General features: G+C 58.4%; 61 protein-coding genes (1 of these 61 cut by a window edge). 33 read left to right on the top strand and 28 right to left on the bottom strand.

What is annotated here, in order from left to right; genetic code table 11:
• Positions 1–75: 75 nt before the first annotated feature.
• The 3 genes from DXY31_RS02230 to DXY31_RS02240 all read right to left on the bottom strand — a co-directional run bounded on the left by DXY31_RS02230 (position 76) and on the right by DXY31_RS02240 (position 2,789).
• On the bottom strand, positions 76–1,203 hold the full coding sequence (locus tag DXY31_RS02230) for a hypothetical protein (RefSeq protein ID WP_114991590.1): 1,128 nt from the start codon (positions 1,201–1,203) through the stop codon (positions 76–78).
• A gap of 151 nt (positions 1,204–1,354) precedes the next feature.
• Positions 1,355–2,212, bottom strand: coding sequence for an acetylglutamate kinase (gene argB / locus DXY31_RS02235; RefSeq protein WP_114991593.1), 858 nt, complete (start codon positions 2,210–2,212; stop codon positions 1,355–1,357).
• Positions 2,205–2,789, bottom strand: coding sequence for a DUF2854 domain-containing protein (locus tag DXY31_RS02240; RefSeq protein ID WP_114991596.1), 585 nt, complete (start codon positions 2,787–2,789; stop codon positions 2,205–2,207). The genes argB and DXY31_RS02240 overlap by 8 nt, the downstream gene beginning before the upstream one ends.
• A gap of 68 nt (positions 2,790–2,857) precedes the next feature.
• Here DXY31_RS02240 and DXY31_RS02245 point away from each other — a divergent pair, with 68 nt between their 5' ends.
• On the top strand, positions 2,858–3,076 hold the full coding sequence (locus tag DXY31_RS02245; RefSeq protein WP_114991896.1) for a hypothetical protein: 219 nt from the start codon (positions 2,858–2,860) through the stop codon (positions 3,074–3,076).
• 16 nt (positions 3,077–3,092) lie between these two features.
• Here the strand turns inward: DXY31_RS02245 and DXY31_RS02250 are convergent, their stop codons facing one another.
• Positions 3,093–3,545 (bottom strand): single-stranded DNA-binding protein, encoded by a 453-nt coding sequence (locus tag DXY31_RS02250; RefSeq protein ID WP_114991599.1) that lies wholly within the window; start codon positions 3,543–3,545, stop codon positions 3,093–3,095.
• A gap of 29 nt (positions 3,546–3,574) precedes the next feature.
• On the opposite strand from DXY31_RS02250, the gene DXY31_RS02255 reads away from it, so the two are divergent.
• Positions 3,575–4,399: a precorrin-6A/cobalt-precorrin-6A reductase gene (locus DXY31_RS02255; RefSeq protein WP_244279462.1), complete on the top strand. Its 825-nt coding sequence runs from the start codon at positions 3,575–3,577 to the stop codon at positions 4,397–4,399.
• Positions 4,359–4,730, top strand: coding sequence for a divalent-cation tolerance protein CutA (cutA, locus tag DXY31_RS02260; RefSeq protein WP_371638991.1), 372 nt, complete (start codon positions 4,359–4,361; stop codon positions 4,728–4,730). Before DXY31_RS02255 ends, cutA begins: the two co-directional genes overlap by 41 nt.
• On the opposite strand, the gene DXY31_RS02265 is transcribed toward cutA, so the two are convergent.
• From DXY31_RS02265 to DXY31_RS02280, 4 genes are all read right to left on the bottom strand, one after another.
• Positions 4,666–5,679 carry an adenosine kinase gene (locus DXY31_RS02265; RefSeq protein WP_114991608.1) on the bottom strand — a complete coding sequence of 338 codons (1,014 nt, stop codon included), beginning with the start codon at positions 5,677–5,679 and terminating at the stop codon, positions 4,666–4,668. The two genes, cutA and DXY31_RS02265, sit on opposite strands and share 65 nt — an antisense overlap.
• 54 nt (positions 5,680–5,733) lie before the next feature.
• Positions 5,734–7,053: an adenylosuccinate synthase gene (locus DXY31_RS02270; RefSeq protein ID WP_170953504.1), complete on the bottom strand. Its 1,320-nt coding sequence runs from the start codon at positions 7,051–7,053 to the stop codon at positions 5,734–5,736.
• A 117-nt stretch (positions 7,054–7,170) separates the two neighbouring features.
• On the bottom strand, positions 7,171–7,593 hold the full coding sequence (gene psb27 / locus DXY31_RS02275; RefSeq protein ID WP_114991615.1) for a photosystem II protein Psb27: 423 nt from the start codon (positions 7,591–7,593) through the stop codon (positions 7,171–7,173).
• A 38-nt stretch (positions 7,594–7,631) separates the two neighbouring features.
• The gene (locus DXY31_RS02280) at positions 7,632–9,422 is read right to left on the bottom strand and encodes a proline--tRNA ligase (protein WP_114991619.1); all 1,791 of its coding nucleotides are present in this window, start codon (positions 9,420–9,422) and stop codon (positions 7,632–7,634) included.
• Positions 9,423–9,569: 147 nt separating this feature from the next.
• Here DXY31_RS02280 and DXY31_RS02285 point away from each other — a divergent pair, with 147 nt between their 5' ends.
• From DXY31_RS02285 to DXY31_RS02305, 5 genes are all read left to right on the top strand, one after another.
• Entirely contained in the window at positions 9,570–10,034 is a 465-nt protein-coding gene (locus DXY31_RS02285; RefSeq protein ID WP_114991622.1) for a resolvase, read from the top strand.
• Positions 10,035–10,175: 141 nt separating this feature from the next.
• A complete protein-coding gene (locus DXY31_RS02290) occupies positions 10,176–10,403 on the top strand; it encodes a hypothetical protein (RefSeq protein WP_114991625.1) in 228 nt (75 codons plus the stop codon).
• The gene (locus DXY31_RS02295; protein ID WP_114991628.1) at positions 10,345–10,857 is read left to right on the top strand and encodes an inorganic diphosphatase; all 513 of its coding nucleotides are present in this window, start codon (positions 10,345–10,347) and stop codon (positions 10,855–10,857) included. Before DXY31_RS02290 ends, DXY31_RS02295 begins: the two co-directional genes overlap by 59 nt.
• A 109-nt stretch (positions 10,858–10,966) precedes the next feature.
• Positions 10,967–11,326: a 2Fe-2S iron-sulfur cluster-binding protein gene (locus DXY31_RS02300; protein ID WP_066905830.1), complete on the top strand. Its 360-nt coding sequence runs from the start codon at positions 10,967–10,969 to the stop codon at positions 11,324–11,326.
• 2 nt (positions 11,327–11,328) lie between these two features.
• The gene (locus DXY31_RS02305) at positions 11,329–11,688 is read left to right on the top strand and encodes an arsenate reductase family protein (RefSeq protein WP_114991630.1); all 360 of its coding nucleotides are present in this window, start codon (positions 11,329–11,331) and stop codon (positions 11,686–11,688) included.
• Here DXY31_RS02305 and DXY31_RS02310 read toward each other — a convergent pair.
• On the bottom strand, positions 11,651–13,156 hold the full coding sequence (locus DXY31_RS02310) for a hypothetical protein (protein WP_114991634.1): 1,506 nt from the start codon (positions 13,154–13,156) through the stop codon (positions 11,651–11,653). The two genes, DXY31_RS02305 and DXY31_RS02310, sit on opposite strands and share 38 nt — an antisense overlap.
• A gap of 82 nt (positions 13,157–13,238) precedes the next feature.
• Between DXY31_RS02310 and lepB the strand changes: the two genes are divergently transcribed.
• Positions 13,239–13,970, top strand: coding sequence for a signal peptidase I (gene lepB / locus DXY31_RS02315; protein WP_114991898.1), 732 nt, complete (start codon positions 13,239–13,241; stop codon positions 13,968–13,970).
• On the opposite strand, the gene DXY31_RS02320 is transcribed toward lepB, so the two are convergent.
• Positions 13,942–15,222: a dihydroorotase gene (locus DXY31_RS02320; protein ID WP_114991637.1), complete on the bottom strand. Its 1,281-nt coding sequence runs from the start codon at positions 15,220–15,222 to the stop codon at positions 13,942–13,944. The two genes, lepB and DXY31_RS02320, sit on opposite strands and share 29 nt — an antisense overlap.
• A gap of 11 nt (positions 15,223–15,233) precedes the next feature.
• Positions 15,234–16,562 carry a histidine phosphatase family protein gene (locus tag DXY31_RS02325; protein WP_170953505.1) on the bottom strand — a complete coding sequence of 443 codons (1,329 nt, stop codon included), beginning with the start codon at positions 16,560–16,562 and terminating at the stop codon, positions 15,234–15,236.
• Positions 16,563–16,671: 109 nt separating this feature from the next.
• On the opposite strand from DXY31_RS02325, the gene DXY31_RS02330 reads away from it, so the two are divergent.
• From DXY31_RS02330 to DXY31_RS02355, 6 genes are all read left to right on the top strand, one after another.
• The gene (locus DXY31_RS02330) at positions 16,672–18,048 is read left to right on the top strand and encodes a CPBP family intramembrane glutamic endopeptidase (protein ID WP_170953506.1); all 1,377 of its coding nucleotides are present in this window, start codon (positions 16,672–16,674) and stop codon (positions 18,046–18,048) included.
• Between the two features lie 83 nt (positions 18,049–18,131).
• Complete coding sequence (locus DXY31_RS02335) at positions 18,132–18,587, top strand: hypothetical protein (protein WP_114991643.1); 456 nt, start codon at positions 18,132–18,134, stop codon at positions 18,585–18,587.
• 3 nt (positions 18,588–18,590) lie between these two features.
• Positions 18,591–20,396: a penicillin-binding protein 2 gene (locus tag DXY31_RS02340; RefSeq protein ID WP_114991646.1), complete on the top strand. Its 1,806-nt coding sequence runs from the start codon at positions 18,591–18,593 to the stop codon at positions 20,394–20,396.
• Positions 20,397–20,488: 92 nt separating this feature from the next.
• Positions 20,489–21,661 carry a transaldolase gene (locus tag DXY31_RS02345; protein ID WP_114991902.1) on the top strand — a complete coding sequence of 391 codons (1,173 nt, stop codon included), beginning with the start codon at positions 20,489–20,491 and terminating at the stop codon, positions 21,659–21,661.
• Positions 21,662–21,689: 28 nt separating this feature from the next.
• Positions 21,690–22,076 (top strand): Crp/Fnr family transcriptional regulator, encoded by a 387-nt coding sequence (locus DXY31_RS02350; RefSeq protein WP_114991649.1) that lies wholly within the window; start codon positions 21,690–21,692, stop codon positions 22,074–22,076.
• Positions 22,077–22,125: 49 nt separating this feature from the next.
• Positions 22,126–23,592 (top strand): deoxyribodipyrimidine photo-lyase, encoded by a 1,467-nt coding sequence (locus tag DXY31_RS02355; protein WP_114991651.1) that lies wholly within the window; start codon positions 22,126–22,128, stop codon positions 23,590–23,592.
• Here the strand turns inward: DXY31_RS02355 and DXY31_RS02360 are convergent.
• The 3 genes from DXY31_RS02360 to pyrH are packed head-to-tail and all read right to left on the bottom strand — an operon-like array spanning position 23,589 to position 25,980.
• Complete coding sequence (locus tag DXY31_RS02360) at positions 23,589–24,719, bottom strand: NAD(P)/FAD-dependent oxidoreductase (protein WP_114991654.1); 1,131 nt, start codon at positions 24,717–24,719, stop codon at positions 23,589–23,591. The genes DXY31_RS02355 and DXY31_RS02360 overlap by 4 nt on opposite strands.
• Positions 24,716–25,264 (bottom strand): ribosome recycling factor, encoded by a 549-nt coding sequence (frr, locus tag DXY31_RS02365; RefSeq protein ID WP_114991657.1) that lies wholly within the window; start codon positions 25,262–25,264, stop codon positions 24,716–24,718. Before frr ends, DXY31_RS02360 begins: the two co-directional genes overlap by 4 nt.
• A gap of 8 nt (positions 25,265–25,272) precedes the next feature.
• A complete protein-coding gene (gene pyrH / locus DXY31_RS02370) occupies positions 25,273–25,980 on the bottom strand; it encodes a UMP kinase (RefSeq protein WP_114991660.1) in 708 nt (235 codons plus the stop codon).
• A 102-nt stretch (positions 25,981–26,082) separates the two neighbouring features.
• Here pyrH and DXY31_RS02375 point away from each other — a divergent pair, with 102 nt between their 5' ends.
• Positions 26,083–26,268, top strand: a complete 186-nt coding sequence (locus tag DXY31_RS02375) for a hypothetical protein (RefSeq protein ID WP_114991904.1) — start codon at positions 26,083–26,085, stop codon at positions 26,266–26,268.
• A gap of 3 nt (positions 26,269–26,271) precedes the next feature.
• On the opposite strand, the gene cobO is transcribed toward DXY31_RS02375, so the two are convergent.
• From cobO to DXY31_RS02390, 3 genes are all read right to left on the bottom strand, one after another.
• Positions 26,272–26,937: a cob(I)yrinic acid a,c-diamide adenosyltransferase gene (gene cobO, locus DXY31_RS02380; protein WP_114991663.1), complete on the bottom strand. Its 666-nt coding sequence runs from the start codon at positions 26,935–26,937 to the stop codon at positions 26,272–26,274.
• Complete coding sequence (locus tag DXY31_RS02385; protein ID WP_114991665.1) at positions 26,934–27,584, bottom strand: class I SAM-dependent methyltransferase; 651 nt, start codon at positions 27,582–27,584, stop codon at positions 26,934–26,936. Before DXY31_RS02385 ends, cobO begins: the two co-directional genes overlap by 4 nt.
• Before the next feature lie 169 nt (positions 27,585–27,753).
• On the bottom strand, positions 27,754–28,944 hold the full coding sequence (locus DXY31_RS02390) for a site-specific integrase (protein WP_114991668.1): 1,191 nt from the start codon (positions 28,942–28,944) through the stop codon (positions 27,754–27,756).
• Between the two features lie 71 nt (positions 28,945–29,015).
• Between DXY31_RS02390 and hemH the strand changes: the two genes are divergently transcribed.
• The 5 genes from hemH to DXY31_RS02415 all read left to right on the top strand — a co-directional run bounded on the left by hemH (position 29,016) and on the right by DXY31_RS02415 (position 34,381).
• On the top strand, positions 29,016–30,191 hold the full coding sequence (gene hemH / locus DXY31_RS02395) for a ferrochelatase (protein WP_114991671.1): 1,176 nt from the start codon (positions 29,016–29,018) through the stop codon (positions 30,189–30,191).
• A 60-nt stretch (positions 30,192–30,251) separates the two neighbouring features.
• A complete protein-coding gene (gene ilvB, locus DXY31_RS02400; RefSeq protein ID WP_114991674.1) occupies positions 30,252–32,063 on the top strand; it encodes a biosynthetic-type acetolactate synthase large subunit in 1,812 nt (603 codons plus the stop codon).
• Positions 32,064–32,098: 35 nt separating this feature from the next.
• Positions 32,099–32,419: a nuclease gene (locus DXY31_RS02405; RefSeq protein ID WP_114991907.1), complete on the top strand. Its 321-nt coding sequence runs from the start codon at positions 32,099–32,101 to the stop codon at positions 32,417–32,419.
• Between the two features lies 1 nt (position 32,420).
• A complete protein-coding gene (locus tag DXY31_RS02410) occupies positions 32,421–32,645 on the top strand; it encodes a GIVxVP protein (RefSeq protein WP_114991677.1) in 225 nt (74 codons plus the stop codon).
• A 68-nt stretch (positions 32,646–32,713) separates the two neighbouring features.
• Entirely contained in the window at positions 32,714–34,381 is a 1,668-nt protein-coding gene (locus DXY31_RS02415) for an NAD(P)/FAD-dependent oxidoreductase (protein WP_114991680.1), read from the top strand.
• A gap of 12 nt (positions 34,382–34,393) precedes the next feature.
• On the opposite strand, the gene pgeF is transcribed toward DXY31_RS02415, so the two are convergent.
• Genes pgeF through DXY31_RS02430 form a run of 3 tightly spaced genes read right to left on the bottom strand, consistent with a single transcriptional unit; the run spans position 34,394 to position 37,436 of the window.
• Positions 34,394–35,233 carry a peptidoglycan editing factor PgeF gene (pgeF, locus tag DXY31_RS02420; RefSeq protein ID WP_114991683.1) on the bottom strand — a complete coding sequence of 280 codons (840 nt, stop codon included), beginning with the start codon at positions 35,231–35,233 and terminating at the stop codon, positions 34,394–34,396.
• Entirely contained in the window at positions 35,230–36,144 is a 915-nt protein-coding gene (locus DXY31_RS02425) for a Tab2/Atab2 family RNA-binding protein (RefSeq protein WP_114991686.1), read from the bottom strand. Before DXY31_RS02425 ends, pgeF begins: the two co-directional genes overlap by 4 nt.
• Complete coding sequence (locus DXY31_RS02430) at positions 36,141–37,436, bottom strand: S1 RNA-binding domain-containing protein (protein ID WP_114991909.1); 1,296 nt, start codon at positions 37,434–37,436, stop codon at positions 36,141–36,143. Before DXY31_RS02430 ends, DXY31_RS02425 begins: the two co-directional genes overlap by 4 nt.
• Positions 37,437–37,487: 51 nt before the next feature.
• Here DXY31_RS02430 and DXY31_RS02435 point away from each other — a divergent pair, with 51 nt between their 5' ends.
• The 6 genes from DXY31_RS02435 to folE all read left to right on the top strand — a co-directional run bounded on the left by DXY31_RS02435 (position 37,488) and on the right by folE (position 42,872).
• Complete coding sequence (locus DXY31_RS02435; protein WP_114991689.1) at positions 37,488–38,321, top strand: creatininase family protein; 834 nt, start codon at positions 37,488–37,490, stop codon at positions 38,319–38,321.
• A 73-nt stretch (positions 38,322–38,394) separates the two neighbouring features.
• A complete protein-coding gene (locus DXY31_RS02440; protein ID WP_114991692.1) occupies positions 38,395–39,120 on the top strand; it encodes an aldehyde oxygenase (deformylating) in 726 nt (241 codons plus the stop codon).
• Between the two features lie 162 nt (positions 39,121–39,282).
• On the top strand, positions 39,283–40,323 hold the full coding sequence (locus tag DXY31_RS02445) for a long-chain acyl-[acyl-carrier-protein] reductase (protein WP_114991695.1): 1,041 nt from the start codon (positions 39,283–39,285) through the stop codon (positions 40,321–40,323).
• A gap of 20 nt (positions 40,324–40,343) precedes the next feature.
• Positions 40,344–41,333, top strand: coding sequence for an acetyl-CoA carboxylase carboxyltransferase subunit alpha (locus tag DXY31_RS02450; protein ID WP_114991698.1), 990 nt, complete (start codon positions 40,344–40,346; stop codon positions 41,331–41,333).
• Between the two features lie 24 nt (positions 41,334–41,357).
• Positions 41,358–42,065 carry an SDR family oxidoreductase gene (locus tag DXY31_RS02455; RefSeq protein ID WP_114991701.1) on the top strand — a complete coding sequence of 236 codons (708 nt, stop codon included), beginning with the start codon at positions 41,358–41,360 and terminating at the stop codon, positions 42,063–42,065.
• Between the two features lie 12 nt (positions 42,066–42,077).
• Positions 42,078–42,872 carry a GTP cyclohydrolase I gene (folE, locus tag DXY31_RS02460; RefSeq protein WP_114991704.1) on the top strand — a complete coding sequence of 265 codons (795 nt, stop codon included), beginning with the start codon at positions 42,078–42,080 and terminating at the stop codon, positions 42,870–42,872.
• Between the two features lie 57 nt (positions 42,873–42,929).
• Here the strand turns inward: folE and DXY31_RS02465 are convergent, their stop codons facing one another.
• Positions 42,930–43,421 (bottom strand): hypothetical protein, encoded by a 492-nt coding sequence (locus DXY31_RS02465; RefSeq protein ID WP_114991707.1) that lies wholly within the window; start codon positions 43,419–43,421, stop codon positions 42,930–42,932.
• A gap of 25 nt (positions 43,422–43,446) precedes the next feature.
• Positions 43,447–44,130 (bottom strand): phosphoribosylanthranilate isomerase, encoded by a 684-nt coding sequence (locus DXY31_RS02470; RefSeq protein ID WP_114991711.1) that lies wholly within the window; start codon positions 44,128–44,130, stop codon positions 43,447–43,449.
• A gap of 69 nt (positions 44,131–44,199) precedes the next feature.
• Between DXY31_RS02470 and DXY31_RS02475 the strand changes: the two genes are divergently transcribed.
• On the top strand, positions 44,200–45,468 hold the full coding sequence (locus DXY31_RS02475; protein WP_114991716.1) for a site-2 protease family protein: 1,269 nt from the start codon (positions 44,200–44,202) through the stop codon (positions 45,466–45,468).
• Here DXY31_RS02475 and DXY31_RS02480 read toward each other — a convergent pair.
• The gene (locus tag DXY31_RS02480) at positions 45,441–46,214 is read right to left on the bottom strand and encodes a lipoate--protein ligase family protein (RefSeq protein WP_114991719.1); all 774 of its coding nucleotides are present in this window, start codon (positions 46,212–46,214) and stop codon (positions 45,441–45,443) included. The genes DXY31_RS02475 and DXY31_RS02480 overlap by 28 nt on opposite strands.
• Before the next feature lie 7 nt (positions 46,215–46,221).
• Here DXY31_RS02480 and DXY31_RS02485 point away from each other — a divergent pair, with 7 nt between their 5' ends.
• Positions 46,222–46,992: a sulfite exporter TauE/SafE family protein gene (locus DXY31_RS02485; RefSeq protein ID WP_114991912.1), complete on the top strand. Its 771-nt coding sequence runs from the start codon at positions 46,222–46,224 to the stop codon at positions 46,990–46,992.
• 11 nt (positions 46,993–47,003) lie between these two features.
• Here DXY31_RS02485 and DXY31_RS02490 read toward each other — a convergent pair whose 3' ends face one another.
• Positions 47,004–47,579 carry a hypothetical protein gene (locus DXY31_RS02490; protein ID WP_244279464.1) on the bottom strand — a complete coding sequence of 192 codons (576 nt, stop codon included), beginning with the start codon at positions 47,577–47,579 and terminating at the stop codon, positions 47,004–47,006.
• Positions 47,580–47,587: 8 nt separating this feature from the next.
• On the bottom strand, positions 47,588–48,088 hold the full coding sequence (locus DXY31_RS02495) for a CRR6 family NdhI maturation factor (protein WP_114991722.1): 501 nt from the start codon (positions 48,086–48,088) through the stop codon (positions 47,588–47,590).
• A 79-nt stretch (positions 48,089–48,167) separates the two neighbouring features.
• Between DXY31_RS02495 and psaM the strand changes: the two genes are divergently transcribed.
• The 3 genes from psaM (at position 48,168) to DXY31_RS02510 (ending at position 49,729) form a co-directional block, all read left to right on the top strand.
• Positions 48,168–48,272 carry a photosystem I reaction center subunit XII gene (gene psaM, locus DXY31_RS02500; RefSeq protein ID WP_067092922.1) on the top strand — a complete coding sequence of 35 codons (105 nt, stop codon included), beginning with the start codon at positions 48,168–48,170 and terminating at the stop codon, positions 48,270–48,272.
• A 49-nt stretch (positions 48,273–48,321) separates the two neighbouring features.
• Complete coding sequence (locus DXY31_RS02505) at positions 48,322–48,663, top strand: hypothetical protein (protein ID WP_114991725.1); 342 nt, start codon at positions 48,322–48,324, stop codon at positions 48,661–48,663.
• Between the two features lie 103 nt (positions 48,664–48,766).
• Positions 48,767–49,729: a protochlorophyllide reductase gene (locus tag DXY31_RS02510; RefSeq protein WP_114991728.1), complete on the top strand. Its 963-nt coding sequence runs from the start codon at positions 48,767–48,769 to the stop codon at positions 49,727–49,729.
• A 3-nt stretch (positions 49,730–49,732) separates the two neighbouring features.
• Here the strand turns inward: DXY31_RS02510 and bchL are convergent, their stop codons facing one another.
• The 3 genes from bchL to DXY31_RS02525 all read right to left on the bottom strand — a co-directional run bounded on the left by bchL (position 49,733) and on the right by DXY31_RS02525 (position 53,634).
• On the bottom strand, positions 49,733–50,623 hold the full coding sequence (gene bchL / locus DXY31_RS02515; protein WP_067092925.1) for a ferredoxin:protochlorophyllide reductase (ATP-dependent) iron-sulfur ATP-binding protein: 891 nt from the start codon (positions 50,621–50,623) through the stop codon (positions 49,733–49,735).
• A gap of 150 nt (positions 50,624–50,773) precedes the next feature.
• The gene (locus DXY31_RS02520; RefSeq protein WP_114991731.1) at positions 50,774–52,354 is read right to left on the bottom strand and encodes a ferredoxin:protochlorophyllide reductase (ATP-dependent) subunit B; all 1,581 of its coding nucleotides are present in this window, start codon (positions 52,352–52,354) and stop codon (positions 50,774–50,776) included.
• A 5-nt stretch (positions 52,355–52,359) separates the two neighbouring features.
• Entirely contained in the window at positions 52,360–53,634 is a 1,275-nt protein-coding gene (locus tag DXY31_RS02525; protein WP_114991735.1) for a ferredoxin:protochlorophyllide reductase (ATP-dependent) subunit N, read from the bottom strand.
• A 137-nt stretch (positions 53,635–53,771) separates the two neighbouring features.
• Here DXY31_RS02525 and DXY31_RS02530 point away from each other — a divergent pair, with 137 nt between their 5' ends.
• A protein-coding gene (locus DXY31_RS02530; protein WP_114991738.1) for a hypothetical protein crosses the window boundary here: on the top strand, positions 53,772–53,944 show its beginning. The gene runs 319 nt beyond the window's last position; the window shows 173 of its 492 coding nt (coding positions 1–173); its start codon is at positions 53,772–53,774; the stop codon falls past the right edge of the window.

The following is a 53,944-nucleotide window of genomic DNA, read 5'->3' on the forward strand; positions in this document are numbered from 1 at the left end:
GTAGACGCCGTGATCAACCGGCATGCCCATGAAACTAGGACACCAGTACTAGCCATGAACGCGAAAGGGCGCTGGTCAGAGAAGCTCGGCTGCACGCTCAATTGATCCAGCGCGGTAGAAGCGGCTGTAGCGGGCCCTGATCTGTTCCACTCCTGTTGAGGCCAACGTGGATACCGTCAGCTCATCCATGCCTGCTCGAAGGCATCTGGCGATCATTGCGGACCTAAGCACCCTGCACTTCAGGACTTCTGCGGACTCCGGTGACACGGTGCGCTTGACCTGGGTGAAGACGTTGTTCACGAACTTGTTTGCCTGAGCGACCTGATCGTTCGTCGGTGCCTTATCGCAGGGCATCCAGAGGCCGTCCAGATCGTCCAGCAGGCCATCAAAGCCATCCTTCAGGAGGTGCTTTTGCCAGAAGCCCCTGATCGTGGGCGTTGTTCTGATTTGTCGGTTGCGCTTGCTGTCCCAGGCCAGGACCTGATCGCCAACATCCTTCACGCCTTTGGCATTCATTGCCAGTGCAGTGGTCCCTCTGCAGCCAGTCGCAATGATCACGCCCACCAGCCATATCCATTCGGGTTGAGCCTTGCTGTCCAGCAGTTCCTGATAGGCGGCCAGGATCGCTTCATCGCTCACCACTTCCACTAATGGCGGCTTGGCGGGCCTGAAATTCTCTTTGTCCTGGATTTCCAGCGGCACGTTGGCGGCTTTAGCCAGGAGCCTGCAGGCCTCGATCACCTCCCTGCGTTCACGCTTGCGGACATCGGTTTCAAGGATGCATTGCTTGAGCGTGGCGGGTTGCAGCGGTAGCCCCCGTTCCTCCAAGTAGCTGGTGACGTGCTTCACCCAGCGAGCCTTCGCTTCCTCTGTTTGCTGCCGTAGGCCCCGTTCACTGATCTGTATCAGGACTTCACGCTCAATCGCCCGGAGACGGCCCATAGGGAGCACCCGCGTCTTCCTGTCGCCGCCAGTCATCAGGACGGGGACCAGTTCGATTGCCGCTTCCAGTGCCTCGAATTCGGATTTGGCTTTCGTAAGGGTGCGGGCGACGTTCGTCAGATCGGGCAATTGACCTACCAGCAAGAACTGCTCACCCTGCCCAGCGCCTCTATCCACACGCCTCAGGCGGAGCTTTGCGGCTTCCTCTGGCCACTTCGCACGGAGCTGATCTGTGAATGGCTTGAGGGGGAGCTGTGACATGCACCCTTGGAATGTGATGTACCGCTACTGTACCGCCACTGGCTTTCAATCCTTAGAGGCGCCACAAAGATTCCCTGTTTCCATGGGGTGTTCCACACGGTTTTACAGGGATTTATCGATTATTGAGCCGTTCGTGATTGGCGCCTAGCCCTCAGCTGCGTCCCACCACCATGGTGCCGATGCCAGCATCGGTGAACACTTCCAGCAGCAGGGCATGGGCGACGCGTCCATCCACGATGTGGGCAGCCGAAACTCCCTGGGCGAGAGCTCTGATACAACATTCGGTCTTGGGTGTCATGCCCCCGGCCACCACACCCTCGTGAATCAGCTGCCTGGCTTCTGAAAGCTTCAGCTGACGGATCAGCGATCCCGGATCCTCGCGGTTGCGCAGGATGCCTGGTGTGTCCGTTAACAAAATCAGCTTCTCGGCTTGCAGGGCGGCGGCAACTTCGCCGGCCACGGTGTCGGCGTTGATGTTGTGGGCAACTCCATCGGGGTTTGCGGCCACGCTGGAGAGCACGGGCACATAACCACCCTCCAGCAGTGCTTCAAGCACGTCGGGATTGACCTTGGCCACATCGCCGACCATTCCGTGGCTGCCATCTCCCCAGGAGCGGGCTTCCACCAGGCTGCCGTCACTGCCGCTCAGGCCGACCGCTTTGGCGCCAAGTCGGTTGAGTCCGTTCACGATCTGTTTGTTGACTCGGCCAACTAGGACCATTTCCACCACGTCCATCGTTTCGTGGTCAGTCACTCGCAGACCATCCTTGAATTCAGGTGCGATGGCCAGTCGCTTCAACCAGTGATTGATTTCTGGCCCCCCGCCGTGCACAACAACTGGCTGGACTCCAACACTGCAGAGCAATGCCAGATCTCTGAACACGGCTGTTTGTAGCTCGGCATGGGCCATGGCCGCACCGCCGTACTTGACCACGATCCTGCGGCCTGCAAAGCGCTGGATATAAGGAAGAGCCTCACTCAAAACAGAGACTCTGAGGGCATCATCCATTCGCCAGTTCTCCGGAGTCAGCTGGCTGATCGGATGTCGAAACGCCCACTGGCAGAAGAATCAGATCCAGTCGTTCTCCACTTAAAGGGGTGATTGTTGCCTCGAAGCCTTTGGCAAAAAAGCGGCTTAATCGGTCTCTTCGCTCCTGCCAAGTCTGTAAAGGAACGGCCTCACAGGCGAAACGCAGCCGCAGTCCGTAGTGACCGCTCTGAACGATCTCCTCGATTTCCAGCAGCTGAGGAGGGTTGTCTTCATCCCACAGTTTGAGCGATTCCAGAGAACTTTCCAGATGCGCTTTCTGGCCATAGCGCCAACGGGTGACATCGCCGAGAAGTTTCCCCAGTTCAGGAGTGGCCGCCTCACGTTCTCGCTTGAGTTGGGCTTTGGGCGTGATGCGCTTGGCTGGTGGTAATTCCGATGACTTCAAGGCCAGTCCACCCAGCAGGATTGGAATGCCGTAAAAAATGGTCGGAAGGCTCAAGTTGGCGGCGCCGGTGCCGTAGGCCACAGCACCCACCACGGTGAGCACACCTCCGGCGATGGTGACCAGGCTTCCTGGCGAGAGCAGATCGTTCATGCGGCATTGGAAGTGGCGCCATTCTGACCGTGCGGGGTTCAGGATGGATGGGCCTGCGGCCGCAGTTGATGGACAGCACCCGATCGCATGACCAGGATCAGAACTCGACGGAGGATGCAGCTGTGCTGATTCAGCAGCTTGAGCAGGACAGGGCCTGGTTGCTGGAACAGATTGACCGGGGACGATGGCAGGAGTTCCGCCTGGACCTGGCTGCACTCGAGCGTGAGCTTGGCCAGCTGTTGCAGCGAGCCTCAGAGCAGTTCAGTTCCGGCACCGATCAGCGCTGAATCGATTGCTCTGTTTTCAGAACGGAATGTCGTCAGTGTCGGGAACCAGCGGAGCGGTGTTCCACTGCGCTGCAGGCTCTTTCGCAGGCGCAGGAGCCGCCGCCGCTTCAGTCCGTTTGGCAGGAACAGCAGCTACAGGTTGGGCCTGAGCCGTGGCACCGGCTCCTGCTGTCAGCGGGTGCAGTCGGGCGAGTGTGAATTCAGCACGTTTTTCCTTAGTGCCGTCCTGACGGGGCACCGTGTTCATCCGCAGCCTGCCCTCGATCAGCAGACGCTGGCCCACCTGCACGCGATTCTGCAGGTCTTGGGCGAGGTTGCCCCATCCCACCACCTTCAGTTGGCCCCTGGGGTCATCGGGACGCAAGGCATCAAAACCAACCTCCATTTCAGCAATAGGTGTCTGATTGTCTTGGGTGTATCGCAGGGTGGGAGCCTGTAGAACATCCACCTCAAGTACGCAGTGATTCATCCTCGGCCTGGTCGGTGAGCGCCATCCTGATGCACCGCTGGCGGAATCGCCAGAACCATGTGCTGGTCTTTGCTGGAACCGGTGAAGGACCAGCGATCGCCAGGACTCTGCTGGAGTCCGGTCACCGCGTCAGTATCAGCGTTGTCAGTGCAGCTGGGGCAAGGGCTTACTCCGCCATGCATCTGGATGACCTGCATGTGGGACCGTTCCCCTCTCAGCAATCTCTCGAGGAACACCTGGCGGCGCTGGGCGTGACGTTTGTTCTGGATGCGACCCATCCCTTCGCCCTGCAGATCAGTGCCCAACTCCGTTTGGTCTGCTCCATTCTCAATCTGCCGCTGCTTCGATTCGAGCGGCCTGACCATGACATGTCGGATCAATTAGTGCTTTCAACAGTTGCTGATCTCTCGGATTGTGCACTTTCGGGCCACCGTCTGCTTCTTGCCGTCGGAGCCCGGCAGCTGGCCGCCGCCGCGACGGCAGCGAGGCTGGCAGGAGCCTCTGTTCACGCCAGGGTTCTTCCCACGCCTGAAGCTATCCGCCAGGCAGGTCTTGCGGGCTTGTACGGCGAGCGATTGGCCGTGTTGAGACCTGGAACCGGGGATCGCATCGGGGGATTGGAAGCTGCGTTATGTCGCCGCTGGCAGATCACCGATGTGCTCTGTCGTCAGTCGGGGGGGGCTGCCGATCAACTTTGGAGTGATCTGGCCCGTCGCCACTCCATTCGGCTCTGGAAGTTGAAACGACCTAACCCGGTGCCCAACGTTGACGTGGTTTATAGCGTGAGCCAGTTGTGTCGACAGCTGGATGACCATGTCAACGGACCTGAGTTTGGTCCTCACCACGGAGGCTGACCAGATCAAGGCTGGAGCCCTCGCTGAGCAGTTGATCACGCTCCGTTTAGCGGCCTGTGTCAGCTTGATGCCAGTGCAGTCTTGCTATCGCTGGAAGGGGGAGATTGAGCGTTCGCAGGAAGTGCAGCTGCTGATTAAAACGAGCTCTCAACGCCTGGAGCAGCTGATTTCAGGTCTTGAGGCCCTGCATAGTTATGCCACGCCCGAAATTCTCCACCTGCCAGCTCAGGCTGGAGACGCCTATGCGGCATGGGCGCTAGGTGCTCTCAATCCAGATGCTCCTTCATCAGCTCAGGAAGAGAGACCAGGGAGCGAGCACCCAGCTGGGTGACGATTTGACCAGCGCAAAGAGCTCCCAGCTGACCGCAGCGCTCTAGTGAATCGCCCTGGGTGAAGGCATGCAGAAATCCTCCGGCGTAGAGATCACCGGCACCGGTGGTGTCAACGAGTTCGCCGAGCCCGTAGATGCCGATGTCCCAGCGCTGATCTCCGCTGAGCACAACCGATCCATCGCTTCCGCGAGTGACTGCCGTCACCGAGCAACAACCGCGTACCTTCTCGATTGCGGTGTCGAAGTCTTTCGTTTGATACAAGGCTTTGATCTCCACTTCATTGGCGAACAGGACATCGACATGACCGTTCACTAGTTCGAGAAAGCTTTCCCTGTGGCGATCCACGCAGAAGCCGTCGGAGAGGGAGAGAGAGACTTTCCCTCCTGCCGCACGGCAAGCTTCCGCTGCGGCGATGAAGGCCCGCTTGGCTGCAGGGCTGTCCCACAGATAGCCCTCCAGATAGAGCACTTTTGTTTCCTCGACCATGGAGAGATCAAGATCCTCCGGCTCAAGCTGTGTTGATGCTCCGAGGAAAGTGCACATCGTCCGCTCTGCGTCGGGCGTCACATAGATGAGACAGCGTGCAGTGGTGGCGCCGGTGGTTGCCGAGGGTGTCTCAAACCTGGTTCCCACTGCACGAATGTCGTGGCTGAAGATCGATCCGAGCTGGTCATCACGCACTCGACCGATAAACCCTGTTCGCCCGCCAAGCTGAGCGATGCCGACCATGGTGTTGGCTACTGATCCGCCGGATGTTTCCAGCCCAGGACCACTCGATGTGTAGAGAGCTTCCGCCTGCTGTTCATCGATCAGGCACATTCCCCCTTTCTGCAGACCGTGCTCACTGAGAAAACCGTCCTTGGTCTGGACCAGCACGTCAACAATGGCGTTGCCGATTCCCACCACATCCAAGGAGGCGTTGGGCTGGAAACGGGAGGAATCGGCCATGAACAAACTTGTGTTGACTGCGGCAGTCTTACGCCCTGATGGGATTTGCCGGAATCAGGCGCTGAGAAGCGCCCGTTTTGGACCGTGGATCGGATCCTCAACAACAATGGTTTGATCGCGACCGGCACCCAGTGACACGATGGCGATCGGGACCTCCATTAGATCGGCCAGGAAGCGCAGGTACGCCATGGCTTTCTCGGGAAGATCCTCAAGGGTGCGGCATTCAGCGGTGGAACACTGCCAGCCCGGGAGCGTCTCGAAAATCGGTTGACAGCGGGCGAATGCTTCTGCACAGGAAGGAAAGTGTTCGATCCTTTCCCCATCAAGCTCATAGGCCACACAAACCTGAAGTTCGTCGAGTTCGTCCAACACATCGAGTTTGGTGACGGCCAGGCAATCCAGGCCGTTCACGCCAACTGCATAGCGTCCGATCACACCGTCGAACCAGCCACAGCGCCGGCGTCGGCCGGTTGTGGTGCCGAACTCGCCACCCCGGTCGCAGAGATGATCGTTGAGGCTGCCATCGAGTTCGGTGGGGAAGGGCCCCTCTCCCACTCTGGTTGTGTAGGCCTTGGCCACGCCGATCACTCGGTCGATCAGGGTCGGTCCCACGCCAGCCCCAATGCAGGCCCCTCCTGACACAGGGTTAGAAGAGGTGACGTAGGGATAGGTGCCGTGGTCGAGGTCGAGCAGAGTTCCCTGTGCGCCCTCGAAGAGAATATTTTTACGGTCGCGTGCCGCCTGGTGAATCTCCCGTGTGCAGTCCACTACATGGGGTGCCAGTCGTTTGCCGTAGGCCAGATATTCACTGATCACCGCTTCCGCATCGAGCGGTTCCACGTGGTAGATGGTCTGCAGAAGCTGGTTTTTCTCATTCAAAGGGCCTTCAAGACGATCGCGCAGACGCGCTTCGTCCAGAAGGTCGATCACGCGGATTCCACTTCTTTGGGATTTGTCCGCGTAGGTCGGACCGATGCCCCGCCCTGTGGTGCCGATGCGTCGATCGCCGCGCTGCTTCTCAATCGCCTGGTCGAGCAGACGGTGGTAAGGCATGGTCACATGCGCTGTTGAGGAGAGCTTCAGCCCGGCGATGTCGATCCCGTTCTCGATCAGCATGTCGAGTTCGCCGAGCATCACTTTGGGATCGACGACGGTTCCTGAGCCGATCAAGCAAACGGTATCGGGATAGAGAATTCCAGAGGGAATCAGGTGAAGCTTCAGAACCTGATCGTCCACAACGATCGTGTGGCCAGCGTTGACGCCCCCCTGATAGCGAACGACGACATCAGCGGAACGGCTGAGGAGATCTGTGATCTTTCCCTTCCCTTCGTCACCCCACTGCGCACCGATGACGACAACATTGGCCAAAGACACCGCGGCCCGAAGCCGCCATTCTGCACAATCCGGAACTATCTCAGATCTACCTGCCTGAGGTCAAAGAGAGTTGCGAAATTGTGATTGGATCTTGAGAAGCCTTGTGGGTTCTTGAGCTCAGGTGCCTCGAAGAGCGGCTTTTTCGGCTTTGCTCAGCTCTTTTTCGACGCGAGTGCGCAGGGCTTCTGGCACGGGGCGATTGGTGTAGGTGTTGTAGTGACCCTGCAGAGAATTTAGAGCCGTCTGCATCGTGGTGAAGGAGCTGAGACCATTCACGCGTGATTTTGGACGATACCTCGACATGTAGTCATTGATGAGGTCGTGGGCTTCCTTTTCTGAGGCCTGCAATCCTTCAGCATCGGAGGGGAGTGAAAGCGTGGTCTGCAGCGAATGAACAACTGCCACTGTGTCTTCGACGTAGTCTCCCGTCATGGTCGAAACGGAGTCGCCGCAGGCGGTAAGCAACAAAGAGAGACCCAGGCATAGGGCCAGCGTGAACCCCCTGAGTTGGCGGCTGAGGCGTTGCAGCGCTATTCGCATGGCAGGAAAAGTTTGACGAACTTTAAGGCGGTGCAGCTCTAAAGCAGCGGGCGAACCTTGACGGCCTCGAGCACAGAGGTCATTGCGTCCTGATGCGACATGGTGTTGTTGGAGCGGGTGGATCGTTCCACGACCTCGACTCGGCCGGATTCGGCTTCGCGACCCACAACGATGCGCCAGGGGATTCCGATCAGATCGGCATCCTTGAATTTGACTCCCGCTCGTTCACTGCGGTCATCGAAGAGTGCATCGACCCCTTTGGATTGAAGCGATCCGTAGAGAGACTCTCCCAGAGCTAACTGTGTGTCGTCCTGAACGTTCGCGACAACAACAATCACCTGAAAGGGCGCAATGCTCACGGGCCAGCAGATCCCCGCGTCATCGTGATGCTGTTCAACTGCCGCTTGGGCGAGGCGAGAGATGCCAATGCCGTAGCAACCCATCAGCAGCGAAGCCTGTTTGCCGTCCTTGTCGGTGAAACGGGCCTCGAGCGCGTCGGAGTATTTGCTTCCAAGTTGGAAGATGTGGCCCACTTCGATGCCCCTGCGCTCCTCGAGAATCTGCTCTTGGTTGTGGAGAGACCGATCTCCGGCCTTGGCATTGCGGAGATCAGCTCGGATCTGTTCCGGCATTGAGGACCACGTTGCCCCCCAGCGATGCTGGTCTGAGACGTTGGCGCCGCAGACAAACCGCTCAACATCCAGGGCGGTTGGGTCCGCTAGGCGTTCAAAACGGTTTTCCCAGCTTCGGGCACCCTGCAACGAGCTGTCTTCAAGGTGCGGCCCAATGGCGCCGAAGGGTAGGGGCTTGAGCCCCTGTTGCCGGAGCTGCTCGGGGGTGATCGGAGCAATTTCCAGTGCAGAGGATCCCAGTCGCTGGGTCACGGCATTGGTCAACTTGACCTCATTCAGTTCCTGGTCGCCACGCAGGCTGACCAGCAGCGGTTGTTCTCGACCATCGTCCAAGCGGGCCAGGAGCGCCAGCACCTTGACGGTTTGACAAGGGGAGAGGTTGTTGGCAGAGCAGAGATCCTCAATCGACGCCTGATGAGGCGTATCGAAGAGTCGTTCCTCACCCGGCGGCAAAGCTTCCGCTGGGGATGGATGCGACACCGCTTTTTCCTGATTGGCGGCGTAGGCCCCGTCGGGCGTGGAGAGGATGAGGTCTTCCCCCGCATTCGCTATCACCATGAATTCCTGGGAAGCGGCTCCTCCAATGGCGCCGCTGTCGGCGTCTACACCAACGGCATTGAGACCGCAGCGCTTGAAGATGCGGGCATAAGCCCCGGCCATCAATGCATAGGTCTGCTCCAGATCCGCTGCTTCGGAATGGAAGGAGTAGGCGTCTTTCATGATGAATTCCCGACTGCGCATTAGCCCGAAACGGGGTCTGATCTCATCGCGGAACTTGGTCTGAATCTGATAAAGCGTGACCGGCAGCTGTTTGTAGGAGCGCAGCAGCTCTCCAGCGAGTTCTGTAACCACTTCTTCATGGGTAGGACCGAGGCCCACACGCCGGCCCTGGCGATCCTCCAGGTGAAACATGATGCCCTCGCCGGCGGTGTAGCCCTGCCATCGACCGCTGCGTTCCCATGGTTCGGCAGGTTGAAGTTGCGGCAGCAGTGTTTCAAGTGCACCGAGGCTGTCAAGCTCCTCACGAACGATCGTGCTGATCTTGCGCAGCACGCGCCACATCAAGGGGAGGTAGGCGTAAAGACCCGGTCCAACACGTCTGATGTAACCACCACGAACAAGTAATTGATGCGATGGAATTTCAGCGTCTGCGGGCACGTTCCTCAACGTCACCAGCGACAGGCGGGAGACGCGCATGACAGGAAGTTATAGAGAGGGCAAGGAAGCTATCACCGCCAAGAAAACGGTCGATCCGGGAACTGTCACTTTTGCTGTGATCGATGCTGGCGTCCTGAGTCTCAGCTGCTATGTTCTGCGAAATCCAAACTGTCCCAGCGCTGTCTCATGTTTCCTCGGCCGTTAGAAGTTTCAGTACCGGCCGTGAGTGAATCTTCGGATTTTCGGAGTGATCCTGCCAGTGTTCTTTCCCAGTCGGATGCGTTGGTTGGAATTGATGATGTTCAGAAGTCGCTGAACAGATCGCGTGCATCTGTGTATCGCTACACCAACACCGATCCGCGCAACCTCAACCCCGTTTTTAATCCCCGCAAACTCAATCCTGAATACAGAAGCGATCAAAAAGATCCTCTCCTGTTTCATCCCAATGAGGTCGCCCGATTTGCCAAGGATGTCCTGAGGATCAAGGAGGTCACCGTTGAGGTCCTCAATTCACCTTCAACGGCCACACAGCAGGTCCTCGGAGCCATTCTCGATGAGCTGCGTTTGATCAGATCCCGCCTTGATGGCCTCCCCGAGGCTCCCTCTGACCTGGCATCGCGCCGCGATCGTCAGGAGCGTCCTGCTGCATAAGACTTGCATTGGTGTCAGAATGATTGAAAGTTTTGATTCTTCGAACTCAAAGCTCAATCTCCCTACAGATCGTCCTTCGGGCGTTTTGAACGACTTCTGAGCCCCGTGCATGAAGTTAGGGATGTCCCCGATCACCACTGAATGGACCCTGAGCCTGCCCCCAAGCCCTCTGTGCATGCAGCGCAGTTCGTGGCCGTCCCTGCTCTTGCTGTTCTCGGGTTCACCCTAGCCATCACAGGGCTGGGCATTCCATTGGCCGCTGTGCTGACCGATCGCCCCACCCACTCCTCCGTCACCGCCAAGGAGAGTTATGGATCTCAGGGCTCTTACCCCATCTCCGTCTCCAGGACTGGTGAATCTGATCGTTGAGATTCCAGCGGGAAGCAGCAACAAATATGAATACTTTGCTGAAGCTGGAGTGATGGCCCTTGATCGGGTTCTTCATTCATCGGTCAGATATCCATTCGATTACGGCTTTATTCCCAACACCCTGGCCGAGGATGGATCACCTCTCGATGCCATGGTGATCATGGCCGAACCCACTTTCGCGGGATGCCTGATTCAGGCCCGACCCATCGGGGTGCTGGATATGCATGACATGGGTCATTACGACGGCAAGATTCTTTGCGTGCCTGTTGCTGATCCACGTCAGAAAGGTATTCAGAGCATCCTGCAGATCGCGCCCAGTCAACTTGAGGATGTTGCTGAGTTTTTCCGCACCTACAAAAACATGGAAGGTCGTGTGACGGAGATCGGTGGCTGGCGCGATGTTGATGCGGTTCAGCCTTTGCTTGAAACATGTGTCCAGGCGGCTTCCGCTTGATTGGCCATCGGCCCAGGGGAGCACCATGCTCAGCCTGGTGCACGGGACCAAATCCCCGGTAGCAATCGTGGTGCTTGTAAATTAAGCGACATTCCTATGTAAAAGATCCGTGCCCACCATCCGTTTTGAGCAGGAAGGCCAGCAAATAGGTTGTATCGAGGGTGCCAACCTGCGCAAAGCGGCTCTCTCAGCAGGTGTCAACCCTTACAAAGGTTTGAACAACCTCAACAACTGTGGTGGCGTCGGTCAGTGTGGAACCTGCGTGATCGAAGTTCTTGAAGGTGCCCAGAACCTTTCCCCCCTCAGTGATGTCGAGGAGGTTTACCTGGCTGACCGTCCTGCCAACTATCGCCTCAGTTGTCGGACCACCGTCAATGGTGATGTGACCATTCGGACACGTCCCGGAGACGGTGTGGGTCAGGGCTCTAACAGTCTTGTTGGGGCTGTTAAGAGCCTTCTCGGTCGATAGGCGTGGCTGGTTTCACAGTGTTCAGCTATCCCCGCTGCAGCACCTGTCGAAAAGCCCTTGCGTGGCTTGAAGTTGAGGGATTGAAGCACGACGTGATTGATATCACCCTTGCTCCGCCATCGCTCGAACTTCTCCATCTGGCATTCAGGCAGTTCGGACAGGTCAAGCCGTTGTTCAATACAAGTGGTCAGAGCTACAGGGCTATTGGTGCGGAGGCGGTCAAAAAGATGAGCGATGAGCAGGCGCTTCAAGCACTTGCGGCAGACGGAAAACTGATCAAGCGACCTTTTGTTCAATGTCCGGATGGTCGATTTCTGGTCGGTTTCAAGCCAGAGGTTTGGTCTGAGTTGCTTCGGCACTGAAGTTCAATCCGTCAAGCTCTGTGATCAGTTCATCAACATCCTTCTGGAATCTCAGCTGGTTCATGCTGCTTCTCTTGAAATCCTCGAGAAAAGCGGCTACGAGTTCCTGGCTGCGTTCAAGCACTGGACCCTGCTCCAGAGTCTTCGCTAACTCTTCCCAGAAGCGGTCAATGGCCTGGATCCCCAGCTCTTGAAGCATGGGGTCCTTTTGTGCAAAACGATCTCCAGCGTTGCGGGAGAGATTCAACAGGGAGTCAACGAGGCCTGTCGAAAGCTGAAGACTGAGCTGAGTTTCGGCTTTGCCCATCCCAGGTAGTGCACGAAGTGGAGCTGGGATCGCCGTTTCTTCAAGATTGCGTCGCAGAGCATGACTCACCAAGGCAACCAACTGGGGCCGCATGCCTGGTCCCACCTGGGTTAACACCAATGGAAGCCACAGGCGCAGCAGTTCAGCGAGTTCTCGTTCCCCATCCGATTCGATGCTCTGATGGCTGCAGAGGCGCCGAATCTTCTCGGGCCAATGGGGGGAACGCACTGCATCCTGGGCAGCATCAAGGATGCGCAGGGTGATCACTTCGAATAACTCGAGGGCGAGTACGGCGACCACACCGCGGCTGACAGCGGCTCTAAGGGGTTCCAACTGGATCATGCGTGCGCTGGACAGACGCTCTGTAACGGGCACGATTCGCAGCAGTCTCCAAAACGGAATCAGCAGAGGCAAATCAATCCACCGGCGTAGCAGTGCGTCTCTCCAGGCGATGGCCGGGTAGCGCTGCTTCAGTCGAATAGCCCGCAGCATGATGTCCAGAAGGAAGAGAATCTGAAAGGGAAGATCGATCCTCCACGAGAGATCGATCGGTTGGCCGTTCTCGTCGGTACCGCGCCAGTAATTCGTGGACGCGAGTGGAAGAATGCTTTTGCGCCAGAATCTTCGCTCTGCTTCCCATCTTTCATCTGTCAGATAGCGCTCTCCAAGCAAATGGGCGGCGGATTGTTTGGCTGAATCCATGCCTGCCCTGGCCCTCAGGCGACTTTTGATTTTCTCCAGCGTTCCCGTTTTGTCGGAGCTGACAAAAGGGTTTTCATCGATCAGCTGACTGTTGCGCACCACCATTTCCAGCCGCAGCTGTTTGGCTGCAGGGCTGTTTATACCGCTGGCTGCTGCAGCGCTCTCCAAACGCTGAAAATGTTTGATGTAGGCATCGGTGTCCTGATGCGGCTCAATTCCCTTCACCGGGTCGTACAGGGGAGTGATGTCGGGCAGCCAGGGCAGCGGAACAGCAAGGCTGATGGATGGCAGCGGAAAGAGTGTGCGCTGCAGCCAGAAGTTGCGCAGGGGCACATAGGTCACATCGAAAATGACCCAGGCCAGGTTTAGGGCTGCGATCCCTGCCAGCAGCCTGTCCCAGCCAAGCCAGAATCGACGGCTTGCGGACGGTTTCACACCTTGCCACCGAGGTCTGACCATGGGTGTGAGCGTTCTCAGCTGAGGCTAGGAGGCCATCGCCATCAGGCCTATCTTGGATGCCTCACGGTCAACAAGGTTTCCGTTGCCAGACGCCCAGCACGACGCTCCGCCTCCAAAAGCTGATTCTCAATCGGATTCGTCTTCGGCTCCCACCAAGTCGCAGGGCCAGAAAGGACATCCGTTTTGGGATTTCTGGGGACCTGTGATCTTCACCCTGGCTCTGTATCTCGGGATCCGCCATTACGTGGCTGAAGCACGATTCATCCCTTCCGGTTCGATGCTTCCAGGTCTACAGATCCAGGACCGGCTGCTGGTTGAAAAACTTTCCTACGCCACACGAGGCCCAAAGCGTGGAGAGATTGTTGTGTTCAACTCGCCGCATGCTTTTGATCCAGCGTTGAAAACCGCTGGCTCCCCACCACCATTCCTCTGTGCTCTGGCCAACTTCCCTCTTTTGGGTTTGATCCCCGGTCTTGGCCACCCTGCCTGCGATGCCTACATCAAGCGGGTTGTCGCTGTGGGTGGAGATCAGGTCTCAGTGAACCCGCGGGGGGAAGTCCGCGTGAATGGAGATCCCGTGGATGAGCCCTATGTCACCAAATACTGCCCGGTTGATGAACAGGGAATGAGTCTCTGCCGCACGCTGAATGTGACGGTGCCTGAAGGGCATGTGCTTGCACTGGGCGACAACCGCAGCAACAGCTGGGATGGACGCTACTGGCCAGGTGGTCCGTTCTTGCCTGAGGATCAAATCATTGGCCGAGCGCTCTGGAGGTTCTGGCCTCTCAATCGGCTGGGCTCGCTGGGCTCCTGAGGCCGCATTGCAGAACGCGTCCACTCAAAGGCCTATCGAGGCATGGCTGATTGGCTGCTCGTGAAGCCCATGGATCCGATCGGGTGGGTGTCCAGGTCACCTTCGGATCAAACAGAAGCCAGCGATTGCTTCCCAGGATGAGACGTTCCTCTTCAACTCCCAGCAGTCGTGAGGGCCCGAAGCTGAGCACGTCCCAGAGACGTTCAGCTGTCCAGCCGTTCGACACCACAAGCGCTTGCCAGAGAGAGGGAAGCACGTGTTGGTGACCGGCAATTCCACGTTGGCGTTGATCAGGAGGTAGCAGGCACTCTTCATCATCCAGCGGTGATGCATGCACGGCTATCGCCTGGATCAGGCCAGTGCTTAGGCCTTCAATGAGTGCATCGCGATCTCTTCTGTTGCCAAGGGACGGAGAAACAAACCACGAGGCTGCCGTGGCTGCACTGGAGCAGTTGCTCGTCAACACGTGCCACCAACTCACGGTCGCCGCAGGAGGCAACGTCGACCGCTGGAGGAGATCAACGCCTGCTGCGGTCGACAGACTCATCAGCATCAGCTTGCGCTGTGGGTGCTCCTGCTGAAGCTGAGCAAGCTGGCTGAGGGGCAATGTTTCGCTGCTCAGAGGATCAGTGGGCCAGCCTGCTCTCAGTGCTTCGGGGCTTTCCCGAAGTAGCCCCTCCCCGCGCAGAACGGCATTAAGGGGTGGGATCAGAACAGGTGATGAACCTGACTCGCCAAGGGTGAGGGCGCGGTCGAGCAAGGGGACCGGCGGCATGCTGTCGCCATCCGACAGGCCCACGGCGCCTGCCTCGATCAGGTCGGCATGAGCAGTCAGGTGTTCTCCCTTGCCTTCCTGACTGAAGCCGCCCCAGAGATGGACAGCCAAGTCACAGTTGGACAGCTCAAATCCGCGCAGCCGATCAGGCCGCTCACGACGATTCCCTGACGCCTCCGGCAGTAGAGCAATCTGTCCATAACCGCCTGCAGCGGCTGAGCGTACGAGGCTTTCAAGTGTTTCGCCTTGGCCCTGGAATGGTTCTGGCAGAAAGGAATGAACATCGACCAGGCATGGAGCCAGCAGCTGATGCCCGGCATCCCTCGAGGCGATGCCCGCTGATCGAGCCGCTTCGCGGGCCATTTCGCCGAGTGCCTCGAGACGTCCCTCACAGAGCAGGGCCGCACCCTGCTCCTGCAGCGGCTGGTCGGGCCCGACCAGCACCCTCACGGGGTCGAGCAGGATCATCTCGTTCATCGATCTCAGTGTCAGAGCGCTCCAGCTGCCGTGCGATCCAGCACACCGCCGAGGTGGGAGGTGAGGTTCAGGCATGCAACCACTGCAGGCTGCCCCGGTTCGGATGGCATGTCGACCACCGTGACGCCTCCGTTGCCCTGTTTCACGGCCCAGATGTCAGCAGGGGTGAGACCCAGAAGATGGCAGAGGATTGTTTTGTTGACAGCGTCATGGGCCACCACCAAAGCGGTTTCTGTCGAATCGAGGCTGGATGCAATCGCATTCCAGCTGTCAACGGAGCGATTCCAGACGTCCTGGATGGTTTCTCCTTCAGGCATCTGCACCGTGTCTGGTGTGCGTTTCCACTCCTCAAGCAGATCGCCCCAGTCGGTGCTGATTTCGGATTCAAGTTTGCCTTCCCAGAGGCCATGACCGATTTCCATCAGCCCGTCCGTGAGCGTGATGGAGATGCCTGGATGGGATTTCAGGATGCCTTCAGCCGTTTCGCGCGGGCGCGACATCGAACTGCTGTAGGCCTTCTGCAACGACACATCCTGCAGAAAGCCCCTCGCAGCCTCCGCCTGGGCATGCCCATTGTTGTTGAGAGGGATGTCAATTTGCCCCTGGAAGCGACCTTCTCGATTCCAGTTCGTCTCGCCGTGTCGAACAAGGATGAGCCGTGATCCTGCGCCTTTGGCGGGAAGTGGGGGCTCAAGGTGTGCGGTGCTGTTCAGGCACTCGATTTGAACCTGATGGCCATTGTCGCTTGAGCTGAGATTGAAGATCGACAGTGAGGCATTGTCGAGGCGGAGTCGACGGAAGCCCCGTTCCGGATCTCCCAGCATGGTCACGATCAAGCAGCGCAGAATGGCGTTGTGCCCCACCAGCAGCACGGTTTCATCGCTGGTGATGGGGTGTCGCCTGACCAGCTCGTCCAGGAAACGACGGGCCTGTGTCATCAATTCTTCGTAGGGGCGGTAACGGCTCCCGTCCTTCCTGGTTAGCTCCAAAGTCTCCGGCTTCCGTTTCCAGGTGGCGAATTCGTCTGGGAAACGTTCCGATCGTTCAGCCGCAGTTAGTCCACTCCACGGTTCGAGATCAATCTCCAGGAGGCCATCATCGAAGCTGGGCTCAAGTCCGTCGTCACGGGTTTCAAGGATTCCCGCCGCTGTGGATGCAGCCCGTTTAAGTGGAGAGCTGTAAACCGCCTTGATAGGGACATCGACAAGCGCCTGCCCGAGCCGACGAGCCTGCTCCTGTCCAGAGGCAGTGAGGGTGGAGAGATCGTCTCGCCCCTGGATCCTCCGCTCCACATTGAAGCTGCTGAGACCATGGCGAACGAGGAGAAGACGCAGGGGCACCGCTACATGCTGAAAGAGCGCCGCCATCGTATGAGCGTGCCCCAGGTGCACTCTTCATCGGCTCAGCCACGCGCTACCGACGAGAATCCAACGCAGTTGACCGATCTGTGTGACCAGCCCACCCTCCGGACGTTCAACAGCTGCCCCGTCCTGGAAGGTGCTGCTTGCCCTTCTATCGCTGCTGCTAGCCACCACCGTGTGGGCGCTAGGGCTGGTGGACAGTTTCGCTAAACCTTCTGTTGCTCCTGCACTGTCGTTGGAGCAGCAAGAGCTGACGCTGCTGGCAGAACCCCAGATTCCCCCGTTTCTGCGAACGCTTCTGCTTGGAACGGATGCCTCTGACTCCCTGCTGAGCAGCCTGCGACAAATTCCACTGGATCGGCTGGATGACCGCCAGAAGATTTTGTTCACTGCTTTGGAGACGGACCCAGAGCTTCGGAGCAGCCTCCAGCAGGTGGATCTCGAATCGAGTGATTTGCTTCAGCTTCAGAGGGCTCTTGCGAAAGACGACAGTCGCAATGTCTCGGTGGATGAGCGTTCCAGGCTGCTGCTGCTCACTTCCGACCCATTAAATCGTCGACTCGCCTGTGAGGCACTCGGTGGTGAAGAGGAGAGCTGTCTCGATCAGGCCTCTGCCAAGAGGGCTGCACGCCGGCTGGTGATCAGCGAGCTGCTTCCCATCGTGGCTCTGCTGCTCGGTGGACTGTTGCTGTTACGCCATTTATGGCAATTGCTGCGTCGTCGACTGCCGTCCTGGCCGACTCTGCTCGCTCCTCCGCTCGGGGTTCTGGACATGGTGCTGCTTGTGGCGGGCGGCTTCGTGGTGCTCGGGGAGGTGTTGATGCCTCTGTTGGTGATCCCGATCTCCTCCGCTTTCACGCGTGGCCTTTCAGCACCATTGACGCAGGGCATCAACGTGTTTCTCGGTTATGTCGCCTTGGCAGGACCTCCGCTGCTGATCCTGCGTCAGCAGCTGGGGCAGCTTGACCGTGCGCAGATGCCTCCGCAAGGATGGCTGCAGTGGCGGATTCAGCCTCTGGGCAGTGCCCTGCTTCAGGGGGCCCGCGGCTGGCTGATGGTTTTACCTCCCGTTGTTTTGAGCGGCTGGTTGATCACTCGTCTGATCGGCGATCAGGGCGGCAGCAACCCATTGCTCGAGATCGTCCTCAACAGTCAGGACCCCCTTGCCCTATCCCTGCTCTCTATCACAGCTGTTGTTCTGGCCCCGTTGTTTGAAGAAACGATCTTCCGCGGCGTGCTGCTGCCTGTGCTGGGCCAGTTTCTCGGTCGATTAGGTGGCGTGCTGGTGAGTGCTCTGGTCTTTGCCGTAGCTCATCTCAGCATCGGTGAACTGGCGCCTCTGCTGGTGCTCGGCCTTGGTCTTGGCCTGCTGCGTCTTAGCACTGGCCGCCTGCTTCCCTGTGTGGTGATGCATGCCCTTTGGAACGGCGTGACCTTCCTGAATCTCGTGTTGCTAGGCGGCTGATCCAATCTTCAGTCCTGGTCAAGGTTTCAGGCTTGCGATGTCCTCCCTCAGATGGTTCACTGGCGCATTGATGAACCTTATCCGTGGTCGCGGTTCCGCAGTCACAACCGTCCTCCGCGCAACGTCCGGCCTCCAGTAGTCCGTTCGAGGTCATTCAGGGATCGCTCTCTGCGCGACGCGTTGCACGCAAGTCTCCCTTGTTGGCAGGGCTGCACCGCACGGCAGATGGCAGCCTGATCGGAGTGTTCGCCGCTGTTCTTGTGCTCAGTGGGCTCACGCTGCACTGGCAACATCGCTGGACGCTGGCGTTTCGTCAGCTTGAGATGACCCGGGACTTGGCCCATCGCCTGACCGAATCCACGGCCATGCTCGAACGACATCTGTTGGAGCGTTCCCAGACCCCCAAGCAGATGGTTCCCACCACGGTGGCCAATCTGGTTTACCTCGACCGTCCCTCCGCGGCTTCCGCCAAGCCAGGGATCGATCACCTGGCCATGCTCGGTTCGCTCATGGAGCGCACCATTCATCACGGCTACTGATTCATGGGCCGTTCCACCAAGCCCACCCGGCCAGGCGCCAGTCGTCAGCGCAGAAGGGTTGTGCCTCTGGAGCCAGTCCCGGCAGGACGAATGCGCTCGGTGTTCGCGCTTCTATGTCTTGGTCTTGTTGGCCTAATGGGTAGAATGGCTTGGCTGCAGGTGTTTCAGGCCAGCGAACTCGAGGCTCGTGCCCGTTTAGTACAGACTCAGCGCACCAAGCCACTGGGGACCCGTCGGCCGATTGTTGACCGCACCGGGCGATTGGTCGCTCTTGACGAAGAGCGCTACCGCCTATGGCTACATCCGCGCTACTTCAATCTTCCCGGTGATGCTCCAACGCTGATTCGCCCTCCTGCCGATGTCGCGGCACGATTAGCGCCTTTGCTCGCACTCACTGAGGCGGAGATCCTGAAGCGTATCGGCGATCGTCCCTCCGGGATCAAGCTGATTGAAGGTCTGGATCCCGAGACTGCATCAACAATCCGCTCAGCTGGTATCTCCGGAGTTGATCTGGAGTCCTACCCGCACCGTGTTTATCCCCAGGGTGATTTGTTCGCCAACGTCGTCGGCTTTCTCAATCAGGATCGAGAACCTCAGGCAGGGCTTGAACAAAGCCGACACAACGAACTTCAGCGCCATGAACAGGCCCGAAGCCTTCGCAGAGGAGCCGATGGCACTCCGCTGCCAGACAATCTCGATGCTGGAGTCTTTTTCGGGGATGATCTGCGACTTCAGCTCACCCTCGATGCACGTCTACAGGCTGTTGCCGCGAAGGCCCTTGCCGCACAGATCAAAACCTGGAAAGCCCAGAAAGGGGTTGCCATTGTCATGGATGTCACCAATGGCGAGTTGCTGGCGCTGGCATCCGTTCCCACGTACGACCCGAACAGCTACTGGAGTTTTCCGGCAGGTCGTTTCCGGGAATGGTCGGTTCAGGACCTCTATGAACCCGGATCGACGTTCAAGCCCATCAACCTGGCGCTGGCTCTGCAGGAAAATGCCATTCAGACAACAGGACGTGTTCAGGACAGCGGTTCCGTCACGATCGGTGGCTGGCCGATTAACAACCACGACCGGCGAGCCAATGGTCTGATCGACTTCGCCACGGTGCTGCAGGTGTCTAGCAACGTCGGCATGGTTCAAGCCATGCGTAATTTGCCCTCCTCCACCTACTGGGACTGGCTGAGCCGCCTCGGGTTGGACGCACGGCCTGACACAGATTTGCCCGGAGCCGTTGCCGGTCAGCTCAAAACCAAGGAGCAGTTCACCACCCAGCCGATCGAGCCAGCCACAGCGTCCTTCGGCCAGGGATTCTCGCTAACACCGTTGAAGCTTGTGCAGCTCCACGCCTTACTCGCCAACGGCGGCCGTCTTGTCAGCCCCCATATCACCCGAGGATTGAGAGCCGGCGATGCGCTGGCTCCGCCTGGATCGCGTCAGGGCAAGCCATTGCTGAAACCTGAGGTCACCCAGACAGTGATGGCCTGGATGGAATCGGTGGTTGAGCAAGGGAGCGGCAAGGGCGTCAGAACGCCGGGGTACCGCATCGGTGGCAAGACTGGAACCGCTCAGAAGGCCCTGAACGGCGTTTACGTTCCCGGCGCTCTGATCTGCAGCTTTGTGGCGACCCTTCCCGTCGATGATCCGAAATATGTCGTGCTGGTGGTGGTGGATGAGCCCCAGGGAGACCATGCCTACGGATCCACAGTGGCTCTTCCGGTTGCGAAATCAATCATCGATGGTCTCTTAGTGATTGAAAAGATTCCGCCCAGCACAGCTCGCAAGTCTGCTCCTGCTCAAGCTGGTTGAGGCCAAGCCATTGCTCGCCTGAGGTTGCAGCTTCCCGCAAGATGCCAGCTGCGAAAACGCAGCTACGTTACGAGCAACAAGCCTTTAGCGACATGGCAACTCTTCTTGAGCAGCTCTCTGCAATGACCGTCGTGGTGGCGGATACGGGTGATCTTGAAGCGATCCGTAAATTCACGCCACGGGACGCAACGACCAATCCTTCTTTGATTCTGGCAGCTGCTCAGATCCCTGCCTATCAAAGCCTGATCGACGAGGCCCTGCGATCCTCCCGTCGTTTGATCGGCGACAGCGCGCCCGTCGAGACAGTGGTCAAGGAGGCGCTCGATGAGATCAGTGTGATCTTTGGCAAGGAAATCCTCAAGATCGTTCCTCGCCGAGTGTCCACTGAGGTGGATGCACGCCTTAGTTTCGACACTGCTGCCACGATTGAAAAAGGCCGCAAACTCATCCGCCTCTACAACGATGCCGGAATCAGCAATGATCGCGTGCTGATCAAGGTGGCCTCCACCTGGGAGGGGATCAAGGCCGCTGAAGTTCTCGAAAGAGAAGGAATTCACTGCAACCTCACTCTCCTGTTTGGCTTCGCTCAGGCCGCAGCGTGCGCTGAGGCCGGTGTGACTCTCGTTTCACCTTTCGTTGGCCGCATCCTCGATTGGTATAAAGCCGATACGGGAAGGGACTCCTATCCTGGTCCTGAAGATCCAGGCGTGCTGTCTGTGACCAAGATCTTCAACTACTTCAAGACCTACGGCTACAAAACCGAGGTAATGGGGGCCAGCTTCCGCAATATCGACGAGATTACCGAGCTTGCTGGTTGTGATCTGCTCACCATTTCACCCAAGCTGCTCGATCAGCTGCGTTCCAGTGAGGCCACGCTCACCCGCAAGCTTGACGGTGCCAATCCCTCCAGCACTGAGTCCCAGATCCATGTCGACCGAGACATGTTCGATTCGATGATGGCAGCTGATCGCATGGCCACCGACAAACTCGGCGAAGGCATCAAGGGTTTCAGCAAGGCCATTGAGACCTTAGAGAGCATGCTTGCCCATCGGCTTGCGGAACTCGAGGGAGGACAGGCCTTCGGTCATGCCGTGCAGGAGATCTTCATGCTCAATGACATGAATGGTGACGGTTGTATCACCCGGGATGAGTGGCTGGGCAGTGATGCCGTCTTCGATGCTTTGGATGCGGATCATGACGGCAGACTCACCCAGGAGGAGGTTCGTCGCGGTTTCGGCTCTGCCTTGTCACTGACCAGAGCCTGATCTTCTCCTTGAATCCGACTACCCGTCCGTGAATGCCCTTGACACCATGCGTGCCCTCGCTCGGAAAAGTGAGGTGCACGCCGTTAACGCTGGTGACGTCATTTTCAAGGCTGACGACGCCGGTGCGTCGATGTTCGGTGTTCTCGAGGGAACGGTTCGACTGACCTGGACCAATGAGAACGGCCAGCAGGGATATGAACTGATTGCGGCCGGAAACGTCTTTGGTGCCGGGGCCCTGGTGATGGAAGGTCATTGCCGCCTTGGCACGGCACAGGCCGAAACCGATTGCCGCCTGATTGAGATGAACCGCGAGAAATTCCTATTTGCCGTCCAGGAGTCGCCCATGTTCGCCATCGAGCTGCTGGCTTCTGTTGACGCGCGTTTGCGTGATCTGAAGATCGCAACCCACTCCTGACTCAGTCTGATTAGTTTCGTCTGAGTTGGGTGGAGCTGTCCCGCATTCGATGGCAGTGCAGCTGGTCTGGTTCAAGCGTGACTTGCGGCTCGAGGATCACAGGCCGCTGATCCAGGCATTGACTCTTGGAGACGTGCTGCCTCTTTACATCGTTGAACCTGAGTTCTGGCTTCAGCCGGATGCTTCGGGCCGTCAGTGGGAATTCTGCAGGGAGGCGCTTTTTGACCTCAGGCAGGCCATGGCAGCCCTTGGTCAGCCCCTGGTCATTCGTTGTGGGGATGCGGTGGCTGTGCTCGAGCGTGCCAGGCGTCAGCTCGGTGTGTCGGGCCTCTGGAGTCATGAAGAAACTGGTAATGACTGGACCTACGCCAGAGACCGACGCGTCGCTGCGTGGGCAAGGGAGCGGAGTATTCCCTGGAGACAGATTCCGCAGTTCGGTGTGATCCGGCCGCTCCGGACACGTGGTGGATGGGCTCGGCGCTGGGAAGAGCGGATGGCGGAGCCGATCACGCCTGCTCCCGATCATCTTGAGCCACTGCCGGGTGTCTCACCCGGTGAATTGCCAACGGCCGCTGAACTGGGACTCCAGCCTGATCCGTGCCCCCATCGTCAGCAGGGTGGCCGCGATGCCGGGTTCAACGAACTCGGGCATTTCCTGGAGCAACGGGTGGATGACTACTGTCGTTCGATTTCCAGTCCGAATAGGGCCTTCACGGGATGTTCCAGGCTTTCCAGTTATCTCACCTGGGGTTGCCTCTCCATGCGTGAGGTGCTTCAGCGCAGTCGTGGGATGCAGGGACGTGGTGCCCGCAGCTTTGGCTCAAGACTTCACTGGCATTGTCATTTCATTCAGAAGCTCGAAGATCAGCCATCGATTGAATGGCAGGACTTTCACCCTTTCATGCGTGATCTCCGTGAGTCTGATGCCGAGCGTCTGGCGGCCTGGGCGGAAGGCCGGACGGGGATACCGTTTGTGGATGCTTGCATGCGCGCCCTGAGGGCGCATGGTTGGATCAACTTCCGGATGCGGGCGATGTTGATGTCGTTCGCGAGCTACAACCTCTGGCTGCCTTGGAGGGACAGTGGTCTGCACCTCGCCCGTCAGTTTGTGGATTACGAACCAGGGATTCACTGGAGTCAATGCCAGATGCAGTCGGGCAGCACCTCCATCAACACAATCCGGGTTTACAACCCGATCAAGCAGGGGCATGACCATGATCAGGACGGGGTTTTCATCCGCCGCTGGTGTCCTGAATTGGCCGATGTACCCACAGTGCATCTACATGAACCCTGGGCGTTCAACGGCGTTATGCCGATTGTCGATTGTGCTGATTCGGCCAGGCAGGCCAAGGAGCGGATCTTCGCGATCAGGCATTCAGCCGGATTTGAGCGTCATGCTGATGCCATTCAGCGGCGACATGGTTCCAGGCGGGCTGGTCTGCCGGCATCATCCCAACGACGTTCACGTCGCCGCAGGAGTGATCCAAGCGTGCAGCAACTGGCCTTCGATCTCTAGCTGCGCTGCAGCAATAGCCGGCGAATGACTCGCTGGGCGATATCGCCGTATCCCATCTCTCCGGAGAGGATCTGGGCGATTCGTCTGGGAGCCGTCGGACGTTTCACCCCCAGCTGATAGCCCACACCGGGGAAGCGGTAAAACACCTGTGCGATCCGACGACCCCAGGCCATGGAGTCTCCCCAGCGCTGTCGCATCGCCCTGGAATAGCCCTGTAGGGATTGCTCTTCGCCGTTGAGCCAGCGGTCCAGGTGCTTCGCTGCTTCACAACCGCTCATTAGAGCTGGACGTAATCCTTCCGCAAGGAAGGGATCGCAGAGCGATGCGGCATCGCCCACTGCCACCACCCCGTGGGCATGAAGCGCGCTGTGCCCATTCCAGACCCTCAGGTTGGCCTCCTGCCGAAGACCTGCATTGGCAGCAAAGCCGAGATCAGGCAGTAGTGCATTCAGGATCGTCTCCGAATCGGTGACGTCACGACCGATGAAGGTGCCAACTCCAACATTGATCCCGTCTGCTAGCGGGAAAGCCCATGCAAAACCGTGGTGTACCAGGCCGAATTCGAAGCGTGCCGTTCCAGGAGCGAGTGTTCCGAGACCTTCCAGGCGAACCGACAGCGTGCTCGCCATATGCAGGGAGCTCGGGCCGATGCCGACCTGTTGCGGCCAGGGGGACCCTGAGCCATCAGCGATCACGACTGCTCTGGCCTGAACAGGCTCTCCCCGCTCCCCTGTGAGTGTCCAGCACTCGCCTTTACGTTCGAGGGCCTTCACACGACATGGTCGCTGAACGGTGGCACCAGCACTCACTGCCTTCTCAAGCAATAAGGAATCCAGATGCTCACGTCTCACAATCCAGAACGGCGCTTCACCGGGAAGTTCCGCGATAACCGGATCCTCCAGGCACCAGCTGAAGTCGACCTGGCGGATCACATCATCAACCGCTGGGCTTAGGTCGAAAGGGAACCAGCGCTGTACTGAGGAGGCCATACCTCCACCGCAGGGCTTGATTTGAGCCCCGGTTTGCGCCTCGAGAATGGTGACTGAATGCCCTGCTTGAGCCAGGTGGAAAGCAGCTGAAGTGCCGGCAGCTCCGGCACCGATCACGGCAACGTCGGTTTCAATCACACCTTGAGGATGTCGGCCTCCTTGTCGGCCAAGTGCTTCTCCAATTGTGCGATGAACTTCTCGAGGGTTTTCTGGATGCTCTCCTGTTCGTCATGGCTCTGGTCTTCTGAAAACTCACCTTCCTTTTCCTGTTTCTTGATCTTGTCGATGGCGTCGCGGCGGATGTTGCGCAGGGCCACCTTCCCTTCTTCGGCGTATTTGGAGGCGAGCTTGCAGAATTCCTTGCGACGTTCCTCAGTGAGGGGAGGCACATTGATGCGGATGATCTTGCCGTCGTTGTTGGGGGTAAAGCCCAGTTCACTCATGGCAATTGCCTTCTCGATCCCCGCCAGTGAGCTGATGTCGAAGGGCTGGATTTGGATGGTCTGTGAGTCAGGTGTTGTCAGCGTGGCTAACGATTTCAGTGGCGTGTCGGCGCCGTAGTACTCCACGGAGATGCGATCGAGCAGAGCCGAGTTGGCCCGCCCTGTTCGGATGGTGTTGAACATGCGCTGGGTGGATTCCACCGACTTCTGCATGTTTGCTTCGAGGTCTTGCTTCGACATAACGATTGTCAGTTGTTGATCCGGGAACCGATCGGCTCTCCAGCCACGGCTTTGCCGATGTTGCCAGGTTCAAACAAATTGAAAACAACAATCGGGATGTTGTTGTCTTTGCAAAGTGCGATGGCAGTGCTGTCCATCACGGCCAGTTCACCGCTCAGAACCTGTTGATAAGTGAGGTGTTCCTGCTTCACGGCATCGGCATGCACTGCAGGATCCTTGTCGTAGACCCCATCCACCTTGGTGGCTTTGAACACCACATCCGCATTGATCTCGGCTGCCCGCAAGGCTGCTGTGGTGTCGGTGGTGAAGAAGGGGTTGCCACAACCGGCGCCGAACACCACCACACGGCCTTTCTCCAGATGGCGAATGGCTTTGCGGCGAATGTAGGGCTCTGCGACTTCCTGCATGCCAATGGCGGTTTGGACTCGAGTTGGTATACCTGCGCGCTCCAGTCCGTCCTGAAGTGTGATCGCATTCATCACAGTGGCCAGCATTCCCACGTAGTCGGCTGTGGCCCGATCCATTCCAGCTGCCGATCCCTTTAGGCCACGAAAGATGTTCCCGCCGCCCACAACAATCGCCAGCTGTGTGCCCCCCTCAATCACCTTGGCAACGTCTTCAGCGATGGACTGCACGATGGCGGGATCGATTCCATAGCCCTGATCTCCCATCAGCGCTTCTCCGCTGAGCTTCAGCAGTGCACGCGCGTAGGCCATTCATCCACCTGATCCAGCTGACAGTAGCAAGCAGGATCAGACGGTCCTGCTACTGGCGCACCTGCGGTGGAACCGCTTGGATGGAGCAGCGTCAAAGCCCCCATGTCAGATGAGATCGGAGGACGCAGTTCGGTGATGGCTCGCCTCACCCTCTCCGCGCTGCATCGTGCCAGTCAGGATCCATCCTGCTGGCGTGATCCCGTGGTTCATCGTGCTCTGCTGGTTAGTGGTCTGTCGGTGCTAACCGCTGCATCAGGGTTGATCAGACGTGATCTGGCTCAGGACTGACGTTCAGTATTCGATGCCTGCCTGAGCTTTGACACCCTGCTCTCTGAATGGGTGTTTGCTCAAAGTCATTTCGGTGACCAAATCGGCCGCTTCAATCAACGCTGAGGGTGCGCCTCGACCGGTGACCGCTACGTGGCAAAGCTCAGGCCGCTCCTTGAGCCCAGCAATCACCGTTTCGGGGCCGATGTAGCCCAGTTTTATGGCCACGTTGAGTTCATCTAGAAGAACCAGCTTGATCCGGTCGTCACGCAGGTGGCCCAGAGCTGTTTGCCAGGCCTCCGTGACCAGTTGCTGATCACGTTGCCGGTCTTGGGTTTCCCACGTGAATCCCTCCCCCAGTGCATGCCAGCAGATCTGGTTGCCGAAGGCTTTTAACGCTCTGGCTTCACCCGGTTCCCAACCACCCTTGATGAACTGCACAACCGCCACCCGTTCACCGTGGCCGAGGGTGCGAAGCACCAGCCCCAGGCCTGCCGTGGTCTTGCCCTTGCCGTGTCCGGTGAATACCAGAATTAGTCCCTTCTCCTTGTTGCGTTCTTCGACGCGCTGGCGTTGCACCTGCTGGCGTCGTTCCATGCGCTTTCGGTAGCCGGCATCGTCTTGCTCTGGTGCAAGGTTGCCTCCCATGCCCAGTTCCGCTGCAGTCTGATCGAGATTGTTGTTGCTCATCGAGAAGTTGTGTCGACGCTGGGGCGCGCAGCGGTAATCCGTTGTAGGGCCTGCCCGGCCAGTAATTCCTGCTTCACCGCTGTGAAACCGAGCTGCTGCAGCTGAGAGGGCAGGTCATCTTCCAGCATGGACGTGGCCGTATCGGTTTCAAACAAGGCGCAGAACAGTTGTTGAGGCAGTCGTAGCCATGGCCCTGCAGGGTGCAGGTCCACAATCACCAGCCAGCCTCCTGGTTTCAGCAGGCGCAAGCTCTGGCGCAGCACCATCTCTCGCTCGCGGCGGGGAAATTCATGCAGCGCCACGCTCAGCTGGACGGCAAGGAAGCTTTCGTCCTGTAGCGGTGGTTCCTCCGCTAAGCCCTCCACCCGCTTGAGGCTTGGGTGTCGTTGGGCGGCTAGAGCTAGGGCCAGTGGTGAGATGTCAAGCCCTGAGACATGGAAGCCTGCGGCCAGCCAGGGTGCTGCGGCCTCTCCGCTGCCGCAGCAGAGATCCAGCACCGCGGCACCAGGCTCAATCCTGGATTGCAGGGCTGCCAGCCCCAAACTGCGGAGTTGCTCAACTCCACCCACGCTCAGGGATGAGATCGCCGTGACCGTGTCGTAAATCCAGCGGTAGCGGTAGGCCAGGGGCCGCAGAAACGAGGTCATCAGGATCAGGAATAGATGAGAGGGGCGTTATCCTGCGAGTTCATGTTGCCGCTGATCGATAGCGATCTGCGGAACCGAAAGCCGGCAGTCAGTTGAGGGCGCGATCCGATTCGTTGAACTCATCGCAACCGTTATGACCAGCTGCATACCAAATGGATTCACTGACGTCTCATGACGCCTGTTGTCGGGCTAAGGCCGCATCAACAGCTTGTTGCTGATCGCGTCGGGTGATCCAGTGGTGATAGGTGCGAGTGTGAATCGCCACGGAGTGGCCCATCATCCTGGCAGAAACCGTGTCAGGCAGACCGATATGGATGGTTCTTACCGCCCAGGCATGGCGAAGGTCATAAGGGGTGAGCGGAAGGTCGTAGCGGCGAAACTGCTCGGTGACCCGTCGTCCCACCTGCTGCAGGGTCGTTCTCCTCAGATCGGTGCTGATCACCGGCAGAGCCTGCGGCTCTCGTCCAAGTTTCAACAGGTCAAAACGCTCGACCCATTCAGGGTTGAAAGGCCACACCTGATGTTCACCTGTTTTGGTGGTGGGCAGAACCCTGATCACACGATCTCCTTCGGCGCACAGAGCTGACAGGTCGCTGAAGAACACCTCATGGTTGCGAAGGCCATACGTGGCCATCAGGCCATAGGCCAGTCGCCAGCGTGGATTGGGAATCTGCAGGATGCCCTCGAGAATTTGTTGATCGCTGGGGAGTTGGCGGAACCGGGCTCGATGCAGGCCATAGCCTGCTGCCTCTGCTCGCCAGTGATCGGGCAGTTCCAGTTCCAGATGCCTGGCCAGGCCACCTAGGGCTGTGCTGCATTGCTGGCGACTGCGGCTTCCATCGGGGTAGCTATGCAGGGTCTGAAGCAGCAGCTCTGCAGCGATTGGGCCCTTGTCTTTGCCAGCAAGTGTGCGCAGTCGACGCAGATAGGGGTTGTAAGCACCTGTCCATGTGGTTCGACTGCCGGAAGGGGAGCGGCGGCGACGTGGATCGGCAAAAAAGGCTTGCTCGAAGCTCATGAGTTGCTGCTCAAGCAGGGCATGGGCTCGACCTGATGAGCCGGATGTGGACGACGCCTGCGCGGGCGCCTTGATCCATTGCTCCCATCGAAACTGGTCGCGCTTGAGCTGGGCATCAATGACCCGTGCGATCTGCTCGGCTTCGCGCAGGCCATCCCTGTCATTCTCAAGGCCGAGGCTCAGGCGTTGCACCGATCGCTGGCCTGGCTTTGTACGCCCAGGCAACAGCCCACGCAGGTTTAACCGGCGACCGCGACATTCGATACGCAGGCCGATGCCGATCGAGGCCAAGGCTGCATTCGAATTTCGCCTGATCACTTCGAGCGGCTCGCTGCGAGTCATCCATTCCTTCAGGACATCGTCAAGATGCCGTTAACGCGGGTTACTCTCAACCCCTGCAATCGTTTCCAGACATGGCTCGGGTCGGTGTCGTACTGCTCAATCTGGGTGGCCCTGAGCGAATTCAGGACGTAGGTCCCTTCCTTTTCAATCTCTTTGCCGACCCAGAGATCATTCGGCTGCCAATTCCCGCTCTGCAGAAGCCTTTGGCCTGGTTGATCAGCACCCTGCGCAGCGGCAAATCACAGAGCGCCTACCGCTCCATCGGTGGCGGCTCTCCATTGCGTCGGATTACTGAGCAGCAGGCCAGGGAGCTGCAGAGCCTGCTTCGGCAACGGGGTATCGAGGCCACAAGCTACGTGGCCATGCGCTACTGGCATCCCTTCACGGAATCCGCCGTTGCAGACATCAAGGCTGACGGAATGGATCAGGTGGTTGTGCTGCCGCTCTACCCGCACTTCTCCATTAGCACCAGTGGTTCGAGTTTCCGTGAGCTCCAGCGGCTGCGTCAGGGAGACGGTGTCTTTGAGAAGCTGCCGATCCGTTGCATCCGTAGCTGGTTTGATCATCCTGGCTATGTCACGGCGATGGCTGAGCTGATCGCTGAGGAAATCCGCAATAGCGATGACCCTCTCCAGGCTCATGTCTTCTTCAGCGCCCATGGTGTGCCGAAGAGTTACGTCGAAGAGGCCGGTGATCCTTATCAACAGGAAATCGAGGCCTGCACTGCCCTGATCATGAAGAAGCTGCAGGAGCTTATGGGCCATGACAACCCCCATACCCTCGCTTATCAAAGCCGTGTGGGTCCGGTCGAATGGCTGAAGCCCTACACCGAAGAGGCCCTTGAAGAGCTGGGTAAAGCCAAGATCAATGATCTTGTGGTGGTGCCGATCAGCTTTGTCAGTGAGCACATCGAAACGCTTGAGGAGATTGACATCGAGTACCGCGAACTTGCGACCGAGTCTGGTGTGGTGAATTTCCGGCGAGTGCGGGCTCTCGATACCTACCCCCCCTTCATCGAAGGACTGGCTGATCTTGTTGTGACCAGTCTTGAAGGGCCTGAAGTCAGCCTTGATGCGGCAGCTGAACTGCCCACCAAGGTGAAGCTTTATCCCCAGGAGAAATGGGAGTGGGGTTGGAACAACAGTTCCGAAGTCTGGAACGGGCGACTGGCCATGCTGGGCTTCTCCGCCTTTCTGCTCGAAATCATCAGTGGCCAGGGCCCACTACATGCACTCGGACTGCTCTGAGCGCCGGCACAGTGGCGGGCCGGCCCTTAATCTTGAGGGTCAGTTCCCCGTGAAGACACAGTGACGCTGATCTCCGCTCCCACGGCCGACACAGCGTCCAGCAGTGATGGAATCCGCAGGATGAGCGGAGCCCAGGCCTTGATGGATGCGCTGCGTCGACATGGTGTGGACACGATTTTTGGCTACCCGGGCGGTGCCATTCTTCCGATCTATGACGCCCTGCACATAGCGGAGAGCGAGGGTTGGTTGCGTCACTTTCTCGTGCGTCACGAACAAGGCGGAACCCACGCTGCGGATGCCTATGCGCGTGCGACCGGCCGAGTGGGGGTGTGCTTCGGCACGTCCGGCCCTGGGGCCACCAATCTGGTAACGGGTATTGCAACTGCCCAGATGGATTCAGTGCCGATGGTGGTCATCACTGGCCAGGTGCCGAGGACGGCGATTGGGACCGATGCCTTCCAGGAGACCGACATCTTCGGCATCACCTTGCCGATCGTGAAACATTCATGGGTTGTGCGAAACCCTGCCGATCTTGCTTCAGTGGTCGCGCAGGCTTTTCACATCGCAGCCTCAGGTCGACCGGGGCCCGTGTTGATTGACATCCCCAAGGATGTTGGCCAGGAGGAGTTTGATTACATCCCGGTTGAGCCAGGTTCCGTTGTCCCTGCAGGTTTCGGCTCCACCCCTCCGCCTGATTCCCAGTCGATTGAGGCAGCGCTTGATCTGATTTCCGAAGCCCAACGCCCTCTCCTTTATGTGGGAGGGGGGGCGATCGCCTCATCCGCCCACGACAGTATCGGCGTGCTGGCGGAGCGCTATCAGATCCCTGTCACCACAACGCTGATGGGGAAGGGCGCCTTTGATGAGAACCATCCACTGGCGTTGGGCATGCTGGGCATGCATGGCACGGCTTACGCCAATTTTGCAGTAACAGATTGCGATCTGCTGATTGCAGTCGGGGCTCGATTTGATGATCGCGTGACCGGCAAGCTCGACACCTTTGCCCCGCGTGCCCGGGTGATCCATTTCGAGATCGACCCAGCTGAGATTGGCAAAAACAGGCGCCCTGATGTCGCTGTTCTCGGTGATGTCGGCACCAGTCTTGCCGCACTGGTTGATCTGAGTCTGCGCCGTTCTCCTGAACTGCAGACCAGCGTTTGGTTGAAGAGGATTCGTGACTGGAAAGAGCGTTATCCCCTTTCCATTCCGCCTCAGGAAGGTCCCATTTACCCCCAGGAAGTTCTGATGGCTGTCCGTGACCTGGCCCCTGGAGCCATTGTCACGACGGATGTAGGACAGCATCAGATGTGGGCTGCTCAGTATTTGCGCAATGGTCCACGTAGCTGGATCAGCAGCGCCGGACTGGGGACGATGGGTTTCGGGATGCCAGCCGCCCTGGGTGCCCAGGTCGCCTGTCCTGATCGTCAGGTGGTGTGTATCGCAGGTGACGCCAGTGTGCTGATGAATATCCAGGAGCTGGGCACCCTCGCCCAATACAGGCTCCCCGTGAAGGTGGTGATTGTGAACAATCACTGGCAGGGCATGGTTCGTCAGTGGCAGGAGAGTTTCTACGAAGAGCGTTATTCCGCCTCTGACATGCTGGGCGGCATGCCTGATTTCGAAGCTCTGGCCAAAGCCTTTGGCGTAGAAGGCATGAAGATCGTTGAGCGCAAAGATCTGCACAACCGTTTAGCGGAGGCGTTTGACTCTCCGCATCCAACCTTGGTGGATGTGCATGTTCGCCGTGGTGAGAATTGCTATCCGATGGTTCCTCCCGGTTGCAGCAATGCCCAGATGGTGGGTCTGCCGGCCCATCCAGAGCTGGCTTTCCAGGATTCCGGAAGTTCTTCCTTCAACCCAGGAGGCCAGTGAGAGCAGGCATTTTATTGGCAGCTGCTCTCAGCTTGATGCTGTTGTTTGTGCTGCCTTCTCAGGCTTTTGCCGCAGAGGTTCTGCAGGTGCGTTCGGCGACGCTGCTTCAGATTGGTGACCGCAATCGTAATTACAGTGTGCAGCTGGCTTGTGTTCAGGTTGAGCCTGAAGATGAGCAGCGAGCGCAGGATTGGATGCGTCGTGAACTTCCCCGCCGACGAAGGGTGAATCTGCGGCCAGAGGGCAGTGCAGATGGTGTTCTGCTGGCAAGGGTCACTCCGATCGGAGATGATCTCGATCTCGGTGCAGCTCTGGTGAATGAAGGCCTGGCCCAGGTCACATGCCCAGGAGCTTGATATGGCACGCAATCGCATTGCCTCAGGGATTGTGATGGTGCCCTGTGTGCTTCTGGGTTCAGCTTTTCTGAGTACGGCCATCTGGGGTGACGCCGCGTCTGACAATCGCTTTCTTGCCATCGGAATCGGCAGTCTGCTGCTGATCGCCGGACTGCTTTCACTGGCGATCCCCGGGGGGAGTCCCGAAGCTGAGCTTAAGGATGACAAAACGGAACAGTCTCCCTAGCAGGCCAACGATCGGTCTGATCTCCGCTCAGTAGGGTTTGTACTAGGGGTCAGGAGAGGAGGGAGCTCGTGCTGCGCCTGAGCGAGCTTCGACTGGAGTTGGACCACACCGAGGATGACCTTGAGCAGGCTGTTCTGCGTTGTTTGCGAGTACCTCGTGAGCAACTGATCTCCTGCCAGTTGGTGAAGCAAAGCATTGATGCCCGGCGTCGGGATCGAATCCGGATCATCTACAGCGTGGATGTCCAGGTACGGGGGGAGAAAGCGTTGCTACGTCGATGCTCCGCCGACCGTCGCATTCGTCGCAGTCCCGATGAGTCCTACCGATTCGTTGCGCGTGCTCCATCCAGTCTGGTCGATGCGTCCTGGCAGCGACCCGTGGTGATTGGGGCAGGACCCTGTGGTTACTTCGCAGCATTGCTGCTGGCACAGATGGGATTACGCCCACTGTTGCTGGAGCGCGGACAGGTGGTAAAGCAGCGAAGCCGCGACACGTTTGGATTCTGGCGTCGTCAATCGACGTTCAATCCCGAATCCAACGTGCAGTTTGGCGAAGGTGGGGCAGGAACCTTTTCCGACGGCAAGCTCTACAGCCAGGTGAGCGATCCCGTTCATTACGGTCGCAAAGTGCTGGAAGAGTTGGTGAAATGCGGCGCCAACCGCGACATCCTCACGCGTCATCGGCCCCATATCGGCACCTTCAAGCTGGCGACAGTAGTCAGGGGGTTACGTACTCAGATTGAGGCTCTTGGCGGTGAGGTCCGCTTTGGATCCCGCGTGGAACAACTTCTCTTGGAGCCTGCCAGCGCCACTGACGCCAAGCCGATGCGGATCATTGGTCTGCAACTGGCCGATGGCAGCCGTCTTGACTGCAGTCAGGTGGTTTTGGCACCTGGACATTCGGCAAGGGACACCTTCGCGATGTTGGATCGGACGGGTGTTGCCATGGAGCGGAAGCCCTTCGCGATTGGCCTTCGCATCGAGCATCCGCAGTCGCTGATCGACAACGCTCGCTGGGGAGATGCTGCTGGCCATCCGTTGCTCGGTGCTGCTGAATACAAGCTGGTGCATCACGCCGCCAATGGTCGCTGTGTCTACAGCTTCTGTATGTGTCCAGGTGGGTTTGTGGTGGGTGCGACCTCTGAACCAGGTCGTGTTGTGACCAATGGCATGAGCCAGCACTCCCGCAACGAACGCAACGCCAACAGCGGCTTGGTGATCCCTGTGTCGGATGCCGACCTGGAGGCTCACGAGCGCTGGCCAGCTGATCCACTCGCGGGTCTGGTGTTCCAGCGAGAACTCGAATCCCTCGCTTTCCAGCTCGGGGGGGAGGACTACAGCGCCCCGGTGCAGCGACAGGAGGACTTTGTGGCCGGAAGGCCATCCACCTCTCTCGGATCGGTCATTCCTTCCTATCAACCCGGTGTCCAACCCGCGGACCTTGCCCAGCTTCTACCAGAAACAATGGTGGAGGCCCTGAGGGAAGCTCTGCCGGCATTCAGTCTGAAGATCTCCGGTTATGACCACCCCGATGCCGTTCTGACTGGCGTCGAAACTCGTACCTCTTCGCCGCTGCGCATCCCTCGTGATGATCGGCTGGAGTCAATCAATGTGCTCGGTCTTACGCCAGCGGGCGAGGGTGCCGGTTACGCGGGCGGAATTCTTTCGGCAGCGATCGATGGCATCCGTGCTGCTGAAGCGGTTGCATTGCGTCTGCTTCCTCAGACATCGAACTGATGACTGAGAGGTTCAAATTGCAGCCTGCCCCACGATTCCACTCCACTGAACCGCCTTCACCTGATCGCGTCGCCAGGAGTGAAACAGGCTCGGCTCAGCGACTGTGCAGAGCGGACATGTCCTGATCCTGGTGCTGTCAATTCCTTCCGCTTCCAGTTGCTGCAGGGCGGCTTGTCGGATATCTAGACGGCAGCGCCCCTGCTCTGGATCAGGATCAATCACGGCTTGCTTCTGCAACTCCTCTAGTGATCTGGGCTCGGTTGCCAACGCCTCACCCACCTGAAGGGCCACGGATTGCGCCACTTGATAACGCTCACCACTGACCGCTGGCCCGAGGGCCACGATCAGCTTTTCTTTCCGGGCACCACGTTGTTCGAGCCTGGCGATGGCCGCTGGCAAGATGCGGCTGGCCACGCCACGCCAGCCGGCATGGCATGCAGCTACGTGCCCACTGTCGGGATCCGCAAGCAAAACAGGTGTGCAGTCGGCTCCACAGACCCAGAGGCTCTGCCCTCCGCGATCGCTTACCAGTCCGTCGGCATCGGGCCATGGTGCTGCACTGGCAGCGGAGGCTTCAAGCACCACGTTCCCATGCACCTGCTGCGGGCGATGAACAGAGACACCACAAGACAGGTAGGCAGCCAGCTCGTCGGGACCACGACCTTGCCAGCGGCGTGTGAAGAATCCATGCTCAAAACCAGCGTCAGTCAGGTGGTCCGCGGTCAGGTAATAACCGCCATAACACCCCACCCAAGTCCATCCCGACAGGGTGTTGAAGCGACTGTCAGGCTGAGAGAGAGGATCCTCTCTCTCAGCTCCAGCGCCTGGGTCTGCTCCCTGAGCGGCGCTCATGGTTGCGGTTGATCCCTCAGCATCCAGAAGCCTTCGAAACGCTCACTGTCTGGAGAGCTCTGCACAGCGATGAACTGAAGGCCACGCAGGTTCAGGCACGACGCGTTCAGAGCGGCTGAGATCTGTTCGGCTTCCTGTTGGCTCAGATCACTGACCAGCCAGGAGTCGTCCTGACCAGCATCAAGAATCAGTTGGAGGGAGCTCACACGCAGCCGCACGGGTTCTAGCCCGCCTAGCCAGCCTGCGAGGGCCAGGGCTCTGGTGCGACTGAACAGACGTAGGCCAGGAACTTCAAGCTCCTCCTCGAGAGAGGGAGGAACTGGCAGCAGGCCGTTGAAGCCAAGAGGCCACTCACTGGCATCCTTGAGGCTGCCGACCGGAAGACCTGCCCAGGTCCAGGCATCGCCCCGGACGGCTTCGGGCAATGGCAAAGGTGGTGTCTCGACTGGGGAAGGCGGCAGGGCCAGGGGGCCTGCCATGAAGCCCTCCTCCTGCGGGTAAAGCGTCCGCTCGCGTTCATCAAGCCAGTCGAGTAGGGCATAGGTGCGTCTGCTCGATACCACTTCCAAGAGCAGTTCTGCTGCAGCACGCTGCACCATCGTTTTCATGGCGCTGCGCCAGGCGCGCAGCCTTTGCGGTGGCTTCCAACCTTGGCCTTTAGCCTCAGCCAAGGCTTCTCGCAGGGCCGCGGCCAACCAGGTGGAGTTCACTTCGCTTGCCGGACAGAGCTTTGCGAAACGGAAGGACTCGTTGCAGTTGATGTCAGGGGTGCTGATGATCAGCAGTTCCCAGCGCTTCTTCCCATCCTTTTCCAAAATGGGCCTTGAATAGAAATCAAGCTCCCAGTCGGCCTGAAGTTGGGTTCGGGACTGGGGGCCGGCGTCACCGGCAGGCATGGAAGCTGTGATCATCCAGCTGACTGTTCCTGCTGCCTAAGGACGTTACGGGCTCTGTTGGCTCGATCGGTAGCCTCGGCCATCACGGTGTCCTTATCCACGAGAAGCTCCCCTGGCTGTCCCTCCAGTAGGGCAGTGTTGAGTCCGATTCGGCCTCGACCGGGATCCAGTTCGGTGATCAGTGCTCGCACGGTATCGCCCTGTCCGAAGACTTCGCGCAGTGATCGCAAACTGCCACCGGTGATCACTGACTGATGCAACAGTCCACTGACGCCTCCCAGATCGATGAACAGTCCATAGGGCTTGATGGAGGCGACCTGACCTTCGACCAACTGCCCCACCTCAAGCTCTGAGAAACGGGCGGCCGTCGCGGCGCGCTTTTCGGAAAGGACCAGTTTTCGGGTCTCGGAGTTGACCTCTAGGAAAGCGACGCCAAGTGTTTTACCCACGAGAGATTCGTGATTTTCTCCCTCCTGAAGCTGGGATCTGGGAATGAAGCCCCTCAACCCTTCGAGGTCGCAGGTGACACCACCACGATTGAAACCGGTGATTTTGACCTGAACCACCTTGCCGTCCTTGGCGAGCTGCTTCACCTTGTCCCAGCTTTTGCGCAGGGCCAGGGCACGGCAGCTGATGGTGACCATGCCATCGGCGTTTTGTTCACGGGTGACCAGCACCTCAACCTCAAGTCCCTTGGGAAAACGTTCCTTCAGGTTGGTGATCACCCCAAGTCCGCATTCGCTTTTGGGCATGAAGCCGGGAGCCTTGCCTCCGATGTCGACATAAACACCATCACTCTCCATACCGATCACGGTGCCGGTGACCACCTCACCTGTTGTGCCTACAGGCTCATTGGCATCGAGCGCTGCTAGGAAGGCATCCTCATCGAAATCAAAATCGTCAACGCTGCGGCTTGCTGCAGTTGCCGGATCGGAAGGCGAATTGTTCAGTAGGCGGCCTGTGTCGGAGCCGCCCAGCAGGTCGGCCATGGTCATTCCGGCTAGATCATCATCGTCGGGATCCCGCGATGGAGTGAAAGACGTCTGTGGCCCTTTTGGTGGTGCAGGCGGACTGGGAGCAACAGACTGACCACCTTCTGCGGCAAGTGCGGCCTGCTCGAGCTGTGCGGCACGCTGTACAGCCGCATCAGCGGCTGCACGGGCTTGCTCAGCCTCCTTGCGCAGACGATCCTGCTCTTCCCGCTTGCTGATATGCATCACCTGAAGCGGTTTTCGTGGTGGCTGCGCCGAAGCTGCAGCAACCTTGCCACCATCAAGTCGTGAATTCTGACGTTCTGTTCCGGCCATGGGACCCATCGTCCTTGGCAGGACAGTCTGACAGCAGAAGGTTGATTCAGGATGAGCGGCAACGGTGGACAAAAGTCCAGGCGGCTTGAGTGCATGCACTGGCCTGAGGCTGCTCTGGCATTTGAACGGAGCGGTTCAACCCTTGTATGGCCATTCGGTGCTTTTGAGCAGCACGGTCCGCAGCTTCCCCTGCTCACGGATGCTCTGTTCGCGGAACGCATCCTTAATCACGTGCTGGAAGGTCTTCCTGAGGAGATGCCGATCTGGGCTCTGCCAACCCAGACAATCGGTCTTTCACCTGAACATCGTGGCTTTCCGGGAACACTCAGCCTCAGTGCCGAACTGTTGATTCGCCTTGTCAAAGAAGTTGGTCAACAGCTTGCGGACCAGGATGTGAAGCGCTTGGTGTTGTTCAACGCCCATGGCGGTCAGATTGGTCTTCTGCAAACCGCTGCCCGAGAACTGGCAGCGGAAACTCCTTCAATGGCCGTTCTTCCCTGTTTTCTTTGGAGCGGGGTTTCAGGACTCAAGTCCCTCGTGCCGGCTGATGAGCTTGCACATGGATTGCATGCGGGGCTGGCTGAGACGAGCCTGATGCTGGCGCTTGAGCCCTCGCTGGTCGGCGAACAGAGACCTCTCGATGGTGACCATGTCAGCGAGAGGGCGGCAGCCACACCCCCTGAAGGCTGGAGTCTTGAAGGTCCCGCACCCCTCGCCTGGTTCACCGCCGACCTCAGCCGCTCCGGTGTTGTAGGGGATAGTCGAGGCGCAAACGAGAAGCTTGGAAGTCAGTTGGAGACTGCGCTTGTGGCCCATTGGCATCGACTCTTTACGAACCTGATGGCATCCAGCTGGCCACCTAGTGGAGACCAGCGACGTATCTGAACACCAGCAATCGAACATCCAATTTCGGCAACACTGGTTACAGTCATCTGCGTTGAACGTTACGGAAAGATTTATGCCGACCCCCGTCAGCCCCGAGGTCGCCGTCCTTGACGAACGGGATGCATCGGCTCAGCAATTGCCTGACTTCTCCACCGAGGCCTATAAGGACGCCTACAGCCGGATCAACGCCATCGTGATCGAGGGAGAGCAGGAGGCCTATGACAATTACATGGCCCTGGGAACGTTGATCCCGGAAAACAAAGACGAACTCGCCAAACTGGCGAAGATGGAGATGAAGCACATGAAGGGCTTCACGTCTTGCGGTCGCAACTTAGGTGTGACGGCAGACATGCCTTTCGCCAAAAAGTTCTTTGGCCCTCTCCATCAGAATTTTCAGAAAGCTCTCAAGGAAGACAGAGTCGTGACTTGCCTGCTCATTCAGGCACTCCTGATTGAAGCTTTCGCTATTTCCGCTTATCACATCTACATCCCCGTTGCTGACCCCTTTGCTCGCAAGATTACTGAGGGTGTCGTCAAGGATGAATATCTCCACCTCAACTACGGGGAACTGTGGTTAAAGAACAATTTTGAGGCCAGTAAAGAGGAGCTTTTCGCTGCCAATAAGGAGAATCTTCCACTCATTCGTTCCATGCTCGACCAGGTTGCATCCGATGCGGCCACTCTCCATATGGAGAAGGAAGATCTGATCGAAGATTTTCTGATCGGCTATCAGGAAGCCCTCAGCGAGATCGGCTTCAACATGCGTGAAATTGCTCGAATGGCTGCTGCAGCTCTTTGACTTAGTTGAAACCAGCGCTCTATGTTCCAGTTGAGCGATTCAGGTCCGCTTCAACGACAGGCACGTTTCCCATTGAACGTGCCTACATGGGATCATGAGTGATAAGCCCCCTACCAGGGTGAGGTCTATTTCAATGCGTACACGTACGACCGTCGGCACTATATGTTTGGTCTGATCGGGCACTCCACCAGCTTTGAGGCGGCGAGGCGCAAGGCCTTAGATCTCGGGTTCGATCACATTGCCGGGGGGGATCTCGACGTGTGGTGCAGTGCACCACCTCAGCTCGTAGAGAACGTTGAGGTCACCAGTGCCACTGGCAAGACCATTTCTGGTGCCTACATCGATTCCTGCTTTGTGCCCGAGATGCTGAGCCGCTTCAAGACGGCCAGGCGCAAAGTGCTCAACGCCATGGAGCTTGCGCAGAAAAAGGGGATCAACATCACCGCACTAGGCGGCTTCACTTCGATCATCTTTGAAAACTTCAACCTTCTCCAGCATCAGCATGTGCGCAGTACAACCTTGGAGTGGGAGCGGTTCACCACGGGCAACACCCATACGGCCTGGGTGATCAGTCGCCAAGTTGAGAACAACGCTCCTCTTCTGGGCATCGATCTGGCCAAGGCCAAGGTTGCCGTGGTGGGTGCCACCGGAGATATCGGCAGTGCTGTCTGCCGCTGGCTCTCCAATCGGACGGGTGTCGCTGAGCTGCTGCTGGTCGCTCGTCAGCAGCAGCCCCTCAAGGATCTCCAGTCTGAACTCGGTGGTGGAAGAGTTCTCAGCCTTGATGAGGCACTTCCTGAGGCTGATGTGGTGGTCTGGGTCGCGAGTATGCCTCGTACGCTGGAGATCGATTCGGCTTCTCTGAGGAAACCCTGTCTGATGATTGACGGGGGATACCCGAAGAACCTCGATGCCAAGGTCGCCTGTGAGGGCGTCCATGTGCTGAAGGGAGGCATCGTTGAATTTGGCAGTGACATTGGCTGGACGATGATGGAAATCGCTGAGATGGAAAAACCTCAGCGCCAGATGTTTGCCTGCTTCGCTGAAGCGATGCTGCTTGAATTCGAGGCGTGTCACACCAATTTCAGCTGGGGGCGTAACAACATCACTCTGGAGAAAATGGATTTCATCGGCGCCGCATCGGTCCGCCACGGTTTTTCCACTCTCAATCTTCAAGGACAGCCTCAGGCTGTCGTTGTCTGAAGTCGTTTCCACCTCCCTTCATGGCCCGCCGCCCGCTGCTTGATTTCGAGAAACCGCTGGTGGAGCTCGAACAACAGATCGAGCAGATCCGTCAGCTGGCAAGGGATTCGGAAGTGGACGTCAGCCAGCAATTGCTGCAGCTTGAAACGCTCGCAGCCCGACGTCGCGATGAGATTTTTCGTTCTCTGAGCCCGGCTCAGAAAATTCAGGTCGCCCGTCATCCCCATCGACCAAGCACCCTCGATTTCATCCAGATGTTCTGTGATGACTGGGTTGAGTTGCATGGGGATCGCCGTGGCAGTGATGACCAGGCACTGATTGGTGGGATCGGACGGCTGGGGGAACGCTCGGTTGTTCTGATCGGGCATCAGAAAGGACGTGACACCAAGGAGAACGTTGCACGGAATTTCGGTATGGCCACCCCAGGTGGCTACCGCAAGGCTCTGCGGCTGATGGAGCATGCCGACCGTTTCGGTCTGCCAATCCTGGCCTTCATTGATACACCCGGTGCTTATGCCGGTCTGCTTGCAGAGGAACAGGGGCAGGGTGAGGCCATTGCCGTCAACCTGCGCGAGATGTTCGGCTTGCGAGTTCCCATCGTCGCCACGGTGATCGGTGAGGGTGGCTCCGGCGGTGCTCTCGGTATCGGAGTCGCCGACAGGTTGATCATGTTTGAGCACAGCGTCTACACCGTCGCCAGCCCTGAAGCCTGTGCTTCCATTCTTTGGCGTGATGCGGCGAAGGCTTCCGAGGCTGCGGCTGCGTTGCGCATCACCGGCAAGGATCTGCTCAGTCTTGGCGTTGTGGACGAAGTCTTGCCTGAACCCGCTGGTGGTAACAATTGGGCCCCCCTCGAAGCGGGTGAAACGCTGAGGGCAGCGCTGAATCGGCATCTCGACGATCTGCTGGCTCTGTCGGTCGATGATTTGAGAGATCAGCGCTACATGAAATTCAGGGCTATGGGGCGTTTCCTTGATGCCACCTCGCCGGAAGGCGGTTTCGCTGCCTAGGGTGCTTCGGATTGCACGGATTTCTTGCCCTCCGTTCTGATCACCGGCGCATCACGTGGAATCGGTCATGCTGCTGCCAAGGCTTTTGCTGAGGCGGGGTGGGATTTGCTTCTCGTTTCCCGCAGTGAGGCTGCTTTGCAGTCTCTTAAGTCGGAACTGAGCGCAGGTGATGTTCGAGTCGCTTATCAAGCGATCGATCTCACCGACTCATCTGCCATCGCCCCAGGCATCGATGCATTGCTGAATCAAGGGCTTCGCCCCTCAGTTCTCATCAACAACGCTGGAGCTGCTTGGACAGGGGGATTACTCGAGATGCCCCTGGATCGTTGGAACTGGTTGATTCAACTCAACCTCACCAGTGTTTTTCAGGTTTGTTCCGCAGTTGTCCCTGCCATGAGGCCAGCAGGTGGATTGGTGATCAACGTGAGTAGCCATGCGGCCAGAAACGCTTTCCCCGATTGGGGGGCCTACTGCACCGTCAAAGCTGCTCTTGCGAGTTTCACTCGCTGCCTGGGTGAGGAAGAACGTGCTCATGGCATTCGTGCCTGCACTCTCACGCTTGGTGCGGTCGATACCTCCCTCTGGGACTCCCCGACCGTCGACAGTGACTTCGACCGACGTGCCATGCTGCCAGTCAATCAGGCCGCTGCCGCTCTTCTTCACTTGGCCCAGCAACCTGCCACTCAGGTTGTTGAGGATTTAACCCTCATGCCAGCTACAGGCGCTTTCTGACTTCTGAAAGAGATGACTTCTACCCTTCCTACTTCCACTAACGCAACCAGTGCCGCAGCTCTCAGTGAACTGAGCTCGCATGCGTCACTCAGCAATGGCCGTGGTCAGTTCGCCATCACTGACGCCAAGATTTCCGATGTGATTCGCGAGCGTCTGCGCGAGCGTGGCGCTTCATTTCTCGCCAATGACAACATTGCCGATCACATCCTCCCGGGAGAATTAGAAGAACTTCAGATGGAAGTCGCTGATCGTTTTCGCGATCTTCTTCACAGTCTTGTGATTGATATTGAGAACGACCACAACACTGAAGAGACAGCGGAACGGGTCGCCAAGATGTATTTGCAGGAGGTGTTCAAGGGGCGATACCACCAACAACCCAAGGTGGCGAGCTTTCCGAACGTGAAGCAACTCGACGAGATTTATACAGTCGGACCTCTTACTGTGCGTTCCGCCTGTTCTCACCACTTTGTTCCGATCATGGGCAACTGCTGGGTCGGGATTAAGCCTGGTGCTCGCGTAATTGGTCTCTCCAAATTCACCCGCGTGGCGGATTGGGTTTTCTCCAGACCTCATATCCAGGAAGAGGCTGTGATGATCCTTGCCGACGAAATCGAGAAACTCTGCGAGCCCAAGGGTCTTGGGATCATCATCAAGGCTCAGCACTACTGCATGAAATGGCGTGGTGTGAAAGAGCCACAGACAAGCATGGTTAATTCCGTTGTTCGGGGTGACTTCCGCCATGATCCCAGCCTCAAGCAGGAGTTCTTTGAGCTTGTGCGCCAGCAGGAAGCTTTGCTCAGTAACTAATCTGATCTGCTCGTTTTTTCAGTCGAAAGGGGGCACTGCTCGCAGCACCCCAACTCTTTAATCGCTGATTGGCCCGATCACGTTGCTGCTGATCCGTTGGATTTTGCCATCACGGCTGCGCACTACCAGCACAGCCATCAGCCTGTCTTGTTGATCTTTGGGGCCTACCCGGTAGCTGTGCCCTGAGCCGGATTCCACCAGCTCCCAGTTCCCCTGGGCACTTCGGCGGTACCAGTGGACATCGAGTTCATCCACGTCAGCTCCCTGGAGCGTCAGTTCAGCTTGCAGCAACGCTCCTTCCCTTGCTTCTCCGACCAGCACGAAGCGTTGCAGTCCTTTGATGGCTTGCTGGAGATGTCCTTCCTGCTGAAGTCCTTGATCGATCTGTCCGTCCAGCACCTGAATCTGTTTCTCAGGGCTGGCTGTGAGACCGGGTACACATTGAAGACTGCCGTTCTCCAGCCGGCATCCCGGCAACATTCCCTGGGCTGAGGCCCCGAGAGGGACAGCCGCCATCAGGGTGAAGCAAATTGTCGTAGCCCGAAGCATGGATGCTGTTGAGGGGAGATTCAACCTATCCCTGGTTGCCCGAATTGACCCTGACCGCTTCGACCAGTGCTTCGACACGACGGAGATCCTTCACCCCAGGACTGTGCTCTAGGCGGCTGGAAGCATCTAGACCAAAGGGGGTGACTTGATCTAACAGTGTTGTGACCCATTCAGCGCTGATCCCTCCAGCAAGCCACCATGGCAGATCGCTGCAGAGCCCTGTCTCTAGCCGCTCAAGCCAGGTGGGATCGAGACGATGGCCAGTCCCACCAAGCTGTTTCGGGCTCCAGGCATCCAGAAGCAGGGCGTCCACGCTGGTGGCATAGGCGTCGATGCCGTTGAGATCCGCTTCGCCACGCAGGCGTAGCGCTTTCCACCAGTGGACCCCGGGATATCGCAGACGCAGATCAGCGCATCGCTGCGGCGATTCTTCTCCGTGCAACTGCACAACGGTGGGCTGTCCCTCACCCGACAGTGCCGATCCCAGCTGTTCATCGCTGGGGTCTGCCACAACCCAGACCCGCTTCAGCTCAGGATGCTCCTGGGTCAGTCTCCGGAAGATTGCTCTGCGCTGATTCGGCTCCACGAAACGCGGAGTGTCCGGCACTCCGATCACGCCGATCGCATGCACCCCCATGGCAGCAATCTCACAGGCCTGGTCGCAGTCGGTCAGGCCGCAGATCTTGAGAGACAGGCCCTGATCGAGCATCGGGGAGCAGCATTGGATGTCCTTTCTAGGATTGAGTCAACACTGCCGGCCAGCCCGCCGGAGAAGCATTTGGGTGATGGCTGGCAACTGATGCGAATCGGCGGGATCCCTCTGAGGGTCCATCCCAGTTGGTTCATTGTTCTGGTGTTGTTCACCATGGCCTTTCAACAGCAGGTCGCCAAACTCCCAGCTGCGGCAGGTGCTGACTGGATCAGCTGGTCGATGGGGCTACTCACTGCGCTGCTGCTGTTCGTGTCGGTGCTGCTGCATGAGCTTGGTCATTCCCTTGTGGCCCTGCGCGAGGGCGTGAAAGTGAGCAGCATCACGTTGTTTCTGATGGGCGGAGTCGCTCGGGTGGAACGGGAATGTTCCACGGCGATGGGCTCGCTGAGGGTGGCTGCAGCAGGCCCGGCGGTGAGTCTGATTCTTGGCGCTGTGCTGCTCTTCAGTGTTCACGCGGCTGAACATGTCAGCCCTCTGCTGGGGAACCTTGTGGCTCAGCTGGGAGGACTCAATCTGGTGCTGGCGCTGTTCAATCTCTTGCCAGGGTTGCCTCTGGATGGCGGCTTGATTCTTAAATCCATTGTCTGGCAATGGACGGGCAGTCAACGTCGGGGAATTCAGGTGGCGACGGCCAGTGGTCGGTTCTTGTCACTCCTCGCCCTGATGATCGGTTTCTGGATTGTGCTCAGGGGAGGGGGATTCGCCGGTCTTTGGCTGGTGCTGCTCGGCTGGTTCGGAATGAGCGCTTCCCGCAGTCAGACCCAGACCTTGGCGCTGCAGCAGGTGCTCAAAAGGGAAACCGTTGGACCAGCGACATCGCGTCGATTCCGCGTGGTCGAGGCGGATCAGAGTCTGCGCAGTCTCAGCAAGCTGCGTCTAGGAGCCGTGGATAGCGGCGATTCTTGCCTTCAGGACTGGGTGCTCGTCTGTCGAGGCGGTCGATGGATTGGCTTCATTACTGATCAACCGCTCAAGGATCTCCCCGTTCAGCAATGGGATCGCCAGACCATCGCCGATCATCTTCAGCCGCTCGAGCGCCTGCCTTCAATTCAGCAGACCGCACCTCTCTGGGAGGCGGTCCTTGCCCTGGAGGACACTGAGCAGGGGCGCCTGCTGGTTTTAGGCCCTGCCGGTCTGCCCGACGGAACCCTTGATCGCTGTGACCTGGGCGAAGCGGTTCTCAAGGGCTTATCTGTGAAACTGCCAGAATCGATGCTCACGGCTGCCCGTCGCTCCAATACCTATCCCTTTGGAATGCCTCTGGGGCAAGTGGTGAAAAGCATGCGTGCCTCTGGGCTGCTCGATGATCAAAGCTCCGATGGGTCGAGTCGATAATGCTGGGCCCCTTGATGCATCAAGGTGCATTCCTCGACACTGAGTGGCTGATCAGTCCAATCTTCAGTCGACAGCCCTAATCCGAAACTGGAGATCAGCGTTGTTTCGACTGCTGAAACGTCGGGAACTGCTGGCAGCCATTGCGGTGGGTCGGCTCCGAACACGGCCTGCCAGAGACCCGCTGGTGGAATCAGAGGAATTTCGCCGTGCTGAAGAAGATGACCGTGCTGCCAGAACTGGGCACTGCCAATGCGTTTGGTTCCATGCTTATCCACAAGGTCGGCAGTTGTTGAATGGGCAAAGCAATTGATGCCGCCGGCTTCTGCAGGGGAGTCGCCAGGATGGAGACTCACGCCCAGTTGTGCAAAGCCTGCAGTGATCCATCGGTTCACCTGCAGATAAGCCTCCCGCTTCCGTCGAGGCGCTTCAGGCCACACCAGTGCGTAGGTCAGCCCACCGGCGTGGAGCACGGCGCCGCCACCACTGGGGCGTCGTAGAAGATCCAGCTGCCCTGTTCTTGCCAGGCTTAGCCAAAGGTCTGGAATCTCCTGTTGGTGCTTGCCCAGGGAGAGTGATGGCCTCTTCCAACCGTAGAAGCGCAAGATCGGTTGGTTCTGCCCATTGGTCCAACACTGTTCAAGCAGCAGGGCATCCAAGGCCATCTGCTCGGCACCGTTGAGCGTGAGGTTTGGCAGGAGGCGACCTTGGCGTGAAGGCTTGGAGCGGCAGGATGCTGGCAGCGTCATGGCGGCGATGACATTGACGGATGTGCTGCTGGCCGTGCCATTAGGGCTCCTGGCAGGAGCTCTGGCCGGTCTGCTGGGAATCGGTGGTGGTCTGATCTTCGCGCCTCTTCTGCTTTGGATGGGCCTCAGCCCCCACCAAGCTCTTGCAACAAGCACCTTTGCCATCGTGCCCACGGCGATCGGCGGCAGTTACACCCACTGGCGCGCGCGCACGCTTGAGCTCAATCCTGGCCTGGCCATTGGTTTGTCGGCCTTTGCCACCGCCTTGGTGTTCAGCCGTCTTGGTCGACTCGCCGCAGGCTGGCAGTTGCTGACCCTTCAGGCACTGCTTTATTTCCTGCTAGCGCTCACGATTCGTGCTGAGAGTGGTGATCAAGGTCCTGAATCTGATCAGCCTCTGCCATTAAGAGGTCTCACGGCCGTTGGAGCTGTTGCTGGACTGGCGGGGGGGATGCTCGGTCTTGGCGGTGGGCTTCTGATGGTTCCGTTGATGGTGAACGGCCTGTCGGTGCCAATTCGGCAGGCGATTCGTCTCAGCACCCTGGCTGTGGCCTGCTCGGCCAGTGCCGCCTCATTGCAATTTCTCCACGAAGGACGTGGTCAGTGGATGCTGGGTCTCGTGCTCGGAGCCGTTGCCGCGTTCGCCGCTCAGTGGACGGCGGCACGGTTGGATCGGGTGAATACCGGAACCCTTGCTTGGCTGCTCAAACTGCTTTCGCTTTTGCTGGCGGTTGATAGCGGCAGAAGGGCTGTTCAGCTGGCATTGCAGTGGGGGTGACCGATGGGGGATCAGTTCACAACCCTCAGTTTCTTGAGGTCGACCTCCTTCATCCAGGCCGTGAGAGCCAGCAGCGACGAACGATCCGGCAGGCAGAGACAGCCGCTGCCTGGATTGCAGTGGTGAATCCCCAGTCCGCTGCGGCTGGTGTCAAAACGGGGAGCGAGCGTTATCCAGATATCTTTCCCCCACGGTTCCGGGGTACCCAGGCTGTAGTCACCTTGCGGCAGTGGAGCTCCGTTGCCAGGAGACCAGCGCCGTTCAAGGTCCTGGCTGCTTGGGGTCCCGCTCACCGCAGACCAGCTGGCCAGCACCATTCCGGCATGGTGCAGTTCCAGTCGCCACTGGCGTTGTCCGTCTGTTTGTTGAAAGTCAGTGCGTCGGGCGATGAGTTGTACTTTCTTTCCCTGCAGGCGGGCCAGCAACTCTTGGCTCGGCCCAGCCTGGCCTGGGGGTAATGGCTTCGAAGTGGCTTGTTGTGGTGCTGTCTTGGCGTGCTGACCAGGTAAAACAAGTTCTGCTTCGGACCCGCAGCTCCCCGAGCAGAGGGTTAACAGCAGCAGGGGCAATCCGGCCCAGTTCCGCATGGTGTGGCTCATGGTGATTGATCGAGCAGCTCCCAGAAACCACCATCCAGCTCGAAGCCAAGACTGGCGGCCATCAGGCTGAGGTTGCCGCGCTGACCACCGGAAAGGTCCGAGGAGCTGCCCAGCTGGTTCAGCAGCATCAGACGATGGGTGATCCACAACTCGAGGGCCTGGGGGTCGAAGCGAATGCCCTCACTGGAGCTGAAATTGTGGGGAACCAGCATCGCCACATGTTGAGCCAGGCTTCCGCCGCTGCGATCTAGCAACAGAGGCAGCCAGGGGTAGCGAGCATCTGCACGTAGGGCCCAAAGCCGAGGCTCGGGACATTCGCTCAGTTCTCTTGGGTCATCAACTTCACGGGGCCACTCGTAGCGCAGTTCCAGGACAGCACCGCCCTCGAGCAGGGTCTGAAGAGGGCGTTCCATCCAGACTGCAAGAGCCTGCAGATTCAGTGTCCTGATCGCTTTTGCGTCGATGGTCACCAGGCAATCAGGACTCAAGGCTTCCATGCGGGTGTGACAGGCCTTTGCGAATGATGGCGCCCCGAGGCCTGCGCAGGAAAGAATGCAAAGGTTTCAAGCTTCCGTCATGGTCAGCACCCTTACCCAGGCCGAAATCTTCATCGCTCTCGTGGTGGCTGCTCACGCCGGTATCCTCGCGATCCGCCTTTGCGTGAGTCTCTACCGCGCCTGAGCTGTATCGGGCCTCTTGGCACGAACGGTACGCCGCGTTACAAGCGGACATGCAGAAAGCCGTTTCTTCAGCGCCTGATGCTGCCTCTCTGGCGGCCTTGCTTCAGCAGCAGAATGATCGGAGGGAACTGTTGTGCAGTGCCCTGGCGCTTGCCGTGAAGGGTGGTCTGATCTTTCTGGGCGTGGTGAGTGTTGTGCGGTTGTCGATGGCGTATCAGGAACGGCTCGACCGCCATGGAGAGCTCGCGGCAGTTGTGGATGTGGAAGCCACCAAGCTGCAAGGGCTGCAACAGCGCTTTGACACCCTGTTCACTCTCGGTGGGGACGAACGTCTGATGGATGAGCAGGAGCAATGGATTGCTCCCAATCGCTTACGGGTGATTTGGCGTTAACCGTCTGATTTCTGCCCTGACAACTGCCCGCTGAGATTCGTGACCGGTGGCCGTTGTACGCATGGTCTGAGCGGCAGACTGAGCCATCTGCACAGATCCCCCGATGCCCGTTCCAGGCACTGTTCTGATCACCGGAACCACATCCGGGGTCGGCCTGAATGCCACACGTGCTCTCGTGCAACAGGGCTGGACTGTGATCACTGCAAACCGTTCTCCTCAGCGTGCCGCCGCCGCCGCCGATGAGCTGGACCTGCCCACTGAGCGGTTGAGGCACGTGCTGATGGATCTCGGTGATCTGGACAGTATTCGCCAGGCGGTGGAGGGACTGCCTGACCAGATCGATGCCTTGGTCTGCAACGCTGCCGTCTACAAACCGAAGCTGAAACAGCCAGAACGTTCACCTCAGGGTTATGAGATCTCGATGGCCACCAATCACTTCGGCCATTTCCTGCTGATTCAGTTGCTGATGCAGCGTCTCAGGGCCTCCACGCACCCCTCTCGCCGCGTGGTGATACTTGGCACAGTTACTGCGAATTCCAAGGAGCTTGGAGGCAAAATTCCGATTCCTGCTCCTGCCGATCTCGGTGATCTCTCCGGTTTCGAGGCTGGTTTCAAAGATCCAGTTTCGATGGCCAGCGGCAAGCGTTTCAAGCCCGGGAAGGCCTACAAGGACAGCAAGCTCTGCAACATGATCACCACGCAGGAACTCCATCGTCGTTTTCACAGCGAAACGGGCATCAGCTTCACGTCGCTTTATCCAGGGTGCGTGGCTGATACGCCGCTTTTCCGCAATACCCCAAGGGCTTTCAGAAAAATCTTCCCTTGGTTTCAGAAGAACATCACCGGTGGCTATGTCTCCCAGCCGCTAGCAGGTGAGCGTGTTGCCCTAGTGGTTGCTGATCCGGATTTTGCCGAATCCGGGGTACATTGGAGCTGGGGCAACCGTCAGAAGAAAAACGGTCAGCAGTTCAGCCAGGACTTGTCCGACAAGGTCACCGACTCCCAGACCGCCAGCAGGGTCTGGGAGCTGTCGATGGGTTTAGTCGGGCTGAGCGCCAGAACCTAAAGCTCAGTCAAATCCCAGCAGGTCGAAGATTTCGCGATCCTTCAATGAGACGGCTTCGAGGGGTTCGACCTTGTCGAGCATGTTCTGTGCAAGGTTGAGATATTCCTGACGACAGGCTTGTACGGCCTCGTCATCGTCGTCCATCTCAAAGATGGTGCACTTCTTCAGGCGAGAGCGGCGAATGGCATCCACATCTTTGAAGTGAGCCATGGTGCGCAGCCCCGTGCGCTCATTGAACTTATCGATCTGATCGGTGTCTGCCGATCGGTTGGCCACAACCCCCCCGAGACGCACCTTGTAGTTTTTGGCCTTGGCCTGGATCGCCTGGACGATCCGGTTCATTGCAAAGATCGAGTCGAAATCATTGGCGGTCACGATTAGGCAATAGTTCGCATGCTGCAGCGGTGCAGCAAATCCTCCGCAAACCACATCCCCGAGCACATCGAAAATCACCACATCGGTGTCTTCCAGCAGATGATGCTCCTTGAGGAGCTTCACTGTCTGGCCTGTCACGTAGCCTCCGCAGCCAGTGCCGGCCGGTGGACCACCGCTCTCAACGCATTGCACGCCGTTGAAGCCCGTGAACACGAAATCCTCGGGTCGGAGCTCTTCGCTGTGAAAGTCAACCTCCTCAAGGATGTCAATCACAGTCGGAACCATCTTGTGTGTCAGCGTGAAGGTGCTGTCGTGTTTCGGGTCGCAGCCAATCTGGAGCACCCGCTTGCCCAGCTTCGAGAAGGCGGCTGAAAGATTCGAGGATGTGGTGGATTTGCCGATCCCGCCTTTGCCGTAGACGGCAATGACCAGGGTCTCTTCCTGAATGTTCAGCGACGGGTCCTGAAGGACCTGCACACTGCCTTCTCCGTCAGCTGGTCGCGTCAGGGTCGTGGTCATGCAGGACCTTTGCAAAAGGGATCAATCTCATTCAACAGCAACACATGCACCTTGGCTGATATTCACCAAGAAATAAAAGATCCGGCATCTTGATAGTTGCTTGGCCACTTTATTTTCTTTGGATTGATTAAAAGAATTGAGTGAATTTACTCATGCCTTGTAGTGGGCTTTTGCGTCATAGAGAGTTTCGCTGCTGATCTCTTTGCGGCCCTCCTGGCGCGCATAGGTTTCGGTGTTTCTGCGCACCTTGCCACGCACAAAGAAGGGGATTTTTTTCAGTTCTGCCTCGCCGTCGGCAGTCCACACCGGGCCTTGCTCCTCAGCGCTAACGACCACGGTTGATTGTCTGTCTGCTTCGGTGGATTGATCCGTCCCGCCGCGATGACCTAGGTGGCTCTGATGTCCGTCCACGAACTCAAAGTCATGGCGGAACATGCCGATCAGATGTTCTTCAAGCCCCATCATCAGCGGATGCACCCAGGCGTCGAAAATCACATTGGCGCCTTCCCATCCCATCTGAGGGCTGTTGCGAGCAGGAACGTCCTGCACGTGCATTGGTGTGCTGATCACGGCGCAGGGGATTCCTAGGCGCTTGGCGCTGTGCCGCTCCATTTGGGTTCCAAGCACCAGTTCGGGGGCTGCGTCGGCCATGGCCGCCTCCACCTCGAGATAGTCATCGCTGATCAGTGCATCAAGGCCGAGCTCCTTGGCGGCCGCACGGACCGATCGCGCCATCTCACGGCTGTAGGTGCCAAGGCCGACCACTTTGAATCCGAGCTCCTCACTGCAGATGCGTGCTGCAGCTAGGGCGTGGCTGCCGTCGCCAAAAATGAACACCCGCTTACCTGTGAGGTAGGTGGAATCCACGGATTCCGAATACCAGGGAAGCCTTGAACAGCGATAGCCTTCCTCCGCTGTGGGGGGATCCATGCCCAGCAGTGTGTGCAACTCCACCAGGAAGTCGTGGGTGGCACCGACGCCGATTGGAACCTTGCGTGTGAAGGGCATTCCGAAGCTCCGCTCAAGCCAGCTGCAGCTCGATTCGGCGATCTCCGGATAGAGGCAAACATTCAGATCTGCCTGCGGGATTCGCTGGATATCACTGACCTCCGCTCCCAGCGGTGCCACCACCCCGACATCGATGCCATGCACGGTGAGCAGTCTCTGGATTTCGAGCACGTCATCACGACATCGAAATCCCAGCAGGGACGGGCCGATCAGATTGACCCGAGGTCGTCGGCCGACGGCCATCCAGGCCTTGGGATCATGCTGCGGCTGATCAGGTGCCTGGGGCTTCAGCAGATTGCGCACAAGTTGGTAAAGCGTTTCCGCTGCTCCCCAGTTCTCCTTTTTGCTGTATGCGGGCAGTTCCAGGGTCACAACAGGCATGCTCAGTCCCATGCCCTGGGCCAGGGCGCCCGGTTGATCCTGAATCAGTTCAGCGGTGCAGCTTTCGCCCACCAGCAGTGCATCCGGACGAAAACGTTCTGCCGCTTCACGCACTGTGCGTTTCACCAGTTCGGCTGTGTCGCCGCCCAAGTCGCGTGCCTGAAAGGTGGTGTAAGTCACCGGTGGGCGCTGCCCGCGCCGTTCGATCATCGTGAACAGAAGGTCGGCATAGGTGTCACCTTGGGGCGCATGCAGCACGTAGTGCACGCCGCGCATCGAGGCGGCGATGCGCATGGCCCCCACATGCGGTGGTCCTTCGTACGTCCAGAGCGTCAGTTGCATGGGAATCAGGCGTGGATGGAAGGATTCGAGGTCTGTGGATGCAGTGCGGGATGAATGAGTTGTCTTCTGCGCAGCGGACGTGAGAACAATTCAGCCAGATCTCCGGCTTGATCGATGCCGTGGATGGGGCTGAACACGAGTTCGATCGACCACTTGGTGGTGATGCCTTCCGCTTCCAAGGGGTTGGCCAGTCCCATCCCGCACACCACAAGATCCGGATGCTGGTCGCGAACACGGTCCAGCTGCTGCTCAACGTGCTGACCCTCCGTCACGTTGGTGCCCTCCGGCAGCAGTTCGAGTTCCGGCGCCATCTGTTCGCGGTTCAGATAAGGGGTGCCAACTTCCACCAGTTCCATGCCGCACTCGCGCTGTAGGAAGCGTGCAAGGGGGATTTCAAGCTGCGATTCCGGCAGCAGCACGATGCGTCTTCCAGCCAGTTCCGCCCTGTGGGGCTCAAGCGCCATGCGCGCTCTCTCTTCCAGGGGGTCCAGCACTGCAGCAACTCGATCTCCAGGCAGGTTGAAATCCCTGCAGGCTGTCTCCATCCAGCGTCGGCTGCCCTCCGCCCCGAGCGGAAACGGTGAACTCAGCACCTTGGCGCCACGTTGCTTCAGCAAGCGTGCGGTGTTGCTCAGAAAGGGCTGGGTGAGCAGCACGGTGGTGCCTGGCCCCACACCCGGCAATTCCGTTGACTGTCTTGGCGGCAGACTGCACACAGTCTCAATTCCTAGACGGGCGAAGAGGTGAACCAGGCGGTCCTCAACCGCATCAGCAAGAGTTCCCGCAAGCAGAAGCTGGCGCTTGTCGGTGCTCGGTAAAAAGGGCACCAGGGCTGACAGGGCGCCGTCCTCTCCCTCTGTGAATGTGGTTTCGATTCCGCTTCCGGAGTAGTTCACCACACGAACCCTGCCCTGTAATTCCTCGTTGAGGCGTTCGGAAGCGCGGGCAAGATCAAGCTTGATCACCTCGCTCGGGCACGACCCCACGAGGAAGAGTGTGCGGATCTCGGGGCGGCGTGCCAGCAACTCACGGGCCACACGGTCCAGTTCGTCGTGGGCATCAGCAAGGCCTGCCAGGTCGCGTTCGTTGAGGATCGCCGTGCCGAATCTGGGCTCCGCAAAGATCATCACGCCCGCTGCGCTCTGGATGAGATGGGCGCAGGTGCGCGATCCCACCACAAGAAAAAACGCATCGGGCATGCGTCGATGCAGCCAAACGATCGATGTCAGGCCACAGAACACCTCCCGGGGTCCAGATTCCTTACGCAGATTGGCGCCCATCGGGATTCCTGAGCTCTCCTTCCCTTCACCATGACTCCGAATCGGCTGAACGGGGCAAGTGTCTGAAACTCTTCGGGATCATTGCGGTCGAAAATTAGGAATCTGGGTACATTTCGGCGATCGACTTTGATCCATTCATGTCCTCCCTGCGTGTTCTCCCTGCTGCTCTCGCGTTGAGCCTGGCACTCGTGGCCTGCCAGTCGGCTGACAAGAAGGCTGGCAATGATGAGGTGAAGGTTGTCAAAGGCGTTGAGGTCGTCTGTGCCGCCCAGGCTGACGTTGACGCCGCGGTGGACCAAGTCAATGGACT

Origin of the sequence: Synechococcus sp. UW179A (assembly GCF_900473965.1) — a bacterium.
Classification (GTDB): Bacteria; Cyanobacteriota; Cyanobacteriia; order PCC-6307; family Cyanobiaceae; genus Synechococcus_C.

What these genes read in the sequence shown, in the direction of transcription:
- DXY31_RS02230 (WP_114991590.1), bottom strand. Translation starts at nt 1,203, where the DNA reads ATGTCACAGCTCCCCCTCAAGCCATTCACAGATCAGCTCCGTGCGAAG.
- argB (WP_114991593.1), bottom strand. Translation starts at nt 2,212, where the DNA reads ATGGATGATGCCCTCAGAGTCTCTGTTTTGAGTGAGGCTCTTCCTTAT.
- DXY31_RS02240 (WP_114991596.1), bottom strand. Translation starts at nt 2,789, where the DNA reads ATGAACGATCTGCTCTCGCCAGGAAGCCTGGTCACCATCGCCGGAGGT.
- DXY31_RS02245 (WP_114991896.1), top strand. Translation starts at nt 2,858, where the DNA reads ATGGACAGCACCCGATCGCATGACCAGGATCAGAACTCGACGGAGGAT.
- DXY31_RS02250 (WP_114991599.1), bottom strand. Translation starts at nt 3,545, where the DNA reads ATGAATCACTGCGTACTTGAGGTGGATGTTCTACAGGCTCCCACCCTG.
- DXY31_RS02255 (WP_244279462.1), top strand. Translation starts at nt 3,575, where the DNA reads ATGCACCGCTGGCGGAATCGCCAGAACCATGTGCTGGTCTTTGCTGGA.
- cutA (WP_371638991.1), top strand. Translation starts at nt 4,359, where the DNA reads ATGTCAACGGACCTGAGTTTGGTCCTCACCACGGAGGCTGACCAGATC.
- DXY31_RS02265 (WP_114991608.1), bottom strand. Translation starts at nt 5,679, where the DNA reads ATGGCCGATTCCTCCCGTTTCCAGCCCAACGCCTCCTTGGATGTGGTG.
- psb27 (WP_114991615.1), bottom strand. Translation starts at nt 7,593, where the DNA reads ATGCGAATAGCGCTGCAACGCCTCAGCCGCCAACTCAGGGGGTTCACG.
- DXY31_RS02280 (WP_114991619.1), bottom strand. Translation starts at nt 9,422, where the DNA reads ATGCGCGTCTCCCGCCTGTCGCTGGTGACGTTGAGGAACGTGCCCGCA.
- DXY31_RS02285 (WP_114991622.1), top strand. Translation starts at nt 9,570, where the DNA reads ATGTTTCCTCGGCCGTTAGAAGTTTCAGTACCGGCCGTGAGTGAATCT.
- DXY31_RS02290 (WP_114991625.1), top strand. Translation starts at nt 10,176, where the DNA reads ATGGACCCTGAGCCTGCCCCCAAGCCCTCTGTGCATGCAGCGCAGTTC.
- DXY31_RS02295 (WP_114991628.1), top strand. Translation starts at nt 10,345, where the DNA reads ATGGATCTCAGGGCTCTTACCCCATCTCCGTCTCCAGGACTGGTGAAT.
- DXY31_RS02310 (WP_114991634.1), bottom strand. Translation starts at nt 13,156, where the DNA reads ATGGTCAGACCTCGGTGGCAAGGTGTGAAACCGTCCGCAAGCCGTCGA.
- DXY31_RS02320 (WP_114991637.1), bottom strand. Translation starts at nt 15,222, where the DNA reads ATGAACGAGATGATCCTGCTCGACCCCGTGAGGGTGCTGGTCGGGCCC.
- DXY31_RS02340 (WP_114991646.1), top strand. Translation starts at nt 18,591, where the DNA reads ATGGGCCGTTCCACCAAGCCCACCCGGCCAGGCGCCAGTCGTCAGCGC.
- DXY31_RS02345 (WP_114991902.1), top strand. Translation starts at nt 20,489, where the DNA reads ATGGCAACTCTTCTTGAGCAGCTCTCTGCAATGACCGTCGTGGTGGCG.
- DXY31_RS02355 (WP_114991651.1), top strand. Translation starts at nt 22,126, where the DNA reads ATGGCAGTGCAGCTGGTCTGGTTCAAGCGTGACTTGCGGCTCGAGGAT.
- frr (WP_114991657.1), bottom strand. Translation starts at nt 25,264, where the DNA reads ATGTCGAAGCAAGACCTCGAAGCAAACATGCAGAAGTCGGTGGAATCC.
- pyrH (WP_114991660.1), bottom strand. Translation starts at nt 25,980, where the DNA reads ATGGCCTACGCGCGTGCACTGCTGAAGCTCAGCGGAGAAGCGCTGATG.
- DXY31_RS02375 (WP_114991904.1), top strand. Translation starts at nt 26,083, where the DNA reads ATGTCAGATGAGATCGGAGGACGCAGTTCGGTGATGGCTCGCCTCACC.
- cobO (WP_114991663.1), bottom strand. Translation starts at nt 26,937, where the DNA reads ATGAGCAACAACAATCTCGATCAGACTGCAGCGGAACTGGGCATGGGA.
- DXY31_RS02385 (WP_114991665.1), bottom strand. Translation starts at nt 27,584, where the DNA reads ATGACCTCGTTTCTGCGGCCCCTGGCCTACCGCTACCGCTGGATTTAC.
- DXY31_RS02390 (WP_114991668.1), bottom strand. Translation starts at nt 28,944, where the DNA reads ATGACTCGCAGCGAGCCGCTCGAAGTGATCAGGCGAAATTCGAATGCA.
- hemH (WP_114991671.1), top strand. Translation starts at nt 29,016, where the DNA reads ATGGCTCGGGTCGGTGTCGTACTGCTCAATCTGGGTGGCCCTGAGCGA.
- DXY31_RS02405 (WP_114991907.1), top strand. Translation starts at nt 32,099, where the DNA reads ATGCTGTTGTTTGTGCTGCCTTCTCAGGCTTTTGCCGCAGAGGTTCTG.
- DXY31_RS02410 (WP_114991677.1), top strand. Translation starts at nt 32,421, where the DNA reads ATGGCACGCAATCGCATTGCCTCAGGGATTGTGATGGTGCCCTGTGTG.
- pgeF (WP_114991683.1), bottom strand. Translation starts at nt 35,233, where the DNA reads ATGAGCGCCGCTCAGGGAGCAGACCCAGGCGCTGGAGCTGAGAGAGAG.
- DXY31_RS02425 (WP_114991686.1), bottom strand. Translation starts at nt 36,144, where the DNA reads ATGATCACAGCTTCCATGCCTGCCGGTGACGCCGGCCCCCAGTCCCGA.
- DXY31_RS02430 (WP_114991909.1), bottom strand. Translation starts at nt 37,436, where the DNA reads ATGGCCGGAACAGAACGTCAGAATTCACGACTTGATGGTGGCAAGGTT.
- DXY31_RS02435 (WP_114991689.1), top strand. Translation starts at nt 37,488, where the DNA reads ATGAGCGGCAACGGTGGACAAAAGTCCAGGCGGCTTGAGTGCATGCAC.
- DXY31_RS02440 (WP_114991692.1), top strand. Translation starts at nt 38,395, where the DNA reads ATGCCGACCCCCGTCAGCCCCGAGGTCGCCGTCCTTGACGAACGGGAT.
- DXY31_RS02445 (WP_114991695.1), top strand. Translation starts at nt 39,283, where the DNA reads ATGTTTGGTCTGATCGGGCACTCCACCAGCTTTGAGGCGGCGAGGCGC.
- DXY31_RS02450 (WP_114991698.1), top strand. Translation starts at nt 40,344, where the DNA reads ATGGCCCGCCGCCCGCTGCTTGATTTCGAGAAACCGCTGGTGGAGCTC.
- folE (WP_114991704.1), top strand. Translation starts at nt 42,078, where the DNA reads ATGACTTCTACCCTTCCTACTTCCACTAACGCAACCAGTGCCGCAGCT.
- DXY31_RS02465 (WP_114991707.1), bottom strand. Translation starts at nt 43,421, where the DNA reads ATGCTTCGGGCTACGACAATTTGCTTCACCCTGATGGCGGCTGTCCCT.
- DXY31_RS02470 (WP_114991711.1), bottom strand. Translation starts at nt 44,130, where the DNA reads ATGCTCGATCAGGGCCTGTCTCTCAAGATCTGCGGCCTGACCGACTGC.
- DXY31_RS02480 (WP_114991719.1), bottom strand. Translation starts at nt 46,214, where the DNA reads ATGACGCTGCCAGCATCCTGCCGCTCCAAGCCTTCACGCCAAGGTCGC.
- DXY31_RS02485 (WP_114991912.1), top strand. Translation starts at nt 46,222, where the DNA reads ATGACATTGACGGATGTGCTGCTGGCCGTGCCATTAGGGCTCCTGGCA.
- DXY31_RS02490 (WP_244279464.1), bottom strand. Translation starts at nt 47,579, where the DNA reads ATGCGGAACTGGGCCGGATTGCCCCTGCTGCTGTTAACCCTCTGCTCG.
- DXY31_RS02495 (WP_114991722.1), bottom strand. Translation starts at nt 48,088, where the DNA reads ATGGAAGCCTTGAGTCCTGATTGCCTGGTGACCATCGACGCAAAAGCG.
- psaM (WP_067092922.1), top strand. Translation starts at nt 48,168, where the DNA reads ATGGTCAGCACCCTTACCCAGGCCGAAATCTTCATCGCTCTCGTGGTG.
- DXY31_RS02505 (WP_114991725.1), top strand. Translation starts at nt 48,322, where the DNA reads ATGCAGAAAGCCGTTTCTTCAGCGCCTGATGCTGCCTCTCTGGCGGCC.
- DXY31_RS02510 (WP_114991728.1), top strand. Translation starts at nt 48,767, where the DNA reads ATGCCCGTTCCAGGCACTGTTCTGATCACCGGAACCACATCCGGGGTC.
- bchL (WP_067092925.1), bottom strand. Translation starts at nt 50,623, where the DNA reads ATGACCACGACCCTGACGCGACCAGCTGACGGAGAAGGCAGTGTGCAG.
- DXY31_RS02520 (WP_114991731.1), bottom strand. Translation starts at nt 52,354, where the DNA reads ATGCAACTGACGCTCTGGACGTACGAAGGACCACCGCATGTGGGGGCC.
- DXY31_RS02525 (WP_114991735.1), bottom strand. Translation starts at nt 53,634, where the DNA reads ATGGGCGCCAATCTGCGTAAGGAATCTGGACCCCGGGAGGTGTTCTGT.